Annotated in this window: 56 protein-coding genes and 1 pseudogene (1 of these 57 cut by a window edge); 24 read left to right on the plus strand and 33 right to left on the minus strand. The window is 49.8% G+C overall.

Going from position 1 to position 56,659, the window contains the following annotated elements:
- Positions 1-144: 144 nt before the first annotated feature.
- Positions 145-765: a BamJ family beta-barrel-assembly machinery protein gene (bamJ, locus tag T411_RS0112220; RefSeq protein WP_000005604.1), complete on the minus strand. Its 621-nt coding sequence runs from the start codon at positions 763-765 to the stop codon at positions 145-147.
- 225 nt (positions 766-990) lie between these two features.
- Here bamJ and T411_RS0112225 point away from each other — a divergent pair, with 225 nt between their 5' ends.
- A complete protein-coding gene (locus T411_RS0112225; protein WP_001081780.1) occupies positions 991-1,557 on the plus strand; it encodes an OapA family protein in 567 nt (188 codons plus the stop codon).
- On the opposite strand, the gene T411_RS0112230 is transcribed toward T411_RS0112225, so the two are convergent.
- Together T411_RS0112230 and T411_RS0112235 are read right to left on the minus strand one after the other, a co-directional pair.
- Entirely contained in the window at positions 1,507-2,400 is an 894-nt protein-coding gene (locus tag T411_RS0112230) for a DMT family transporter (RefSeq protein WP_001070209.1), read from the minus strand. The two genes, T411_RS0112225 and T411_RS0112230, sit on opposite strands and share 51 nt — an antisense overlap.
- A 2-nt stretch (positions 2,401-2,402) precedes the next feature.
- A complete protein-coding gene (locus T411_RS0112235) occupies positions 2,403-2,852 on the minus strand; it encodes a GNAT family N-acetyltransferase (RefSeq protein ID WP_000611535.1) in 450 nt (149 codons plus the stop codon).
- A 225-nt stretch (positions 2,853-3,077) separates the two neighbouring features.
- Here T411_RS0112235 and dbpA point away from each other — a divergent pair, with 225 nt between their 5' ends.
- The gene (gene dbpA / locus T411_RS0112240; RefSeq protein ID WP_000993360.1) at positions 3,078-4,460 is read left to right on the plus strand and encodes an ATP-dependent RNA helicase DbpA; all 1,383 of its coding nucleotides are present in this window, start codon (positions 3,078-3,080) and stop codon (positions 4,458-4,460) included.
- A 2-nt stretch (positions 4,461-4,462) separates the two neighbouring features.
- Here dbpA and T411_RS0112245 read toward each other — a convergent pair whose 3' ends face one another.
- Both T411_RS0112245 and cpdB read right to left on the minus strand, forming a co-directional pair.
- Positions 4,463-5,032 carry a Crp/Fnr family transcriptional regulator gene (locus T411_RS0112245; RefSeq protein ID WP_001148833.1) on the minus strand — a complete coding sequence of 190 codons (570 nt, stop codon included), beginning with the start codon at positions 5,030-5,032 and terminating at the stop codon, positions 4,463-4,465.
- Between the two features lie 118 nt (positions 5,033-5,150).
- Positions 5,151-7,112: a 2',3'-cyclic-nucleotide 2'-phosphodiesterase gene (gene cpdB / locus T411_RS0112250; RefSeq protein WP_000178338.1), complete on the minus strand. Its 1,962-nt coding sequence runs from the start codon at positions 7,110-7,112 to the stop codon at positions 5,151-5,153.
- 317 nt (positions 7,113-7,429) lie between these two features.
- On the opposite strand from cpdB, the gene cobA reads away from it, so the two are divergent.
- The 4 genes and pseudogenes from cobA (at position 7,430) to cysC (ending at position 11,413) form a co-directional block, all read left to right on the plus strand.
- Positions 7,430-8,296, plus strand: a complete 867-nt coding sequence (cobA, locus tag T411_RS0112255; RefSeq protein ID WP_000035991.1) for a uroporphyrinogen-III C-methyltransferase — start codon at positions 7,430-7,432, stop codon at positions 8,294-8,296.
- A 66-nt stretch (positions 8,297-8,362) separates the two neighbouring features.
- A pseudogene (gene cysD / locus T411_RS0112260) lies at positions 8,363-9,307 on the plus strand (sulfate adenylyltransferase subunit CysD); the annotation flags it as partial.
- Positions 9,308-9,324: 17 nt separating this feature from the next.
- Positions 9,325-10,755, plus strand: coding sequence for a sulfate adenylyltransferase subunit CysN (gene cysN, locus T411_RS0112265; protein WP_001057925.1), 1,431 nt, complete (start codon positions 9,325-9,327; stop codon positions 10,753-10,755).
- A 10-nt stretch (positions 10,756-10,765) separates the two neighbouring features.
- Positions 10,766-11,413, plus strand: coding sequence for an adenylyl-sulfate kinase (gene cysC / locus T411_RS0112270; protein ID WP_000043056.1), 648 nt, complete (start codon positions 10,766-10,768; stop codon positions 11,411-11,413).
- A 72-nt stretch (positions 11,414-11,485) separates the two neighbouring features.
- Here cysC and T411_RS0112275 read toward each other — a convergent pair whose 3' ends face one another.
- From T411_RS0112275 to msrA, 8 genes are all read right to left on the minus strand, one after another.
- Complete coding sequence (locus tag T411_RS0112275) at positions 11,486-12,385, minus strand: TIGR03899 family protein (protein ID WP_000774796.1); 900 nt, start codon at positions 12,383-12,385, stop codon at positions 11,486-11,488.
- Between the two features lie 310 nt (positions 12,386-12,695).
- On the minus strand, positions 12,696-13,217 hold the full coding sequence (locus T411_RS0112280) for a DUF3299 domain-containing protein (RefSeq protein WP_000819709.1): 522 nt from the start codon (positions 13,215-13,217) through the stop codon (positions 12,696-12,698).
- A 52-nt stretch (positions 13,218-13,269) separates the two neighbouring features.
- The gene (locus tag T411_RS0112285; RefSeq protein WP_000864652.1) at positions 13,270-14,529 is read right to left on the minus strand and encodes an ABC transporter permease; all 1,260 of its coding nucleotides are present in this window, start codon (positions 14,527-14,529) and stop codon (positions 13,270-13,272) included.
- Positions 14,526-15,242: an ABC transporter ATP-binding protein gene (locus T411_RS0112290; RefSeq protein ID WP_001110873.1), complete on the minus strand. Its 717-nt coding sequence runs from the start codon at positions 15,240-15,242 to the stop codon at positions 14,526-14,528. Before T411_RS0112290 ends, T411_RS0112285 begins: the two co-directional genes overlap by 4 nt.
- 81 nt (positions 15,243-15,323) lie before the next feature.
- Entirely contained in the window at positions 15,324-16,052 is a 729-nt protein-coding gene (gene zrgA, locus T411_RS0112295; protein WP_000559205.1) for a zinc uptake protein ZrgA, read from the minus strand.
- A 49-nt stretch (positions 16,053-16,101) separates the two neighbouring features.
- A complete protein-coding gene (locus T411_RS0112300; protein ID WP_001912068.1) occupies positions 16,102-16,392 on the minus strand; it encodes a DUF2607 domain-containing protein in 291 nt (96 codons plus the stop codon).
- A gap of 232 nt (positions 16,393-16,624) precedes the next feature.
- Positions 16,625-17,176, minus strand: a complete 552-nt coding sequence (locus T411_RS0112305) for a YtfJ family protein (protein ID WP_000792385.1) — start codon at positions 17,174-17,176, stop codon at positions 16,625-16,627.
- 81 nt (positions 17,177-17,257) lie between these two features.
- The gene (gene msrA, locus T411_RS0112310) at positions 17,258-17,896 is read right to left on the minus strand and encodes a peptide-methionine (S)-S-oxide reductase MsrA (RefSeq protein ID WP_000884809.1); all 639 of its coding nucleotides are present in this window, start codon (positions 17,894-17,896) and stop codon (positions 17,258-17,260) included.
- Between the two features lie 178 nt (positions 17,897-18,074).
- Here msrA and tamA point away from each other — a divergent pair, with 178 nt between their 5' ends.
- From tamA to T411_RS0112325, 3 genes are read left to right on the plus strand one after another with little or no spacing between them, the layout of a single operon-like run.
- Positions 18,075-19,790: an autotransporter assembly complex protein TamA gene (tamA, locus tag T411_RS0112315; RefSeq protein ID WP_001253226.1), complete on the plus strand. Its 1,716-nt coding sequence runs from the start codon at positions 18,075-18,077 to the stop codon at positions 19,788-19,790.
- Positions 19,787-23,551: an autotransporter assembly complex protein TamB gene (gene tamB / locus T411_RS0112320; protein ID WP_000595678.1), complete on the plus strand. Its 3,765-nt coding sequence runs from the start codon at positions 19,787-19,789 to the stop codon at positions 23,549-23,551. The genes tamA and tamB overlap by 4 nt, the downstream gene beginning before the upstream one ends.
- A gap of 10 nt (positions 23,552-23,561) precedes the next feature.
- Positions 23,562-23,909 (plus strand): gamma-glutamylcyclotransferase family protein, encoded by a 348-nt coding sequence (locus tag T411_RS0112325; protein ID WP_001164257.1) that lies wholly within the window; start codon positions 23,562-23,564, stop codon positions 23,907-23,909.
- A gap of 59 nt (positions 23,910-23,968) precedes the next feature.
- Here T411_RS0112325 and ppa read toward each other — a convergent pair whose 3' ends face one another.
- Entirely contained in the window at positions 23,969-24,499 is a 531-nt protein-coding gene (gene ppa / locus T411_RS0112330) for an inorganic diphosphatase (RefSeq protein WP_000056163.1), read from the minus strand.
- 172 nt (positions 24,500-24,671) lie between these two features.
- Positions 24,672-25,682, minus strand: a complete 1,011-nt coding sequence (fbp, locus tag T411_RS0112335) for a class 1 fructose-bisphosphatase (protein ID WP_001171116.1) — start codon at positions 25,680-25,682, stop codon at positions 24,672-24,674.
- Between the two features lie 305 nt (positions 25,683-25,987).
- Between fbp and mpl the strand changes: the two genes are divergently transcribed.
- The 5 genes from mpl (at position 25,988) to thiQ (ending at position 31,569) form a co-directional block, all read left to right on the plus strand.
- Positions 25,988-27,343, plus strand: coding sequence for a UDP-N-acetylmuramate:L-alanyl-gamma-D-glutamyl-meso-diaminopimelate ligase (gene mpl / locus T411_RS0112340; protein ID WP_000547403.1), 1,356 nt, complete (start codon positions 25,988-25,990; stop codon positions 27,341-27,343).
- A gap of 12 nt (positions 27,344-27,355) precedes the next feature.
- Positions 27,356-27,985, plus strand: coding sequence for a flavin prenyltransferase UbiX (locus T411_RS0112345; RefSeq protein ID WP_001063923.1), 630 nt, complete (start codon positions 27,356-27,358; stop codon positions 27,983-27,985).
- Between the two features lie 261 nt (positions 27,986-28,246).
- A complete protein-coding gene (gene thiB / locus T411_RS0112350; RefSeq protein WP_000671910.1) occupies positions 28,247-29,239 on the plus strand; it encodes a thiamine ABC transporter substrate binding subunit in 993 nt (330 codons plus the stop codon).
- A 9-nt stretch (positions 29,240-29,248) separates the two neighbouring features.
- Complete coding sequence (gene thiP, locus T411_RS0112355) at positions 29,249-30,841, plus strand: thiamine/thiamine pyrophosphate ABC transporter permease ThiP (RefSeq protein ID WP_001082343.1); 1,593 nt, start codon at positions 29,249-29,251, stop codon at positions 30,839-30,841.
- An 11-nt stretch (positions 30,842-30,852) separates the two neighbouring features.
- Positions 30,853-31,569 carry a thiamine ABC transporter ATP-binding protein gene (gene thiQ, locus T411_RS0112360; RefSeq protein ID WP_000880287.1) on the plus strand — a complete coding sequence of 239 codons (717 nt, stop codon included), beginning with the start codon at positions 30,853-30,855 and terminating at the stop codon, positions 31,567-31,569.
- A 103-nt stretch (positions 31,570-31,672) separates the two neighbouring features.
- Here the strand turns inward: thiQ and yjgA are convergent, their stop codons facing one another.
- Positions 31,673-32,242: a ribosome biogenesis factor YjgA gene (gene yjgA / locus T411_RS0112365; RefSeq protein WP_000101588.1), complete on the minus strand. Its 570-nt coding sequence runs from the start codon at positions 32,240-32,242 to the stop codon at positions 31,673-31,675.
- A gap of 110 nt (positions 32,243-32,352) precedes the next feature.
- On the opposite strand from yjgA, the gene pmbA reads away from it, so the two are divergent.
- Positions 32,353-33,696 carry a metalloprotease PmbA gene (pmbA, locus tag T411_RS0112370; RefSeq protein WP_000382640.1) on the plus strand — a complete coding sequence of 448 codons (1,344 nt, stop codon included), beginning with the start codon at positions 32,353-32,355 and terminating at the stop codon, positions 33,694-33,696.
- Positions 33,697-33,768: 72 nt separating this feature from the next.
- On the opposite strand, the gene mgtE is transcribed toward pmbA, so the two are convergent.
- The 12 genes from mgtE to T411_RS0112430 all read right to left on the minus strand — a co-directional run bounded on the left by mgtE (position 33,769) and on the right by T411_RS0112430 (position 43,043).
- Positions 33,769-35,130: a magnesium transporter gene (gene mgtE / locus T411_RS0112375; protein WP_000840452.1), complete on the minus strand. Its 1,362-nt coding sequence runs from the start codon at positions 35,128-35,130 to the stop codon at positions 33,769-33,771.
- A gap of 160 nt (positions 35,131-35,290) precedes the next feature.
- Entirely contained in the window at positions 35,291-35,569 is a 279-nt protein-coding gene (locus tag T411_RS0112380) for an HPr family phosphocarrier protein (RefSeq protein WP_001135899.1), read from the minus strand.
- An 8-nt stretch (positions 35,570-35,577) separates the two neighbouring features.
- Entirely contained in the window at positions 35,578-36,438 is an 861-nt protein-coding gene (rapZ, locus tag T411_RS0112385; protein ID WP_001237198.1) for an RNase adapter RapZ, read from the minus strand.
- A 12-nt stretch (positions 36,439-36,450) separates the two neighbouring features.
- Positions 36,451-36,897: a PTS IIA-like nitrogen regulatory protein PtsN gene (ptsN, locus tag T411_RS0112390; protein ID WP_001177163.1), complete on the minus strand. Its 447-nt coding sequence runs from the start codon at positions 36,895-36,897 to the stop codon at positions 36,451-36,453.
- Positions 36,898-36,899: 2 nt separating this feature from the next.
- Positions 36,900-37,187, minus strand: a complete 288-nt coding sequence (gene hpf, locus T411_RS0112395; protein ID WP_001166643.1) for a ribosome hibernation promoting factor — start codon at positions 37,185-37,187, stop codon at positions 36,900-36,902.
- Positions 37,188-37,211: 24 nt separating this feature from the next.
- The gene (locus tag T411_RS0112400) at positions 37,212-38,675 is read right to left on the minus strand and encodes an RNA polymerase factor sigma-54 (protein WP_000804830.1); all 1,464 of its coding nucleotides are present in this window, start codon (positions 38,673-38,675) and stop codon (positions 37,212-37,214) included.
- Positions 38,676-38,730: 55 nt separating this feature from the next.
- A complete protein-coding gene (gene lptB / locus T411_RS0112405; RefSeq protein WP_000996178.1) occupies positions 38,731-39,456 on the minus strand; it encodes an LPS export ABC transporter ATP-binding protein in 726 nt (241 codons plus the stop codon).
- A 2-nt stretch (positions 39,457-39,458) separates the two neighbouring features.
- On the minus strand, positions 39,459-39,953 hold the full coding sequence (gene lptA / locus T411_RS0112410) for a lipopolysaccharide transport periplasmic protein LptA (protein ID WP_000830444.1): 495 nt from the start codon (positions 39,951-39,953) through the stop codon (positions 39,459-39,461).
- The gene (lptC, locus tag T411_RS0112415; protein ID WP_000059348.1) at positions 39,934-40,497 is read right to left on the minus strand and encodes an LPS export ABC transporter periplasmic protein LptC; all 564 of its coding nucleotides are present in this window, start codon (positions 40,495-40,497) and stop codon (positions 39,934-39,936) included. The genes lptA and lptC overlap by 20 nt, the downstream gene beginning before the upstream one ends.
- A complete protein-coding gene (gene kdsC / locus T411_RS0112420) occupies positions 40,494-41,051 on the minus strand; it encodes a 3-deoxy-manno-octulosonate-8-phosphatase KdsC (protein WP_000099767.1) in 558 nt (185 codons plus the stop codon). The genes lptC and kdsC overlap by 4 nt, the downstream gene beginning before the upstream one ends.
- Positions 41,051-42,025: an arabinose-5-phosphate isomerase KdsD gene (gene kdsD, locus T411_RS0112425; RefSeq protein WP_001120616.1), complete on the minus strand. Its 975-nt coding sequence runs from the start codon at positions 42,023-42,025 to the stop codon at positions 41,051-41,053. The genes kdsC and kdsD overlap by 1 nt, the downstream gene beginning before the upstream one ends.
- Before the next feature lie 55 nt (positions 42,026-42,080).
- A complete protein-coding gene (locus tag T411_RS0112430; protein ID WP_000904329.1) occupies positions 42,081-43,043 on the minus strand; it encodes a calcium/sodium antiporter in 963 nt (320 codons plus the stop codon).
- A 592-nt stretch (positions 43,044-43,635) separates the two neighbouring features.
- Here T411_RS0112430 and mlaF point away from each other — a divergent pair.
- The 8 genes from mlaF (at position 43,636) to T411_RS0112470 (ending at position 49,003) form a co-directional block, all read left to right on the plus strand.
- Complete coding sequence (mlaF, locus tag T411_RS0112435) at positions 43,636-44,439, plus strand: phospholipid ABC transporter ATP-binding protein MlaF (protein WP_000083183.1); 804 nt, start codon at positions 43,636-43,638, stop codon at positions 44,437-44,439.
- Between the two features lie 4 nt (positions 44,440-44,443).
- Positions 44,444-45,220 (plus strand): lipid asymmetry maintenance ABC transporter permease subunit MlaE, encoded by a 777-nt coding sequence (mlaE, locus tag T411_RS0112440; RefSeq protein WP_001887761.1) that lies wholly within the window; start codon positions 44,444-44,446, stop codon positions 45,218-45,220.
- A 2-nt stretch (positions 45,221-45,222) separates the two neighbouring features.
- Positions 45,223-45,714 carry an outer membrane lipid asymmetry maintenance protein MlaD gene (gene mlaD, locus T411_RS0112445; protein ID WP_001187994.1) on the plus strand — a complete coding sequence of 164 codons (492 nt, stop codon included), beginning with the start codon at positions 45,223-45,225 and terminating at the stop codon, positions 45,712-45,714.
- 3 nt (positions 45,715-45,717) lie between these two features.
- Positions 45,718-46,356 carry a phospholipid-binding protein MlaC gene (gene mlaC / locus T411_RS0112450; RefSeq protein WP_000265517.1) on the plus strand — a complete coding sequence of 213 codons (639 nt, stop codon included), beginning with the start codon at positions 45,718-45,720 and terminating at the stop codon, positions 46,354-46,356.
- Positions 46,353-46,682 carry an STAS domain-containing protein gene (locus T411_RS0112455; RefSeq protein ID WP_000019311.1) on the plus strand — a complete coding sequence of 110 codons (330 nt, stop codon included), beginning with the start codon at positions 46,353-46,355 and terminating at the stop codon, positions 46,680-46,682. The genes mlaC and T411_RS0112455 overlap by 4 nt, the downstream gene beginning before the upstream one ends.
- Positions 46,675-46,929, plus strand: a complete 255-nt coding sequence (gene ibaG / locus T411_RS0112460) for a BolA family iron metabolism protein IbaG (RefSeq protein ID WP_000376481.1) — start codon at positions 46,675-46,677, stop codon at positions 46,927-46,929. The genes T411_RS0112455 and ibaG overlap by 8 nt, the downstream gene beginning before the upstream one ends.
- 7 nt (positions 46,930-46,936) lie before the next feature.
- On the plus strand, positions 46,937-48,196 hold the full coding sequence (gene murA / locus T411_RS0112465; RefSeq protein ID WP_000410586.1) for a UDP-N-acetylglucosamine 1-carboxyvinyltransferase: 1,260 nt from the start codon (positions 46,937-46,939) through the stop codon (positions 48,194-48,196).
- A gap of 78 nt (positions 48,197-48,274) precedes the next feature.
- Positions 48,275-49,003 (plus strand): 1-acylglycerol-3-phosphate O-acyltransferase, encoded by a 729-nt coding sequence (locus tag T411_RS0112470; RefSeq protein ID WP_000561039.1) that lies wholly within the window; start codon positions 48,275-48,277, stop codon positions 49,001-49,003.
- An 80-nt stretch (positions 49,004-49,083) separates the two neighbouring features.
- Here the strand turns inward: T411_RS0112470 and T411_RS0112475 are convergent, their stop codons facing one another.
- The 5 genes from T411_RS0112475 to T411_RS0112495 all read right to left on the minus strand — a co-directional run bounded on the left by T411_RS0112475 (position 49,084) and on the right by T411_RS0112495 (position 53,766).
- The gene (locus T411_RS0112475; protein WP_000170058.1) at positions 49,084-49,473 is read right to left on the minus strand and encodes a RidA family protein; all 390 of its coding nucleotides are present in this window, start codon (positions 49,471-49,473) and stop codon (positions 49,084-49,086) included.
- 104 nt (positions 49,474-49,577) lie between these two features.
- Positions 49,578-50,045 (minus strand): aspartate carbamoyltransferase regulatory subunit, encoded by a 468-nt coding sequence (pyrI, locus tag T411_RS0112480; protein ID WP_000032505.1) that lies wholly within the window; start codon positions 50,043-50,045, stop codon positions 49,578-49,580.
- A gap of 11 nt (positions 50,046-50,056) precedes the next feature.
- Positions 50,057-50,986: an aspartate carbamoyltransferase gene (gene pyrB / locus T411_RS0112485; protein WP_000013845.1), complete on the minus strand. Its 930-nt coding sequence runs from the start codon at positions 50,984-50,986 to the stop codon at positions 50,057-50,059.
- A gap of 249 nt (positions 50,987-51,235) precedes the next feature.
- Positions 51,236-52,240, minus strand: a complete 1,005-nt coding sequence (gene argF / locus T411_RS0112490; RefSeq protein WP_000885252.1) for an ornithine carbamoyltransferase — start codon at positions 52,238-52,240, stop codon at positions 51,236-51,238.
- Positions 52,241-52,389: 149 nt separating this feature from the next.
- Positions 52,390-53,766 carry a PhoH family protein gene (locus T411_RS0112495; RefSeq protein WP_000502884.1) on the minus strand — a complete coding sequence of 459 codons (1,377 nt, stop codon included), beginning with the start codon at positions 53,764-53,766 and terminating at the stop codon, positions 52,390-52,392.
- 421 nt (positions 53,767-54,187) lie between these two features.
- Between T411_RS0112495 and rapA the strand changes: the two genes are divergently transcribed.
- Positions 54,188-56,659 carry the 5' portion of an RNA polymerase-associated protein RapA gene (gene rapA, locus T411_RS0112505; protein ID WP_000006481.1) on the plus strand. 438 nt of this gene lie beyond the right edge of the window, so only the first 2,472 of its 2,910 coding nucleotides appear in the window; its start codon is at positions 54,188-54,190; the stop codon falls past the right edge of the window.

Here is a 56,659-nt window from a genome sequence, read left to right on the forward strand (position 1 = left end):
GAGTTTGTCTTCTAACATGGGCGCATTTTCGGGCAAAAGCCCCTAGGGACAATCACCACCGCTAAAAGCGGTGGTTTAGGGATGACAATGAAAAAAGAGCGACCCAGTGGGTCGCTCTTTGTCACATAATTGCGAAAGTGAAACTTACAGGATATCCAGCAGTTCGACTTCAAATACTAACGCTGCAAACGGAGGAATCGCTGCGCCTGCGCCACGCTCGCCATAAGCAAGGTTGTGTGGAATGTAGAGTTTCCACTTAGAACCAACAGGCATTAGTTGCAGAGCTTCAACCCAACCGCGGATGACGCCAGTCACCGGGAATTCAGCAGGTTGGCCGCGTGATACTGAGCTATCAAACACAGTGCCATCAACCAGTTGGCCGTGGTAGTGTACGCGAACTGACTTATCGGATGTTGGGATTGCGCCAGTACCTTCAACCAGTACTTCGTACTGCAGGCCTGACTCAAGAACCGTCACTTCTGGACGTAGAGCATTATCTTTCAGGAAAGCTTCACCTTCAGAAGCGGCCACTTTAGCGGCTTCTTGGCGGGCTTCTTCAGCACGCATATGAATCGCATGTAGAGCTTGGTTGATCTCATCAACAGAAATCGCTGGCTGCTCGCCAACAAGAGCGGTGGCGATACCCGCAGCAATTGCCGCTACGTTTAAGCCTTCAAGGCCACTACCTGCCAACTGTTGACCCATTTGTAGGCCAATGCCGTAGCTTGCTTTCTGTTCTACGGTTTCAAATTTTACTTCAGACATAAAAGTCGCTCTTGGTCGTTCAATAAAGGCGACAGAATAGCAGGTTAGATAGAGTGATGAAACGTTTAGCGCCCAATCGTTGCTATCCGTTCGGTGTGACTTGTCGCAGAAAGTTCAGCGAAAAACTTCAAGTTTGTGTCAAGCTTTGGCTTTCATGTCACTCGACTCTATACTCTAACCTCATGAATTTTTATACTGTGGGCAAGTAATTAAAGGACTTTGAACATGAACCGCCGCCACAAGAAGCCGCAGCAAACTGATTATCTGGCCAAAGTGCAGAATTATTGGCAGCAATTGGATTGGCCACGCTATCGCCAACAACTGCATGCGTTATGGTTGCGCTTGCCTCCTTTTCATCGTCGTGGCTTGATGGTGCTCACGCCTGCTGTGTTGGTATTGATGGTGATCCCTTTGCCGGACAAGCAAGACGTGGCGGCTGAAACTCCTGCCACGTCAAAGCGGATTGAGGTTGGGATCAATACGCAAAGCTTGAGTGAACAACGCACGCAAGCGCAAACCGCCCTTAAATCTTCGGCATGGCAAGAGTACGTGGTGCGTCAGGGGGATACTTTGTCGCAGGTGTTTCGTAACAACGAGCTACCACTCACTGATATTAATGCGCTGGTTAAGGTGGAAGGTTCTGATAAACCGCTGAGCCAAATCCAAGCCGGTCAACTGATCCGCTTTAAATTGGCGGAAAACGGCCAATTAGACATTTTGCAGCTTGAACGTAATAACCAATCAGTGATGTTCTTCCGTCTCTCTGATGGTGGCTTTGGGCGCAGTAAGTAATTCCCACCACTTTGCCAGCCATGCGCTAGGCAACAGAGGCAGAATAATCATTCCAATCCCAAGCCAAGTCAGTGCGTCCAGCATTTCAGCAAACCAGAATGCGCCAAAAGCCGCAACAAAGATCAATCCTGAATACTCAGCCAGTGCGATTTGGCTGGCTGGCGCTTTCTGATACGCGGCAACGGCCAAACCGTTGTAGAGCAAAATCAATCCTGAACTTGCAGTAATCCATAACCACTGAGATAAGCTGAGCGGCTGCCAATAGGCGGCCGCCAGTAAGCCAGAAATGGGGAGTGAAAAAAGTGTGGTCCACATGAGTGTGGTCACGACAGGTTGGCGCTCAGGGATGGTGCGAGCGAGTAGGTTAAAGAGTGCCAACGAACATGCCGTACCCAAGGCAAACAGGGCTGCCCAATGAAATTGCGATGGGCGCAATACAATCAGTACCCCAAGAAAGCCGGTGACGGTTGCGATAACCTTGCCGCGGCTTGGTCTCTCTTTCAGAAACAGAATTGAGAGAGGCAGCATCAATAGTGGCGCGGCGTAAAACACCGCATTGGCGGTGGCTAAGGGTAAATACGAAATCGCGACCACCATACAGCCAGCGCCCAGTAGCACTAAATGAGCGCGGATTAGGGTGACTTTAGGATCATGCAGTTGACGTAAGACTTTGGGCTGTTTTCGCCACACGGGCCAGATGAGGGCAAAAGCAAAGAGTTGGCGCAAGAACATATATTGAAAAGGTACGACTTCACCTTGCAACATTTTGACTGCCACATCAGAGAGAGAAGCCGCCAAATTGCCTAGAACCAGTAGCCAAACAGCTAACGCTACAGGGTTCATGGTTAGGCTCTTTTCATATCAATGTGAGGAATGCCATCTTCTAGATAGGTTTCTGAGGTTGCGACAAAGCCATAGCGAGCATAAAACTCGCGCAGATGCTCCTGTGCACCAATTTCAATCGATTGTTGTGGCCATAAGTTTTGACACTGCTCAAGTGCCGTTTGCAATAGTTGGTGTCCTAAGCCATTGCCACGTGCACTGGCCTTAGTCGCCACACGGCCAAGGCTAACACTAGGATAGCTCACCCCTGCAGGCAGTAGACGTGCGCAAGCGACGAGCTCTCCATCTTGATAACCCAGTAGGTGATGCACTTCGTTGAGCGTATCTTTGTTATCCAATTCCGGGTAGGGGCAGGTCTGCTCGACCACAAAAACATCGACACGCAGTTTGAGTAGTTCGTACAGCTGTTGGGTGGTTAATTGGCAAAAAGGGATACATTGCCAGTTGATCATCTTTATCTCCTTAAATATGAAATCTATCCACTTCCTATGAGAAGCTGCAACGGCAAGTCATTTGAGTATGGGCGGATAGGAATAGCAGTACTGTAGCAGGCAGCGCAAAAACCAGCGTTAACAAAGGTTAAGGGCAAGCAAGAAAATTTAAATCAAGATTCACTGGAGCTCGGGCGCAAAATAACGATAATAGCGCTTCTTTTTTCGTCACACTGAGGACACCCCTTGAACGCCAACTCTTTTGCTGCTTTGAATCTGAAGCCTGAACTTCTTGCTAACCTTGAAACCATGGGGTTTGCCACTATGACTCCGATTCAGGCGCAATCTCTTCCTGCGATCCTTAAAGGGCAGGATGTGATTGGCCAAGGCAAAACAGGCTCCGGTAAAACCGCTGCGTTTGGTCTTGGGGTACTCTCCAACCTCAATGTGAAGCGCTTTCGTGTGCAAGCCTTGGTGCTGTGTCCAACACGTGAGTTGGCCGATCAAGTCGCGACCGATATTCGTACGCTAGGGCGTGCTATCCACAATATCAAAGTGTTGACGCTGTGTGGCGGTATGCCAATGGGGCCGCAGATCGGATCCCTTGAGCATGGCGCGCATATCTTGGTCGGAACGCCGGGACGGATTTTGGATCATTTGAGTAAAGATCGTATCGATCTGAGTGAGCTCAATACCTTGGTATTGGATGAAGCTGACCGCATGCTCGAAATGGGTTTCCAAGAAGCGCTGGAGGCGATCATTGCTGCCGCGCCAGCCGAGCGTCAAACCTTGCTGTTTAGTGCAACTTACCCCACCAGCATTGAGCAGATTGCGCAAAGTGTGACTCGCAATGCGCTGATGATTAAAGTTGAGGCGACCCACGATACTTCAAGCATTCGTCAATATTTCTACAAAGTAGAAGGCAGTGCTGCGCGTGATGAGGCTCTGGAAACGTTGCTCTTGCACCATCAACCGACTTCTTCGGTGGTGTTCTGTAACACCAAACGTGAAGTACAAAATGTTGCCGATGCCCTGCATCAAAGCGGTTTTAGCGTGATTGAACTGCATGGTGATATGGAGCAGCGTGAGCGCGACCAAGCCTTAGTGCAATTTGCCAATAAGAGTATTTCTATTCTGGTCGCGACCGATGTTGCGGCTCGTGGTCTGGATGTCGATAACCTTGATGCAGTGTTTAACTACGATCTGTCTCGCGATCCTGAAGTGCATGTACATCGCATCGGGCGTACTGGTCGTGCGGGAAGTAAGGGCTTAGCGTTTAGCTTCTTTAGTGACAATGAGAGCTACCGTGTGGCGCAAATTGATGAGTACATGGATATCGCGATTGAACCTTCAACCTTGCCGCAACCAGCTGCAGGCGCTCGTCCTTACGCGGCGAATATGGTCACCATTCAGATTGACGGTGGTAAGAAAGATAAGGTGCGTCCCGGTGATATCCTTGGCGCACTGACCAGTGATGGCGAACTGACCGCGGAGCATATCGGCAAGATTAACCTGTTCCCGATGCGTGCTTATGTGGCCGTGCAGAAGAAAATCGCCCACAAAGCTCTGAATAAAATTGCCAACGGTAAGATGAAGGGACGCCAGTTCCGCGCTCGCTTACTCAAATAATATCACGCATCCTGTCTCAGCCGCGCTTTAATGCGGCTGAGGCTAATTGGCGTTATCCCCAAATACGCGGCGATGTGATGATCGCAAAGCCGCGCCATCAAATCTGGAAACTGAGCACACATCACTTGGTAACGCTGTTCTGGGCGATAGAGCAACATAAAGCGCTCTTTTTGCTCCTTGTACAGCAGTTGCGTCTCAAGTAAACGTTGATAGAGCGGGTGACCGCTAGAGCGCCATTCACGTAACACCTCAATCGGTACGCCCATCAGTTTTACTGGAGATAAGGTTTCCAACATGAAGGGTGAGGCTTGCTCACGCAGCAAACTTTCAAAACCAATCGCCCAGTCTTGCTCCCAATAAAACTCTTTACTGAAACTTTTGCCCTCTTCGGTGAGATAGCAAGCGTGGCATAGCCCAGCGAGCACCCAATAGGCAAAGGGAGTGGTTTCTCCTTGTGCGACCAGGACATGTCGTGTTGGCAGCTCGAGTGGCTGAGCGACACTTTGCAATTGCGTGCATTCGGCATCGGAAAAACCATGCTGTTTTAGATAAGCGTGAAACTGTGCTTGCATAAAAGCCTCATAGAAAAGAAAACAGCCACTCTAGGTGGCTGTCTACTTTACGTGATAACCCAAGTGACTTGAAGCGGCTGCTGTATTGGTTGCCGTTTCAATAGGGGGTTATTGGTGCTTATTTTTGTAAGTCGATGCGATACACCGCGAAGCCAACATCATCACTGGCGACTTGGGTCATCGGATATTGACCTTTTTGTTTAATAAACTGGGTGGCTTTATCGCTTGGTGAGGTTTCAAAGCGAATATCCAGCTTGGTTTTGCTGCTGATCGGAGCAAATGACCAGTTGTTGTCCGCACTTGGCGTCACTTCGCCTTTGTCCTTACTCACGCGAGCGATGTAATCGGCCACTACTGTGCGGTTTTCATCGGGTGAATCAAACGCGACAAACTCAGCGCCTGTGCCGGGGAATTTGTTGCTGTAGGCACGATAGTTGTTGGTGGCGATCAAGAAGGTTTGTTGGGTATCAATTGGCTTACCTTGATAAGTCAGTTGCACGATGCGCTGTGAATTTGGGTTGATCAGTTTGCAGTCACCATCGTAGCGCGCAGGCTGAGTCACATCGATCTGGTAATTGACGCCATCAATCACATCAAAGTTGTAAGTGCGGAAGCCATCCCAGTTGATGAGCGATTGCGGTGCGCTAGACGTCACATCAATCTGGTTAAACTGGCCTGCTGAGCACTCTAACCACTCTTTAAGCTGCTGACCGCTCACTTTCATGGTGACTAAGGTGTTCGGGTACAGGTAAAGGTCGGCGGCATTACGGAAAGTCAGCTCGCCCGCTTCCACTTCAGTGAAACCGTTAGGATCGTCTTTACGGCCACCGGCTTTGAAAGGCGCAGCGGCAGATAGCACTGGCAAACCATCAAGGTTTGGATCGCCTTGAATAAAGCGCTCGACATAATCTTTCTGCGCGAGGTTGACGATTTGTACCGTTGGGTCATCTTGCACCAGTGATAAGAAGCTGTACATCACGTCGTTCGCTTTGCCGATTGGCTGGTTAACAAAGTCGCGTGTACCTTGATGATCGTGTTGCAGCGCTTGCACCATAGTGGCATCGGCTTCGACAAGCGCTTTCTTATTGGCTTTGTCAAAGATTGGGCGAGCTTCGGATTGACCGGAAGTCACTGCCCAGCGACCTTGCTGCTTTTCTAAGGTCAGATCCATCACCCCAACATGGCTACCCCAACGCCCCGGCATCACAGCGGTCACGCCATTGATGGTACCTTTATCGATGTCTGCGCCCGGTACATTAGCAAAATCTTTACCCGGGAAGACGGCGTGAGAGTGACCAAAAGCAATCGCATCAATGCCTTTCACTTGGGTCAGATAGTAAACCGAGTTTTCTGCGCCAGCTTGGTATTCATCGGTGCTGATCCCAGAGTGGGGGATGGCGACAATCACATCCGCGCCTTTGGCTTTCATCTCAGGGATAAGTTTTTCTGCGGTCTGTTTGATATCGGCTGCGGTCACTTTACCTTCGAGATTTTTCTTATCCCACACCATGATTTGGGGCGGAACAAATCCGATATAACCGACCTTGATGGTATGTGCCTCTCCATCGGTATCTTTAAAGCTGTGCTCTTTAATCACATAAGGCGTGAATAAGTGCTGACCTGTTTTGGCATCAAACACGTTGGCGTTGATGTAGGGGAAGGCGGCATCGTTGATGGTCTCTTTTAAAAACTCAAGGCCGTAGTTAAATTCGTGGTTACCTATGTTACCCACATCATAACCTAGCGGATTCATGGCTTTATAAACGGGGTGCACTTCGCCAGCCTTGATGCCTTTCGCTGCCATGTAGTCACCCATCGGGCTACCTTGGATCAAATCACCGTTATCGACCAGCACACTGTTTTCGACTTCGGCGCGAGCTTGTTTGACAAGCGTGGCGGCGCGCGTCAGGCCAATTTGATCGGAGGCTTTATCTTTGTAGTAGTCATAATCCATCAAATTGGTATGAATATCCGTGGTTTCAACAATACGTAGTTTGATCGTATCGGCCATTACAGGGCCCGCCATAGCTAACAGGCCGCCAAGTACCGCTAAAGAAACAGGTTTGATCATCATGGTCATCACAGACTCCAGAATGAGTGACAGAAGGAGGAAATAAAAACAACTCGATAAATGTAACAAAAGTCGATGAAACAAAGGTTTCACTCATAACCAAATTGTGATGTGACGCGATACCTTTGTCTGAAATTGCCCAGTTGATCCCAGTTGGCATGCTGCTGTTGTCCTGACTGTGTCGAGTAATCTGCTGAGCTTAGGCTTTGATGCCCATTTCGCTCCGCTTATATCAGCTTTTGGAATAAAAAATGAAATTATAGAATTTCAGGTAATAACCGTAACTGCTCATAATGCCTACAACAGACCAATTAAGGATCAAGATTATGGCGCAGGATGCGGTAACTCCCCTTCGTAAACCCCCCCGCTTAGCCGTTGTAGAAGGCTCAGGTTATGTGCGTGCCGCGCGCAGCCAACTGCAAGCAGGAGAAGTGGCGCTGGTGGGCGCAGGTCCAGGCGATCCTGAGCTACTCACAGTCAAAGCACTCAGTTATCTCCAACAAGCGGATGTGGTGCTCTACGACTACTTAGTGTCCGATGAAATCATGGCGCTCATCCCAAGCGAGACGATTTTAGTCTGTGTCGGGAAACGCGCAGGCCATCACAGTGTGCCACAGGAGAAAACCAATCAACTCTTGGTCGATTTTGCCCGTCAAGGTTATCGCGTGGTGCGCATCAAAGGCGGCGACCCTTTTATGTTTGGCCGCGGTGGGGAAGAGCTGGAAGTGCTGTTTGACGCTGGCGTGAAATTTCAGGTTGTCCCCGGCATCACCGCAGCCGCTGGTGCAACGGCGTATGCCGGCATTCCGCTCACTCATCGTGATTACGCCCAATCGGCGCTGTTTGTCACCGGCCATTTAAAAGCGCAAGCCGAGGATCTGGATTGGTCAACGCTGGCGCGTGGTAAGCAAACCTTAGTGATTTACATGGGCTTGAGCAACGCTGCGGCAATCGCTGAACAGCTCCAGTTGCATGGCCGTCAAGCGAGCACGCCCGTGGCAATCATTGAACGTGGCACTCAAGCCAATCAACAGGTGCTGATTGGTACATTGCAAACTTTGCCCAATTTAGCCAGCCAAGCGCAATCTCCGGCGCTGATTGTGGTGGGTGAAGTGGTTGCGCTTGCCGCCAAGCTGAACTGGTTTGGCGAACAAGGCGCAACACAGCAGCTTGATGCGGCTCAGTCAGCGTAAGGTGCCGCACTTATCTTCTTGGTCACTACTTAAAATTTCACACTACGGCGCTGCTTAAGGGCAGCGCGCCGCCGTCAGGCAAGCGAAAAGGAAGCAGGTAAAATGGATCAACAGCGTTTAACCCATTTAAAACAGTTGGAAGCAGAAAGCATCCACATCATTCGTGAAGTGGCGGCCGAATTTGATAATCCGGTGATGATGTACTCGATTGGCAAGGATTCATCGGTGATGTTGCATTTAACGCGCAAAGCGTTTTATCCGGGCAAGATCCCTTTTCCTTTGTTGCACGTCGATACCGACTGGAAGTTTCGCGACATGATTACGTTTCGTGATGCGACGGCCAAAAAGTACGGCTTTGATCTTATCGTGCATAAAAATCCAGAAGGTTTGGCGGCGGGGATCAACCCATTTGATCACGGCTCCTCTAAGCATACCGACATCATGAAAACCCAAGGCTTGAAGCAGGCGTTGAACAAATATGGTTTTGATGCGGCCTTTGGTGGTGCGCGTCGCGATGAAGAGAAATCGCGTGCCAAAGAGCGTGTCTACTCTTTTCGCGATAAAAACCACACTTGGGATCCGAAAAACCAGCGCCCAGAGCTATGGCGCACCTATAACGGCCAGATCAACAAAGGTGAAAGCATTCGGGTGTTCCCGCTCTCGAATTGGACGGAGCTGGATATCTGGCAATACATCTATTTGGAAAACATTGAGATTGTTCCGCTCTATCTGGCGGATGTCCGCCCAGTCGTACAGCGTGATGGAATGCTGATCATGGTGGACGATGATCGGATGAAGCTGCGCGAAGGTGAACAGATTGAGCACAAGAGCGTGCGTTTTCGCACCTTAGGCTGTTACCCACTGACTGGAGCCATCGAATCACAAGCCAATACATTGACCGAGATTATTGAAGAGATGCTGGTGGCGACCTCCAGTGAGCGCCAAGGCCGCGCGATCGACCACGATCAGTCGGGATCAATGGAACTGAAAAAACGTCAAGGTTACTTCTAAGGATCGAAGGAAAGCGTATGAACAATGCAGTCAAAGAGCAGCTCGCTGAGCTCGGTATTGAAGGTTACCTCAATCAGCATCAACACAAATCGTTACTGAGATTCTTAACTTGTGGCTCGGTCGATGATGGTAAAAGCACTCTGATCGGTCGTTTGCTCCACGATTCAAAGCAGATTTATGAAGATCAACTGGCCGCCGTCCATAACGATAGCCAGCGAGTTGGCACCACGGGCAGTCGCCCAGACTTAGCGCTGCTGGTGGATGGCTTGCAAGCTGAGCGTGAGCAAGGCATCACGATTGATGTGGCGTATCGTTATTTCTCAACCCAGAAGCGCAAATTCATCATTGCCGATACACCGGGGCATGAGCAGTACACCCGTAATATGGCGACAGGCGCATCGACTTGTGATCTGGCGGTGATCTTGATTGACGCGCGTAAAGGCGTGCTGGATCAAACGCGTCGTCACTCATTTATCTCCAACTTACTTGGCTTGAAACACTTTATTGTGGCGGTCAACAAAATGGATCTGGTCGATTATTCGCAAGATCGTTTTGAACAGATCCGCGCAGAATATCTTGAGTTTTCAAAGCATTTACAGGGCGAGACCGAGATTCAGATCATCCCGCTTTCGGCATTGGAAGGCGATAACGTGGTCGAAAAAAGCCGTTTGATGGATTGGTACCAAGGCCCATCACTGCTTGAGCTACTGGAAAATGTCGATATTGATCGCGACAAGAGCAGTGGTGCGTTTCGCTTCCCAGTACAGTATGTGAATCGTCCTAACCTCGATTTTCGCGGCTTCGCGGGTACGATTGCTTCTGGAGTGGTGAAAGTCGGCGATAAAATCAAAGCGCTACCATCGGGGAAAACCTCAACCGTGACAAGGATTGTGACTTTTGATGGCGATTTGCCTCAAGCACAAGCCGGTTTGGCGGTCACTTTGACACTGGCTGATGAAATTGATATTAGCCGTGGTGACTTGATTGTGTTGGAAAGTGCGCAAGTCGACAGCACTAATCATTTGTTGGCGGATGTGGTGTGGATGACAGAACAGCCACTGCAAGTGGGGCGTGATTACGATATTAAAATCGCGGGCAAGAAAACCGTCGGTCAAGTAAAAGCGGTGCGCCATCAGTACGACATCAATAACTTGTCGACCTACCATGCCGAGAGTTTACCGCTTAATGGGATTGGGTTGTGCGAGTGGACGTTTACCCAAACTGTCGCGCTTGATAAATATCTGGATTGTGCCGATACCGGTGGTTTCATCATTATCGACCGCCTGACAAACGTGACCGTTGGCGCGGGTTTAGTGCGTGACAGTTTGCAAAATATCACTGGCCAAACCGAGTCGTTTTCAGCCTTTGAACTTGAGCTCAATGCCTTGGTGCGTAAGCACTTCCCACATTGGCAAGCGATTGATTTAAGCCGCTTAGGTAAAGCGTGAGTGAGGATGGATGAGTAAGCAAGCAGATAGCCTGCGCTTTGAACAAGATGCCAAGCTAGAGAATGTGGTGTGGCATCGTCATGCGGTGGATAAAGCGCAACGTGCGGCACTGAAACAGCAGCGCCCTGCGGTACTCTGGTTTACCGGTTTATCGGGTGCGGGCAAATCGACCGTGGCAGGGGCGCTTGAGAACCGTTTAGCGGCGCTTGGGTATCACACTTATCTGCTGGATGGTGATAACGTGCGCCACGGTTTGTGTAGCGATCTCGGCTTTTCTGAGCAGGATAGACGGGAAAACATTCGCCGCATTGGTGAGCTTGCCAAACTGATGGCGGATGCGGGTTTGATTGTGCTGACCGCGTTTATTTCACCCCATCGCGCTGAGCGCCAAATGGTGCGTGACTTGTTGCCAAATGGCGAGTTTCTAGAGGTGTACGTCAACACATCACTCGATGTGTGCGAAGCGCGTGACCCGAAAGGCTTGTACAAAAAGGCGCGCGCCGGAGAAATTCGCCAATTTACTGGGATTGATTCCGCCTATGAAGCGCCGCTCAATCCGGATATCGATTTACCGGTGGGTGAAAAAAGCGTGGATGAGTTGGTGGCGCAGTGCCTTCAGGCGTTAGCAGAGCGTCATATCATTCAACGTTGGGTATAACTCTTTAGATTCAAAATAAACCAAAAGCGACCGTCCGGTCGCTTTTTTGATCTCTTTATTGAGGGCATGTCATCAGACGGTGTGGTGAATCGAGCTGCTGCTCACTTCAGTCTGTACGGTGAATTTCTGAGTCAGAAGTGCGACCAGCTGATCGTAATAAGTCATATTGGGTTTGTTACCGAGCAGTCGACACAGTTCATTGCCGGTTGGGCTAAAACGATAATAGATCAGGCGCACGCCTTTGCTGGTTGGCTGCAGATGCAGATTTTTACCCTGATAGCTAAGGAGTAGGGCGGGTTCGGCTTCAATCTCGCCCGATTCCAATTCCGTTGCGTGCAAAAGACCCAGCTCAATCAATACCAACAAGCTGGAATAAGGCAGTTGATGATTGCCTATATTGATGGCTTGGGTGGTAATGCGCTTGCCGAGACTAAACAAGCTATTTTGCGCTTTGTAGCCAATCAGCAATTTCAAGCTAGTGTCTGAGCCAAAACTGCACGCCAGCGCGGCGGCGCGTTGTAAAATCTGCGCTTCTTTGGGCGTCATATCCTGCAGCACCTTCAGTGCTTTCATGGAGGTAAAGCCGGGATTAGTCACTTCACGTTTCAGCACTTGCGCCCACAGGCGCTGCATGGAGCTATTGTGAATGTCCTGCGCCATATCAAAAAAGCGATATAGCCAATCTTGGTCTGGGTCGCCAGCGCTTTCATTACGGCAAGAGCTGTGCGCAAGCTTAATGATCTGCTCTAAGTTTTTCTGGCGCTGCTCTTTACGTTGTCGCTCGCGATGTACTGCTCGTTCTAATGCGCTGTTTTCCGGCGATTCTGTTAATAGCTGGGCATCTAAGCCGTGATGACGGGCGATAACCAAAATGCGGCTACCACTGTCTTTGACGTAATGGGAGTGGGTTCGTTTCTCTTGGCTCTGTTGAGAGTCATGCTCGATCACAACAGGCGTCATATTGTCCGCCATGCGCTTCCTGAAAGCCTCTGCTGCGTTTTTGGTCTGCTGTAAAATTTACTCTGTTCGCCGCTGAGCAGCCAGTGAAACTCTCTGACGTAGTGCACAATTTTGTGCTATCACAAATGATAATAAATTGTTAAAGTTGTTATTAATCTTTGTGGGGTGGCTATGAAGTATTGGAAAGAGCGCAAATTGGCCAAGTACCTATCGCTATTAATCTTATTTATCGGCTATTTCTCGGTACTGGCGTATCTATCGAAATATTTGGTGTAACCTCCCCGCGCAAGCGCAGGGAGGGCACAGCGTTTTCTCTCTGCGGTTACATATCGTCGTATTCGGCGATCTCAGTACCGATAATGGTGTAAGCCGTTTCCGCTAGATCATGACTGAGTGATTCGGTTTTCAATTCCCCAATCACATAAATCACATCCCACAGCTCTTGGATCGGAGCACCTTTAGGAAACTTGACGTAAATAATCTGGTTAGGTGGCGGTGGTGGCACGTGAATACACGCACCAAAGTAAGGCACCAATAAAAACTCGGTGACCTTTTTATCATCGCCTTCAAGCGGGATCACAAAGCCGGGGATTTTGACCCGACTGCCGTTCAGCTCCTTACGGACCGTGCCAATCTGTTGCTGCTTGGCTGGTTCATTACCGTTATGATCCGGCATCGGCATACCTTGTTGATCAAACAAGTTGCGCTCATTCTCTGGAATGAGATCGAGCCAGTCGAGTTGTAATACATCCTGCTCACTAGCAGTGGTGTCTTGATTAGCCAATAGTGGCGTTGAGAACAGCGTCGCCATGATGAGGCTCGCTATCAACATAAAACGTTTCATCGAATGCTTCCTTGTGATCCTTCTCGTTGTGAGTCAGTCACCTATTTTATTCCTATAAGCGAATGGTCATGCCATCACTGAGCGATTGTCGATAAGCGCGCAGTGCGGGAATAAACCCAATCACTATACCTGCCAGTTGTACGCAGCCGAGCAACTGCCATTCATAAGCGGTTAATCCAGCCAGCGCAATTTGAATGCCGTACTGGCTTGCAATCAGTGGCGCGGCGAGCGCCAGTAGCAGATAAAGCACACTCACGCCAAGCAGGATGCCCACGAGTGTCAGTACACTTGCTTCGCTGACCAGCAAAGCAAACACATGCTGTGGCCTTGCGCCCATTGCACGTAAGATCGACATCTCTCTGCGCCGCTCTTGTAAGCTGGTCAGCAAGCTACTGAGCATGCCGAGCAACCCTGCTACCACCACAAAAACGGAGACAGCCATCAGTGCTTGTTCAGCGACGGACATCATACCCCACAGTTCATGCAGTGCTACGCCGGGCATGATAGCGCTGAGCGGCTCTTGCGGATAGTCATTGATCTGTCGCTGCAGGGCAAAAGTTTGGATTTTTGATTTGAGTCCAACCAGCATGGCGGTGATTTGCTTAGGCGTGAAATCACGCTGTGCCAGTTGTTCGGCGCTGGGTTGATGGCCAAGATTGGCACCGGACTCCCAACCGACATGGATCGCCTCTATCGCTTCTAAGGAAACATGCACAGTTTTATCAACTGGGGTGCCCGTGGGAGCCAAAATACCGACCACAGTAAAGGGCAGGTTATCGTGGCGGCTAAAGCCGACATCACTGATGCCATGGGCGATGATAATTTGGCTGCCGACTTGGTAGCCAAGCGCTTGGGCGACATCGGCGCCAATCACGGTTTCAAATAACCCATTGAACTCTCGCCCTTGGGACAAAGTCAGTTGTTGCTTACTTCCGTAACGATAATGTTCAAAATAGCTGTGATTCGTGCCAAGTACGCGAAATCCTTTATGTGAATCACCTAAAGAGATCGGAATTGCCCATTTCACGGCAGGGTGCTGGCTAAATTCTTGGTAACTTTTCCAATCAATATTGTTGGTGGCATTGCCAATCCGAAACACGGAATAGAGCAGTAAATTAACTTGCCCTGAGCGTCCGCCGACGATCAAATCGGTACCAGAAATGGTATTGGCAAAACTCTCTTTCGCTTGAGTGCGGATGCGCTCTACCCCAAGCAGTAACACCACGGCGATAGCAACAGTTAACACGGTGAGCAGAGCCGTTGCTTTGCGGTTGAGTAGGCTTTTCCACGCTAAATTCAGGATAACTTTCATTGCCAACCTCCTGCACGATTGAGAGTAGGTAAGTGAACACTTCGCTCAAAAAGCTTTTCCAGTGTTGGGTCATGGCTAACAAAAACTAAAGTGGAACCGACTCGCTCCGCTTCTTCACGCAGCAGAGCAATAAAAGCTTCACGGTTATCGTAATCGAGGGCAGACGTGGGTTCGTCGGCGATGATGAGTTGCGGTTCACCCATCAGTGCTCGCGCCGCGGCGACGCGTTGCTGCTGGCCGATACTGAGTTCGGTCACGGGTTTATTCAGTAAAGCGCTTGGCAGATGCAATCTTTCCAACAGCGATTGCGCTTTGTGCGATAAGGGATCATCCACTTGCTGTTTACGCAAAGCGGAAAAGTGGCATGGTAAGGTCACGTTATCTAACACCGACAGATAAGGCAGCAGATTAAATTGTTGGAAAATATAGCCTATATGGTCGGCGCGGAAGCGATCGCGCTGACTGGCACTCAAGCGGCTTAAGTCACTGCCAAGTAAAGAGACGACACCTTGTGTTGCGGTATTAATGCCAGTTAAAAGGCTAAGTAACGTGGACTTGCCGCAGCCACTGGGGCCTTTGACAAACAGGTGTTCACCCCGAGCAATCTGTAAATGGGCAATATCCAAGGTGGGTGAGCTGGCTCCCGGCCAACAGAACACCACATCATTCAACTCAATCACGGATGAAGTAGGATCAGAACGGTGAGCAGGCATCATGGCTCCTCATGTGTGCAGGGAAAATCAAAGCATCTCCAATGAGGGATAGGTGAGAGTCACCTATCCCGAGCGGTGGCATTACAGTTTGATAAGCGTTTGCTTAGCGTTCAGTTGTAGCGCACTTTGCTGCTTTTCCGTTAACACATTGGCTTGGATTTTCTCTGTGCTTGGGAAATATTGGAACCATTGGGTATCGATCTGTTTGAGCTGATCGACGGCTTCACAGTGGAACTGATATTGAGCGGTGAATGAGCCGTGTTGATGCTCATCATGGTCATGCCCTTCGTGCTCATGTCCTTTATGGTCGTGTTCTTTGTGATCATGGTCCGCATGTTCATCAGCGGCATGATCATGACCTTTATGATCGTGGTCTTTATGATCGTGCGCCTTATGGTCATGCTCGCCTTCACCGTGCTGATGCTCGTGTTCTTCACCTTCACCATAAGCGTGGCTGTGTTGGTACTCTTCGCCACCTAAAGTGTGTTTAATCAACACTTCACGTTTTTCGCACTGTGCTTTATCACTGAGTGCAAATAGCTTCTCTGGGTGATGCAAGGTCTCTAAGGCTTTTTCGAGCGCTTGTTTTTGCGCGTCATCTTGAGGAGCGTGTTCAAAACCGACCACATCGGCTCCCGGTGCGGTGATTTCCAGCAACAGGTCATGGCCATCTTGAGCAATGTTAAGTTCAACTTGGCCATGCACATGAGCCTCGTGCTGACGATGTTGATGGTCAGAGTGATGATCGGCCAATACGTTGCCAGAAAGTGTCGCGCCAACCATCAGCGCAATCATTGTTGGGTAATGCATGAAAAACTCCTAATAAAACAAAAAAAAGAAACAATCGGTTTGATTTGTTTTATGCCGCTGGTGGTGAACGAGCGAAATAGGAGTGCAGCACTTGAGTGCGTTGGATCGGTTGTTCAACCCTTGCTTGTGGTGGATTTTGACGCCAACTGGGCAATATCCACTGACTGGTTTTGAGGCCATGTGCCGCGCTGGCAAACAACTGACAATCATGCTGTAAATGATGTTCAGGATGCAGATCAAGTTGGTGATCAATCACGGCCACGTTAAACCAAAGCGCCAGCACCACAGAGAGCATAGCCACTATGGATAAGCGAGTTGGACGTAGCTGAGGTAACGACATAGCGTGTGCGACCAAGAGTGATTGAAAACCGACAGTGATTGAGGCTTGTTATAATATAACAAGTCACAAATCAGGCAAGCGATGATTCTGATGAGTTTGTATGCAGATGTCTCTCAGTCAACGGGTGAGCAAGTTAGTCCTTACTCACCCGATGTGATTGATGGATGAAGGCATCCTCTTCCTGCTAGAAGCTGCAGCGGTGTGAGCTGTAACGTCAAGTCGTTTGGGGCGATTACAGATTTTGCTGAATCAAACCCAGTACGGTTTGAATGTCCGCTTCGTTGAGCGCCCCTTCTTTTACAAACAGCACGTTACCTTGTTTGTCTTGCACTATGATCGCAGAGGATTCCGCTTGTAGCTGCCAGGCTTGGGCAACGAGACCAAACTCATCAAGCACCATAGATGACCAAGGAAACTCTTTTTTGCTGTCTTGCGCGGACGATTTCACAAAAGAGCTGGTGCCCCAAATGGCATCGTCTTGATTGATGATGGTGGTGGTTTGGTAACTCTCTGCTGGGAATTTCGCGGCGGTGATCGCGGCCATCAGTGGCGCATTCATCTCTTTTGAACTGCTACGGCCCGCAATCGCTTGAATGACGCGTACCTTGCCAAGTAGATCCGCAGAGCGCCATTTTTGGTAGTTGATGTTATTGTCTTGTAGGACGATTTCACCGTGCTTTTCGACACCAACCGCAGGTACCGGTGAGCCGATAGTCAGGTTGTGTGCGAAAGCGAGAGTGGGAGAGCATGCCAAGAGTAAGGCGATAAGTGTTTTATTTTTCATGGTTTTGTTTCCTCAAGTTGAGCAAACAAAGGTATAGCACACAAATGAGGGGAAAGAGAAATTCCCCTCATTGAGATGTCTTTAGAGTGTGGAGTGTGGCGGGAAACAGACTCCTGTACCGCCTAGCCCACAATAACCATTCGGATTTTTGGCCAGATATTGCTGATGGTACGTCTCCGCGAAGTAATACGCTCCTGCGGGCAGAATCTCAGTGGTAATCGAGGGACGATGTTGCGCCGTCAGCAGGGCTTGATAAGCCGCTTTTGAGGCTTCTGCGATTTCGCGCTGATCTTCACTGAAAGTGTAAATGGCTGAGCGGTATTGCGTTCCGCGATCGTTGCCTTGACGCATGCCTTGCGTGGGATCGTGACGCTCCCAAAATGCGCGGAGCAGTTCAGTCAGTGGCAGGCGTTCTGGATCAAAAATGACGCGCACGACCTCGGTATGGCCAGTTTTTCCACTGCACACTTCTTCATAGGTTGGATTGGGCGTAAAACCGCCTGAGTAGCCAACGGAGGTGGAGATCACTCCATCCAGTTGCCAAAACAGGCGTTCAGCGCCCCAAAAGCAGCCCATACCAATCAAGATTTGTTGTTGACCGGATTGGGGCGCAGCAGTGAGTGAGCTGCCATTGACGAAATGCGTATCGTCAATCGACATCGCAGTAGTACGACCGGGTAAGGCGTTGTGTGCCGTAACCATGGTTTGTTTGTCGAGCATGATGTTTCCTTACTGAAGTGGTGGCGCTGTCTCTTTGAATATCGCAAGCAGCAACGCCCTGATTATCTTCGATACAGACCGGAGATTTAACGGTTTTCGTACAGACGCAGGGTTGCATTGACGTTATGATGCGTCTGTAGCAAAAATGTCACCGTTGTATAACGAGTCTAAATCAAGCATGAGACGAAAATCACTTCCCGCTTTAATCTCGCTATGGCTGTTTTCAGCCGTATCTTACGCCGATGTGAAGCTCGAGATCACTGGAATAAGTGGCGCAGAGAAAGATAACGTGGAGGCGTATCTCTCATCGATCGCAGCACAAGACTATTCCACCAGTCTGCGTTTTCAATCTCAACTGGAAAGAAGTATGACCGAAGCGTTGAATGCACTCGGCTACTACCACCCCAGTATCGATTTTACTGTCTCTGAAGATAACCAGCGTTTACGCGCCGCAGTGACCTTGGGCGAAGTGACCCGTTTGAGCGAGGTTGATATTGTGATCCGCGGTGAAGCCGAAGGCGATCGCGATTTTCAACGTTTGATCCGCCGCAGTGGTTTGAGAGTGGATGCGCCGCTCAATCACAGTCTGTATGACAACCTCAAATCGGGCATTCGTAACTTGGCGTTGCAAAAAGGCTACTTTAATGGTGATTTTCAGGCCAGCCGGCTGGAAGTGATTCCAGAGCTGAATCAAGCTCGGGTGATTTTGCACTTTGATAGCGGGATCCGTTACCTGTTTGGAGCGACCACGGTCGAAGGCAGTCAAATCGATGAAAATCGCGTGATGTCGCTGCGCCCTTTCAAACAAGGCGAGCCCTATTTGGTGTCGCAAGTCGGCGAGTTTAACCAAAATCTTTCCAATACAGATTGGTTCTCTTCGGTGTTTGTTGAGCCGGACTTATCGCAGTTGGATGAGGGGCGTGAGTTGCCGATCAAGGTGACCTTAGCACCGCAAGCACGCAATCAACTGGAAACCGGTTTAGGCTATTCCACGGACGTTGGAGTACGTGGTTCATTAAAATGGAAGAAACCTTGGGTGAACAGCCAAGGGCACAGTTTTGACAGCAGTTTCTCTCTTTCTATACCAGAGCAGACCATTACGGCGGGTTACAAGATCCCACTGGAAGATGCGTTAAATGAGTACTATCGCATTCAGTACGGGATGAAGCATTTGGACAAGCGTGATACCGAGAGCTTGGAATCTAATCTATCACTTGAACGCCATTGGCAGTTGGATGGCGGCTGGCATCGCACGGTCTTTATTCGTTATCTCTTAGAGAATTATCGTCAGGGTTTACAAGATGATAACAGCCAATTTTTATTGCCGGGGATGACTTATACCCGTACGCGGACTCGCTCCAACAGTGGCTTACTGACTTGGGGCGATAAACAGACGATTACCTTGGAATATGGCGATCCAGCATTGCTTTCAGAAACACGGGTATTGCGTTTACAAACCGGATCTTCTTGGTTACGAACTTATGCACGCAATCACCGCGCCTTAGTTCGCGTTGATGGTGGAGCCAACTTGGTGGATGAATTTGACCAACTCTCGCCCTCGCTGCGTTTCTTTGCCGGTGGTGATAACAATTTGCGCGGATACGGTTACAAGTCGATTTCACCGCAAGATGCCAGTGGCGCCTTGACGGGGGCGAAATACATCGCCACCAGCTCAATCGAATATCAATACCGTTTAACCGGCAACTGGTGGGCGGCGATGTTCATGGATGTCGGTGATGCGTTTAACGATAATCCTGAATGGAAGAAAGGGGTCGGTACTGGGATCCGCTGGATTTCGCCCGTTGGTCCTATTCGGCTCGATTTCGCATGGGGGCTGGATGCCGCGCCGGGCGATGAGTTCAAAATCCACTTCACTTTAGGGCCTGAATTATGATCAAACGGGCGTTAAAGTGGACCAAATGGCTCTCTATGTCGCTGTTGGTGTTAGTGATCTTGCTGGTGCTGGCTTTGGCGGGGGCGCTGTTTACCAACCCCGGTTTGCATGCGGTTTTGTGGGGCGCGCAGCAAGCATTGCCGCAGTTGAAAGTGGAGCAAGCGCAGGGTGCACTGTTTCCGCGTTTTACTTTGCAAGGGGTCGATTATGCGGATAGTGAGCTTAATCTGAGCTTTTCTGTGCAAAAGCTAAGCTTGGCGATTAACCCCAACTGCTTATTGGAACCCAGTATCTGTATCAATGAGCTGGCGCTATCTGGAGTCAAGTTAGATCTCCCCTCATTAGCAGAGAGTGAACCGACACCTGATGAGCCCGATTCTGAGCCGCTGGGAGACATTTCCACGCCCATCCCGATTCGCTTAGGTCAGTTAGCGCTACAAGATATTGAATTAAATATTCTGGGTAACCGAGTGGCGTGGCAGCAATTGACCACGCGAGCGTCTTGGCAAGGCAATCGCCTGCGTATCGGGCAAACCGAGTGGCAGGGGATCCGTCTTGCGTTAGCGGAGAGTGAAGCCTCAACCGAACCCGAGGCGGTTCAAGCGGCAACCTCTGATAGCGCAGAACCTTTGCAACTGCCAGATGTGATGATCCCGCTGCACATTGAGTTAGCGCGTTTCGATATTCGTGATTTTCGTTTAGAACAAGAGACGCCGATCATCGTCAATCATCTAGCTTTGCAAGCGACTGCCGCGCAGCACGACGTCTCTATCTCTAGTCTTGAGCTGAGCATGCCGGAGCTGGATGCGCAATTGAACGCACAAGCGACGCTCAGTCAAGATTATCCCATTCAGTTAGAACTGCGCAGTCAAGTGCATCTTGCTGATTTTAAAGGCCAAACATTATCACTGGTCGCGCAGGGTAGTCTTGCGGATCTCACTGTACAAGCCAATCTAGACTCGTTAGCTCAAGCGCAGTTGAACAGCCACTTTAATCTGCTGGATGCCGATATACCGTTTGATCTACAACTGAGTCAGGTGAAAGCGCAGTGGCCCATGTTGGGGGAAGGGGATTATCACGTTGAGGTTCCGGAGTTAAGCATTCAGGGCTCCTTGGCCAAGTATCAGTTCGCCTTGCAGGGTGCGTTACAGGGCAAAGATTTACCGAATGTGAGTTTAGCCCTGCAAGGGCATGGCAATCTGGATGAAGTCGCGTTGCAATCACTTAAAGTCGATACGCTTGGCGGCTTAGTGACGGGCAATGCTGTGGCAAATTGGAAAAATCCGCTCAATTGGGCCGCTCGGTTAAACCTGAAAAATATTCAGCCCGGTCTGCAATGGCCTGAAGCAGAAGGCAAGATCAGTGGTGAGCTTGATACCTCTGGCGCTTTGACTGAGCAAGGTGGCTGGCAAGTGGAGGTTTCACGCTTAGCCATTAAAGGGGTATTACGTGATTATCCGCTTAAAATGTTAGGCGAACTCAGCGCCTCCGATGTCCAAGGGCAAGGGGATATCGCGTTACAAACTAAGGGAGTTTCCTTAGTGCATGGGCCGAACTCCCTCACCGCTAAAGGTCAGTTGAGTAAGCAGTGGCGGATGTCGGTGGAGTTGGATGTACCGGATTTGAGTAAATCCCTGCCCGATGCGAAAGGCAAAGTGATTGGCGATGTGCTGCTGCGAGGTGATCTCAAACAGCCACGGGTCAAATTGGTGCTGGATGCTGATAGCTTGCAATGGCAAGAGTTAGGCTCGATTGGGCATGTCACTTTGCAAGGAAATCTCGTGCCACTGCCTGAGCCTCAAGGCGAGCTCACCTTACAAGTGCGCGATATTCAGTACCAAGATCAACGAATTGATACTGTTGATTTAAAAGCACAAGGCTCTCAGAGAAAACATGAGGTGACACTCGATGTCACCTCTGATCTCGCTTCGACCAGCTTGGCGATGAATGGCCGATTGCGTACTGAACCCACACTGCGCTGGCAAGGTGAGCTGGAGCGCATGTGGTTAAATTCACCGCAAGGGCAATGGTTATTACAACAGGCGACCGCTCTCTCGTTTGATCAGAGAATGGAGCGCGTGACCGTCGCCGCTCACTGTTGGGTGCAAGGGGAGGCTTCGCTCTGTTTAGAAGAAGAGGCCGAGTTAGGGGCGCGGGGTGAGGCGCGCTTAGCGATTAAGCAGTTTGATTTTAAGCAGCTCGCCGGTGTCCTGCCTAAGGAAACCAAACTCAGTGGCGGTTTGAATGGCCAAGTGTGTGCTAAGTGGGCTCCGAAAGCGGCGCCGCAGTTGCAAGCCAATCTTGAGTTAACCCAAGGTCAGGTGACGCAAAAGCTGAATAAAAGCGTGACGTTTGGTTGGGATAAAGCGCAATTTTCTGCCCAATTGGCGAAAAATCAGCTGCAAGCCAGTTGGTTATTAGATGCAACCGATAATGGTGATCTCTCGGGCAATATCCAAATTGCCGATGTGCGTGCTGAACAGAAAACCATGCTCGGTTCACTTAACTTAACCACGTTTAATCTGGATTTCTTGCAACCGTTGATTGGTGAACTTAGTGAAGCGAAATCCAATATTAATGCCGATGTACAATTTCATGGCCCGATGCTGCATCCGCAATTGAACGGTGAAATTGCGATCAATGATATTCGCGTAAAAGGTGAGATCTCGCCGGTTGATGTGCAATCCGGTCAAGTGTCACTTAAATTTAATGGTTATCAGGCAGTGTTAAATGCTGATATCCAGACCACCGATGGTTTGCTGGAAGTCGATGGTGATGCCGATTGGCAACAGATAGAGGATTGGCGACTCAAAGCGCGAGTGCATACTCCCTCAATGATGGTTGAGCTGCCACCTATGGTGCGAGTCAAGGTGATCCCTGATTTAACCTTGACCATGCAACCTCAACTGGCACGAGTGACGGGTAATATAGCGCTGCCGTGGGGGCGGATTGTGGTCGAAGAGTTACCGCCGAGCGCGATTGGGGTATCGAAAGATCAAATTTTGCTGAATGCGGATTTTGAGCCACTGACTGACAAAGAGCGGATCCCGTTCAGTGTGGAGAGTGACGTCAATGTGCAAATTGGCGACGATTTCCAACTCAGTGCTTTTGGTCTACAAGGTAACTTAGTCGGACGTCTCAATGTAGCGCAAAAGGATAAAGGGCCGTTTATTTTGGGTGAGGTGAACATTCGCAATGGTCAATACCGCTCATTTGGACAAGATCTGCAGATCAAAGAAGGGAAGATCTTGATGAATGGCCCGGTGGATCAGCCGTATTTGGCGATCACGGCGATCCGTAATCCCAACAACACGCAAGATGGCGTGGTTGCTGGGGTGCGAGTCAGTGGACCCTCGGATGAGCCGTCACTCACCATCTTCTCTGAACCTGCAATGCCACAAGCCAATGCGCTGTCGTATTTGTTGCGTGGACAAAATATTGATGGGGAAGCCGGGGGCAACGCCATGACCACCACCTTGATTGGTCTGAGTTTAGCGCAGAGCGGTAAACTGGTCGGCGAGATAGGCCAAGCGTTTGGTGTGCAGGATCTGCAACTGGATACGGCAGGTTCTGGGGACGATTCGCAGGTCACGGTCAGTGGTTATATTCTGCCCGGCTTGCAAGTGAAATATGGTGTAGGTATTTTTAACTCAGTCGGCGAATTTACTGTGCGTTATCGCTTGATGCAGGATCTGTATTTGGAGGCCGTCTCCGGTGTCGACAGCGCCGTAGATCTGCTCTATCAGTTCGAATTTAACTAAGGAGAGAGATGTGCAGCACCTCGTTTTTGTGTATGGCACTTTGCGTCATGGAGAGAGCAACCACACGTATTTACAACACAGTCAGTTGCTTGGTCAGTTTGAAACTAAACCTGAATACGCCTTGTATGATCTAGGCGCGTATCCCGGATTGGTGGAAGGGCATCAATCGGTGCATGGTGAAGTCTATCTCGTGGATGAACACACTTTAGCGCAGCTAGATATTTTGGAAGATGTGCCAGTGGAATATCGGCGTGACACGATTGAGACACCGTTTGGTACCGCGTGGATCTATATTTATCAAGAGACCCATCGCTTACATTCGCTGATTGATTCCGGAGATTGGTGTCAGCGTGCCTAGTTCTGACCTACAAAGAAAAAAGCCAGCTTACGCTGGCTTTTTTGTGCTCAAACGTGGGCTTATTTGTTTTGCGCACGCTCGTAAGAGCTCAGGATTTCAGCGCGAGCAGAAGCGGCATCTTCCCAGCCATCCACTTTTACCCATTTACCTGATTCTAGCTCTTTGTAACGCTCGAAGAAGTGAGTGATCTGCGCTTTCAGCAGCGCTGGCAGATCGTTCACGTCTTGGATGTGATCGTATTCTTTAGAGATCTTAGTGTGCGGTACTGCAACCACTTTCGCGTCTTCACCGGATTCGTCAGTCATCTTCAGCACGCCAACTGGACGGCAGCGGATCACAGAACCTGGGATGAGTGGATATGGCGTTGGAACCAAAACGTCTACTGGGTCACCATCGAGTGACAGAGTGTGGTTCACGTAGCCGTAGTTGCATGGGTAGAACATCGGCGCTGACATAAAGCGGTCTACGAATACTGCGCCAGACTCTTTGTCGACTTCGTATTTGATTGGGTCAGCATTGGCAGGGATTTCGATCACTACATAGATATCATCAGGCAGTGACTTGCCCGCTGGCACATTGTTTAAGCTCATTAACGGTTTCCTTTTTTCTGTTGGCCGGACTTCAAATTCGGGATTTATTATTATGCATGTTTGCCGATGGCGCAAAATGCACCCGTCAGCAAAGGGGTGAGTTTACTCTCAAAATAAAGGATCCCCAAGCCGACAGAGAGAAAAAGCGCCGCATGGAGCGGCGCTAATAAGCTTAATCGGGGTAAGTCTCTAAAAATTCTTCGACTTTATGCACCATATTCTTCGAGCCGACAAAAAACGGTACACGTTGGTGCAGCTCAGTGGGTTTGATATCCATGATGCGATGCACACCATCAGAAGCGAGACCGCCCGCTTGCTCAATCAAAAACGCCATTGGGTTGCACTCATAGAGCAGACGCAGTTTACCGTTCGGGTGGCTTTGCGTGCTCGGGTACAAATAGATGCCGCCTTTAAGCAGGTTGCGATGGAAATCCGCCACCAGTGAACCAATATAGCGCGAAGTGTAGGGGCGACCATCTTCGGGCACATTTTCTTGGCAGAACTTGATGTACTTTTTCACCCCAGTCGGGAAACGGATGTAGTTACCCTCGTTGATGGAGTAAATCTTACCGTTTTCAGGAATGCGCATATTCTCGTGGGAGAGATAGAAAGTGCCGAGCGAAGGGTCGTAAGTAAAACCGTTCACGCCATTGCCCGTGGTGTACACCAGCATGGTGGACGATCCGTAAATCACATAACCGGCAGCGACTTGTTTATTGCCCGGTTGCAGAAAATCTTCCTGCGTCGGCGGTGTGCCAACTGGCGAAACGCGGCGGTAAATCGAGAAAATTGTCCCCACCGATACGTTGACATCGATATTGGAAGAGCCGTCTAACGGATCCATCAACACCACGTATTTGGCATTTTTGTTGAGCTCTTTATTGAATGCGACCGCTTCATCTTCTTCTTCGCTCGCCACACCACACACTTGATCGCGGGCTTCCAGTGCGGCTTTGAATTTTTCATTGGCATACAGGTCGAGTTTTTGTTGCTCTTCCCCTTGAATGTTGTCATTGCCTGACGCGCCAATGATATCTGCCAGTCCCGCTTTATTGATTTCGCGGTTGACGATTTTGGCGGCCAAACGAATTGAGGCTAAAAGAGAGGAAAGTTCACCGCTGGCGTGGGGGAAATCATGTTGTTTTTCAACAATAAATTCACCGAGGGTGCGCATTTTCTGCATGTTGGTTCCTTAACACTATTGGGTCGGGGGTACGCCCATTTGTTGACCTAAGGTTAGTGAAGTGCAACAAACGGGTTGAGCAAGATGATGGGATCCTCTGATGGAATCGATTGCGCTATGCACCTTGTCTGTAGTGAATTGTAAAACTTAGATCTTTTTACGGGTATTGAACTAACCGACGGAGATCTCACTTTGATTGTCGACCATTTCGAATTTACACCACGCTGAGCTGCTGCACTCGCTTTTGCGTAGCGGATCGGGATAATGGAGCCATTCCAATCGCACAGTAAAAAGGCTGGGTTTTTATGCACATTCATATCTTGGGAATTTGTGGCACGTTCATGGGCGGCGTTGCGATGTTAGCGCGTCAATTGGGTCATAAAGTCACCGGCAGCGATGCCAATGTTTACCCGCCAATGAGTACCATGTTAGAGGCGCAAGGCATCGAGATCATTGAAGGTTTTGACCCTGCTCAACTTGAGCCCAAGCCTGATCTGGTGGTGATTGGCAACGCGATGAGTCGTGGTAACTCTTGCGTGGAATACGTGCTCAACCACAACCTGCGCTACACCTCTGGCCCACAGTGGCTACAAGATTTTCTGCTGCATGATCGTTGGGTGATCGCGGTATCGGGAACGCATGGCAAAACCACCACTTCAAGCATGATTGCTTGGGTACTGGAGCATTGCGGCTATCAACCGGGTTTCTTAGTCGGTGGTGTGTTGGGGAATTTCGGTATTTCTGCACGTTTAGGCGAAAGCATGTTTTTTGTGGTTGAAGCTGACGAATACGACAGTGCTTTTTTCGATAAGCGTTCTAAGTTCGTGCATTACCATCCGCGCACTTTAGTGATGAACAACCTAGAGTTCGATCATGCAGACATTTTCGATAACTTAGAGGCGATCAAGCGCCAATTTCATCATTTGGTACGTACTGTGCCGGGTAATGGCCGGATTCTCGCGCCTAAGCAAGATGAAGCTTTAGCCGATGTTTTACAGCGCGGCTGTTGGAGCGAAACCGAGTTCAGTGGTGAGCAAGGCGAGTGGCAAGCAGAAAAAATTACCGCTGATGGTTCACAGTTCCACGTTTTATTCAAAGGTGAACGTGTAGGCCAAGTGAATTGGAGTTTGGTGGGCGATCACAACGTCAGTAATGCACTGATGGCGATTGCTGCAGCGCGTCACGTCGGGGTTTCTCCAGAGCTGGCTTGTGAAGCGCTGGGGCTGTTTGTCAACACCAAGCGCCGCTTAGAGCTGAAAGGTGAAATCAATGGGGTAACGGTGTACGACGATTTTGCCCATCACCCGACGGCGATTGAACTTACGCTCGGCGGTTTACGTAACAAGGTGGGCGATAAGAAAATCATCGCCGTACTTGAGCCGCGCTCTGCCACTATGAAGCTGGGCGTGCACAAAGAAACCTTGGCCGCTTCGTTGCACAGCGCCGATTCGGTTTATCTTTACCAGCCGTCTAACATTCCTTGGTCGGTGGAAGAGGTCGCGAAACAGTGTCAACAGCCTGCGCAAGTCAGCGCCAATATGGATGAATTTGTGGCTATGATTGCCAAAGAAGCCCAAGCGGGTGACCAGATTTTGGTGATGAGCAACGGTGGCTTTGAAGGCATTCATGGCAAGTTGCTCGCGGCACTGCAACAGAAATAATTTAAGGTGAGCATGAACAACAATCGAACCATTACACTGGCTTGGACTGGCGCTTCCGGAGCGCCTTACGGGCTGCGCTTATTGCAATGCTTGTTAGCGGCAGACTATCAGGTGTACCTACTGATCTCTTCGGCGGCGCGAGTGGTACTGGCGACTGAGCACGGCTTGAAACTGCCCGCCAACCCTGAAGCGGCGCAAGCGGCTTTGGTGAAGCATCTGGGCTGCGCCAGTGATAAGTTGGTGGTGTGTGGAAAAGAAGATTGGTTTTCGCCAGTGGCTTCCGGTTCGGCTGCCCCCAAGCAGATGGTGGTGTGTCCATGCTCGGCAGGCAGTGTAGCCGCGATTGCTCATGGCATGTCTGATAATCTGATTGAACGCGCCGCTGATGTGGTGCTGAAAGAGCGTGGACAACTGCTGTTGGTGGTGCGTGAAACGCCATTCTCCACTTTGCACTTAGAAAATATGCTTAAGCTCTCGCACATGGGGGTGACTATCATGCCTGCTGCGCCGGGTTTTTATCATCAGCCACAATCGATTGACGATCTGGTCGATTTTATGGTGGCGCGCATTCTTGATCATCTTGGCATCGAACAAGCGCTCGTACCGCGTTGGGGCTATGATCAACGCGTGCGCGGCGAGTAATGACATGGCCAGTCGCGATTTTCCGCTACTGGCTAATTACAAGATTTCCCATTACAATCCAACCCACTCACGGGGGGCCACCCATTCATCCGAATGGCGCTGAGATCAAGCACTGCTTGGGACCCGCAATGACTGCGATGTTCGCGGTTGAACCTGAACCAGATAATGCTGGCGTAGGAATTGAGCTAGGTTTGCAGAATGGAATAATGGACGATTCTCTGCCTCCCTCAAGCCTGTGCCGCTCATTAAGGAGAGCGAGCCTTGAAATTTCAACTGACTGCGGTTGCGTTAGCAACCCTATGTGTTGCCTCAGCAGCGTCTGCTGCACCAACCCTCACCGTTTACACTTACGACTCTTTTGCCGCCGAATGGGGACCTGCACCTGCGATTGAAAAAGCGTTTGAAGCACAATGTGGCTGCGATCTGCAATTTGTCGCTTTGGATGATGGCGTGTCGATTCTTAACCGTCTGCGTTTGGAAGGCAGCAACAGCAAAGCCGATGTGGTGCTGGGGCTCGATAACAACCTTATCGAAGAAGCCAAGCAAACCGGATTATTGGCGACCCACAGTGTGGATACCAGCAAGGTGACTCTGCCCAATGGCTGGAGTGACAACACATTTGTGCCTTACGACTATGGCTATTTCGCTTTCGTCTATAACAAAGAGAAGCTGGCTAACCCGCCAACCAGCTTGAAAGAGCTGGTGGAAAAACGTGATGATCTGAAAGTGATCTACCAAGACCCGCGCACTTCAACGCCGGGACAAGGTTTACTGCTGTGGATGAAATCTGTCTATGGCGACCAAGCGCCACAAGCGTGGAAGCAGTTGGCGAGCAAAACGGTCACTGTGACCAAAGGTTGGTCAGAAGCTTACTCTATGTTTCTCGGTGGAGAGGCGGATCTGGTGCTCTCTTACACCACATCGCCGGCCTATCATTTGATTGCAGAAAATGATGCACGTTTTGCCACAGCGAATTTCAGCGAGGGGCATTACCTGCAAGTGGAAGTGGCCGCCAAAGTCAAAAGCACTAAAAATGGCGAGCTGGCGGACAAGTTCCTGCAATTTATCCTGAGTAATGAGTTCCAAAGCGTGATCCCAACGGGTAACTGGATGTATCCAGTGACGGCGGTTGAACTGCCAAAAGGGTTTGATACTTTGGCGGTACCGACACAATCTCTTTCTTTCAGCGCACAGGAAGTCGCGCAAATGCGTAAGCCATGGATTCGTGAGTGGCAGCAAGCGCTGAGCTTTTAAGGTTAAGCGTTGAATCGAACTCCTCAATTAGGCTTTTGGGTCGCGGCTGGTGTCGCGACCTTTGTCCTCGCGGCATTAGCGGCGCTGCTCTGGCAAGCGCCACCGCTCAATCTGAATCTGATCTGGCAAGATGCCTATTATCGGCATGTTACCCAGTTCAGCTTTTATCAAGCCTTCTGGTCCACCGTGCTCAGTGTGGGGTTGGCAATTCCGGTTGCTCATGCCCTCAGTCAGCGCCGTTTCCCCGGTCGTGATTTACTACTGAAACTGTTCGCGATGACGCTGGTTTTGCCCGTACTGGTGGCGATTTTTGGTTTAATCGCGATTTACGGTAATAGTGGTTTTTTGGCCAAAACGCTGCACAGTGTCGGGCTCTCGCTGCCGTTTTCGATTTATGGTTTAAACGGTATTTTACTTGCCCATGTACTGTTTAATTTGCCTTATGCCAGCCGTTTGCTGCTGCAAAGTTTAGAAGCGATCCCCAGTGAGCAGCACAAGCTGTGCGCCCATCTCGGCATGAGCCGTTGGCAAAAGTTTAAGTGGGTCGAGTGGCCACGCTTGCGTCAGCAACTGCCGCACGTTGCAGGCTTGGTGTTTATGCTTTGCTTTACTAGCTTTGCAACCGTGATGGCGCTCGGCGGCGGGCCTAAAGCAACCACCATTGAGCTCGCGATCTACCAAGCGATCAAATTCGATTTCGATCTGCAAATTGGCGCGTTATTGGCGATTTGGCAGATGTTGCTATGTACCTTACTGACTTTTACCCTGCAGCGTTTTTCGCATTCACGCCCCATGAACAGTTCCGGGAGTAAGGTGACTGAGCGTTGGGTACGTGATTCATGGCGCGCCAAAGTTTGGGATACGAGCTGGATTGTCGCCGCATGTGTCTTGGTATTGCCACCATTAGTGATGGTGGTGCTGGCAGGGCTCAATTCAAAGCTTGGCAAGGTACTGACGAGCGGCGATTTTTGGTCGGCAGTCAGCCACTCTTTGCAAGTGGCGAGCTTAGCCAGTAGCTTGGCTCTGGCCAGTGGAATCGCGATGTTACTCACCAGCCGAGCCTTGCGGTTGAAAGCGGCTCATCGCCGCGCCAATGGCGTGGAGTGGATCGCGACGTTAATTCTGGTCACGCCGGGATTAGTGGTGAGTACCGGACTCTTTTTGTTGCTGCGTAATATCACCGATGTGTTTAGTTTAGCTTACTGGATTGTGGTCGCAGTCAACGCGCTAATGGCGCTGCCTTACGTCGTAAAAACCTTGAGCCAACCTATGTGGCACTTGGCTCAGCAATATGAATTGCTGTGCGCCAGTTTAGGCATGTCTGGTTGGCGTCGATTTCGTTTAGTGGAGTGGCGCGCGCTGCGTAAGCCTCTCTCCCATGCGTTTGCGATCGGTTTTCTGCTCTCGATGGGGGATTTAAGCGCAATTGCCCTGTTTGGTAGCCAAGATTTTCGCACACTGCCGCTCTATCTTTATCAACTGCTCGGCAGCTATCAGATGGATACCGCGGCGGTCGTTGCGTTGGCCATGCTGATCATGAGTGTGGGTTGGTTTTATGTGATTGAGCGGCTGTTTGCCCAGCGTCCGCTTACCAAACGCTAATAAGGAAAAGCATGTTAGCTCTAGATAAAGTGCGTTACGAATATGAGCACGAATGGTTCGAGTTTGATCTGAACGTGGCTGATGGCGACATTGTGGCGCTGATGGGACCCAGTGGCGCGGGTAAATCTACCTTGCTCAGTCTGGTGGCGGGTTTTATTGAACCGGTGAGCGGCAGCATCAAGGTCAATGATCAGTCGGTACTCGGTTTAGCGCCTTATCAACGCCCTTTTTCGATGCTCTTTCAGGAGCACAACCTGTTTGCCCATCTTACCGTGCGTGAAAACATCGGCTTAGGTTTACATCCAGGCCTCAAATTGAACGCTGAGCAGAAACAGCAAGTGGTTGATGCCGCTCAGCAAGTAGGAATTGCCGACTACCTAGATCGTTTACCTGAGCAACTTTCCGGCGGGCAACGCCAGAGGGTGGCACTCGCGCGCTGTTTTGTGCAGCCGAATCCGATTTGGTTGCTTGATGAGCCATTTTCGGCGCTCGATCCTTTGCTGCGTGAAGAGATGCTTGCTTTGGTAAAACAGTTAGCCAGTGAGCGGCAGCGCACTGTTGTGATGGTGACCCACCATCTTAGTGATGCGCGTGCCATCGCCAGCCAAATCGCATTTTTGAGCCAAGGTAAAGTGAAGGTGGTGAGTGATTGTCAGGCAGTGACAGCGCAGCATCCTCATCCTGAACTGGCTCAGTTTGTGGCGGCGGCACTGAGTGAGCCGAAATAACGCTGAGTGAACGGATATACATCGACCGTAAAGAAAAAGGTTAGCTTGCGCTAACCTTTTTTGATGCTGTTGGTTAAAACGAGATGGCTTGCGGCCTCGCGTTTTATTCCGCTGAATCCAGATCGTCTTCACTCTCTTCTTCGATCTCTTGTTTTGCCAACATCGCTTCTTTCAGCAGTTGGAAGATCTCGCGAGACGATTTTGGCGGCTTGTTGCCCGCTTTTTCTTTGCTGGCTTGACGCGCTAACAGACGCAGACGTTGACGATCCGCTTCTGGGTATTGCTCCATCGCCACTTCAATCGCGCTATCCCCTTCGGCAACGATGCGATCACGCAGTTGCTCCAGTTTGTGCAGTAATGCAGTGGTTTGCGAGTGCTTGTTACGCAGCTTATCCAGTGCCGCTTGCAGTGGCTCTGGGTCAATATGGCGCATCAGTTTGCCAATGTATTGCAGTTGGCGGCGACGAGCTTCGTTTTTAAAACGCTGCGCATCTTTGATCGCTTCAGCCAGATCTTCTGGCAGTGGGAATTTGGCTAACGCGGAAGGTTTTAATTCAACCAGCTCTTCGCCGAGCTTTTGCAAGGCTAGCATGTCATTTTTCATTTCGGTTCTACTGACCCAAATGATCTCTTCTTCCTCTTCCCAAGGGGCTTTTTGGTTTTTACGTGCCATATTCTTCATCATGATGAGTTACTTATGTCGGCTATTTTAGCAAGAATCGTGGGGAGAAAGCGAAATTCTTGTTATCCTAATAACATCAATAACCAATGGTTGAATGAAATATGGATGTAAAAGAGCGAGTTGCGCTGCAGCGTCAAGAGCTGGAAGCTGCGGTTGCTAAGGCATTAGAGCTTGCAGCGGCGAGTTCGGATGCGGCTGAAGTGGCGATCACCAAGAGCACGGGATTAAGTGTTTCGACCCGCATGTGTGAAGTTGAAAATGTTGAATTCAACAGTGATGGTGCACTTGGAATTACTGTTTACCGCGGTCAACGTAAAGGCAGCGCTTCAACATCGGACTTGAGTGAAAAAGCGATTCGACAAACCGTATTAGCCGCGCTGGATATTGCTCAGTATACTTCGGCCGATCCTTATGCTGGCCCTGCGCCGAAAGAATTGATGGTGCAGGATATTCCTGATCTTGACCTCTTCCATCCTGATGAGCCGAATCCCGATGTGGCGGCGCAAATTGCCATTGCGGCAGAACGTGCGGCCTTAGGCTACAGCAAGAAAATTAAGCAAAGCGATGGCGGTAGTTATGATAGCCATTTCGGCATTCGTGTTTACGGCAACAGCCACGGTGTATTGGCTAGCTATGCCTCTAGTCGCCACAGCATTAGCTGTAGTGTGATTGGTGAAGGCCGCAACGGTGAAATGGAGCGTGATTACAGCTACACCGTGGCGCGTCACCGTGACGATTTATGGACGCCAGAAAGCGTGGGTTTGCAAGCGGCGGAAAATACGGTGAGCCGTCTGGATCCGCAAAAGCTGAAAACGGGTCAGTTTCCAGTGATGTTTGCGGCAGATGTAGCGACAGGTTTAATCGGTCATCTGGTGATGGCGATCAGCGGTGGTAACTTATATCGCAAATCGAGTTTCTTACTCGATCATCTTGGCAAAACCATTCTGCCGACGTGGTTCAATATCAGTGAGCGCCCGCATGTGATGCGTGGTTTGGCTTCCAGCCCATTTGATAGTGAAGGGGTTCGTACCCAAGATCTGGAAATCATCACTGATGGTGTGTTGGCAACTTACTTACTGACCAGTTACGCCGCGCGCAAAATGAATATGACGCCAACCGGTCATGCGGGTGGCATTCATAACTGGTATGTGAAATCGACTGGTCAAAACTACCAACAGATGCTCAAAGAGCTGGGTACCGGCTTATTGGTGACCGAAGTGATGGGACAAGGTGTGAATGTGGTGACGGGAGATTACTCACGTGGCGCTGCTGGTTTCTGGGTAGAAAACGGTGAAATTAAATACCCTGTTTCTGAAATCACCATTGCGGGTAACCTCAAGCAGATGTTGCAGCAGATTGTCGCGGTGGGCAGTGATATCGAAACGCGCTCCCAGATCCAAACCGGTTCTATTTTGATTGAATCAATGAAGGTCGCAGGCGAGTAAGCTCTGAGCCATTGAATGAAAAAGCCGACAGAAAGTCGGCTTTTTTGTCGAATCAATTTGGGAAATCGGACATTAACTGGCCAGCAGCAAAGTGGCTAGACCGAGAAAAACGGATAAACCAATCACATCGGTGACGGTGGTGAGCGCCATCCCGCCAGCGAGAGCGGGATCGATGTTCATCTTTTTCAGCAAAATAGGAATGCTGACTCCAGCAATGCCGGCCACGATAAGGTTGGTCATCATCGCCGCGGAAATGATCCCGCCAAGCATCCATTCTCCTTTCCACACTACGACGATGGCTCCGATGATCAATGCCCAGGTAATGCCATTCAGTAGGCCGATTGCCGCTTCTTTCATTAGAAGTTCACGCTTGTTACTGTCACCGATGTGACCGAGTGCCAGCCCCCGAATCACCAGAGCCACGGTTTGGTTACCGGCCACGCCGCCCATGGATGGTACTATGGTCATCAGCACAGCAACCGCCGCCATTTGTTCGAGAGTCGCTTCAAACATGTTCGAAACCGAAGCCGCAGCAAGAGCGGCTAGCACGTTGGCCCCAAGCCAAATACTGCGTTTGCGCGCTGATTTGACGACAGGGGCGAAGGTATCTTCGTCATCATCCATACCCGCCATACTCATCATCGAGTGTTCGGCGTCTTCACGGATAATATCGACCACGTCATCGATGGTAATACGGCCAACCAGATGTTGGTTTTCATCCACCACAGGGGCAGAAACCCAGTTACGCCGTTCGAACAGATTGGCGATGTCGGAGTCTTTCATATCGACTTTGATCGCTTCGTCCGCATCGTCCATCACTTCACTGACCGGCACATCCGGTTGGGTGGTGAGCAGAGTGACAAGAGAAAGATGGCCAATCAGTTTGCTTTCATCATCAATCACATACAGCGCATCGGTTGCTTCCGGCAGTTCGCCTTTCATACGTAAATAACGCAGTACAACGTCGACGTCCACATCGGCACGGATGGTGATCACGTCGGTGTTCATCAGACCGCCGGCGGTATCTTCCGGATAGGACAGAGCGGTTTCGACCCGCATGCGATCTGCGGCATCCATTTGGGACAGAACTTCGCGTGATACATCATCCGGCAAGCTACGCAATACGTAGGCGACATCATCGATGTCCATACCTTCGGTCGCTTCGGCGAGCTTCTCCGGTGCCATTTTTGACACCAGCGCGTCCTTAACGTCTTCATTCAGCTCGTCAAGGATTTCACCGTAATCTTCCGGGTCAGTCAGTTGCCACAACACCTCACGCGCTTTACGTGGTGAGGCTTCCAGCAGATGAGCAATATCTTCTGGCTCCATGTCCTGCAGTTGGCGGCGGACATGAACAAAGCGGCCATTATCTAAGGCTTCAGTGATTTCTTGGAGGGTGAGGTGAGCTTGGTCAAATTCGATCTGCTCGGCCATGGCTTCCCCCTAGGTTGGAATTGGAATAATGGTCAGCATGGTAACTTAATTTACCCGCTTATTTAATAAGATCTTAGTAAGGAATAAGGATTTCTTTACTCTTCTTTGCCTTGATAGGGCAGGCCGGTGGGGCGGCGCGATAGGTGGCTAGTGAGGAGCCTTACTCATCTTCATCAAATTTTTGTTCGATAAGCTGACAAACCGCTTGTAGAGCTTGTTCGGCTTGCGAGCCTTCGGCGGAGATCACCACGTTTTGCCCTTGTGCCGATTCCAGCATCAGTAACCCCATCACACTGTCGGCGGTTGCTTCACGGCCATCTTGGCTCTGTACAGTCAATACTGCATCAAAGGATTGAGCCAGTTGCACCAGTTTAACCGCTGCGCGCGCATGCAGGCCAAGGCGGTTTTGGATCAGCACGGTTTGGCTTAGTTGCGGCATAGGGGCTCCTAGGATTGCTGTTTTTCCAATGAAGTATGGCGGATCTGTACTTGATGACCAAGTTGGGCGAAATATTCACCCAACTGCTGCGTCAGGTAGACCGAACGGTGCTTGCCTCCGGTACAACCAATGGCGATGGTCAGGTAGCTACGATTGTTTTTCTCAAGCATGGGCAGCCAGTATTCGAAGAATTTTTGGATCTGTTGTTTCAGCTCCATCACTTCGCTATGACCTTCCAAGAAAGATTTGATCGGAGCATCCAGTCCTGTCAGCGGGCGTAGGTCAGGCTCCCAATGGGGATTGGGGAGAAAGCGCACATCAAACACGTAGTCGGCATCGGTTGGTAAACCGTACTTAAAGCCAAACGACTGAAACACCATCACAAGGTCTTTGCGCTCACGGCCTTCAATCCGCATTCGCACCGTTTCGCTCAGTTCATGCAGCGACTGGTTACTGCTGTCGAGCAACAAGTCTGCCTGCTCTTTGAGTGGGCCAAGCAGCTGTTTTTCTAACTCAATGGCTTGGGCAAGTGAAGGCTTGCTTTGACTGAGAGAGAGGGGATGAATGCGCCGTGTTTCACTGTAGCGTTTGAGCAAGGTCTCTTTACTGGCGTCGAGAAACAGCATGCTGACATCGTTGTTCTGCTTGAGCTGGTCGAGTACATCTTGTACCAAGCTTGGCTCTTTGGGCAGATTGCGGATATCAATGCTAACCGCCACGTTTTGTTGACTGCCTTGAACCGACTGGATAAAGGCTGTCAGCAGGCTGACGGGCAGGTTATCGACACAGTAGTAACCAAGGTCTTCGAGTACTCGAAGAGCGACGCTCTTACCGGCTCCCGATTGTCCGCTGACCACGATCAAACGCATACTGTTTGCCTGCTATTGGTTAACCATGATGTTGTACAGCTCTTGATCGCTGGCTGCGTTACGAAGCTGTTTGAGGATCTGTTTATCGTTGAGGCGTTCTGCCATGCAAGCGAGGGTTTTTAAATGCTCTTTGCACTGATCTTCTGGAACCAGCAGGGCAAACAAGAGATCCACCGGACGATTATCAATCGAATCAAATTCAATCGGCTCTTCACACTGCAATAGCACGGCGACGGCGTTTTCGCTGTCGGACATGCGTGCGTGTGGGATGGCTATCCCGTTACCAATACCGGTACTGCCCATTTTTTCGCGGCTTAACATGCACTCGAACAATTCGGTGGCATTCTGGCCAGTATGAAGGGCAGCGATTTCGCTGATGATTTCTAGTGCTCGTTTCTTACTAGAACATTGGACTGCACTTTTGGTGCAGTCCAATGAAAGTACTTCGCTCAATTGCATGATTAATGACTACTTAGCTTTTCTTTATGCTTATTCAATTGTCGAACCAATTTATCCACCAAACTATCGATGGCGGCATACATGTTTTCATCGTCCGCGTGGGCGTGAATTTCTGCTTGGTTTACGTGGAGCGTAGCTTCGGCGATCTGGCGCAGTTTTTCAACACGTAAAATGACTTGAACGTGATTAATGTGGTCGAAAAAACGCTCAAGTTTGTCAAATTTGGAGTGAACATAGTCTTGCATTGAATCGGTAAGATCAATGTGGTGGCCTTGAATGTTGATTTGCATAGACTTTCCTTCTCTAGTTTAGGCCTATAGCAGGCGTTTGCGCTGACTTGATGGGGCGATGCCAAGTGATTCACGATATTTGGCGATGGTTCGCCGCGCGACTTGGATGCCTTGGTCAGCGAGTAGGGTTGCGATCTTGCTGTCACTGAGTGGTTTGGCAGGATTCTCTGCCGCCACCAGTTTTTTGATCAGCGCCCTGATCGCAGTGGACGAGCACTCTCCGCCATTGTCAGTACTGACGTGGCTGGAGAAAAAGTACTTCAACTCAAAAATGCCGCGCGGGGTATGCATGTATTTCTGCGTGGTGACACGCGAAATTGTCGATTCATGCATTTCCACCGCCATCGCCACATCGTTGAGCACCATCGGCTTCATCGCCTCTTCTCCATACTCGAAGAAATCGTGTTGGTGTTCAACTATGCACTTGGCAACTTTGAGCAGTGTCTCGTTTCTACTTTCTAAACTTTTGATCAGCCATTTTGCCTCTTGCAAATTGGTACGGATGTAGTTGCTCTCCGCATTATTACCGCGCATCAGGTCGGCATACTGCTGATTGATCTTCAGTTTAGGCACACTATCTGGGTTGATGGTGACCAGCCATCGACCTTGTTCTTTATAGACTGACACGTCAGGTATAACGTATTCAGCGTGATCTTGGGCAATTCGACTGCCGGGGCGAGGATCGAGCTGTTGGATGAGTTGCAGGATCTCGCGCAAGTCCTCTTCTTTGAGCTTAGTCTCTTTCAGAATGGTTTTGTAATCGCGATTCCCTAAATCATCGATGTACTGTGAGAGCAGTAAACGCGCTTCTTCCAGCCAAGGAGTATCACAGGGATAGGTGGTGAGTTGCAGCAACAAGCAGTCTTGCAGATTAAGCGATGCCACACCAAAGGGGTCAAACTGCTGAATGCGTTTACGTACCGCTTCAATCTCATCCAACTCAATGTCATCACTGCGCAGGCTCTCTTGGATCTCCTCTAGTGAGACGGTTAAATAACCGTAATCGTCGATAGCATCGATAAGTGCAACGGCAATGGTGCGATCCACATCGCTAAAGGGAGTTAAGTCGAGTTGCCAGTGAAGATAATCTTGCAGGGTTTGGGTGGTTTCGCCTTGGTAGATAGGGGCATCATCATCGAGTGCCAGTCCTGTACTGCCAGTATTGGCGCTGTAGACTTCATCCCAAGTGGTATCCATCTCTAATTCAGCGCTGATTTCCGATTTTTCAATCAGATCCGAGCTATCCTGCGGTTCAGGTTCGTAGAGTTCTTCTGGCTCGCGCGGGCTTTCTTCCGTCATACGTACGCTATCAAGCGATGGCGCTTCGTCTTGGTTCTCTTCCACCTCTAACAAGGGGTTAGATTCCAATGCTTCCTGAATTTCTTGCTGCAGATCCAGCGTCGAAAGCTGCAACAGACGAATCGCCTGCTGGAGCTGCGGAGTCATGGCTAACTGTTGACCTAGCTTGAGCTGTAATGACGGTTTCATGCAGTAATGGATGCCTTGTTATTGTTAGTATTCATTGAACTCTACTCTGTTTTAATCATAGACGGAATTGTTCGCCGAGATAAACCTGCTTCACCTGTTCATTATTGAGAACATCTTGTGGCGTTCCTTCCGCAATCAGTCGGCCTTGGCTGACAATATACGCTTTTTCACACACATCCAGCGTTTCACGTACGTTGTGGTCGGTGATGAGGACCCCTAGACCGCGATCGCGCAGATGTTCGATGATTTTTTTGATATCGATGACCGAGATGGGGTCAACGCCAGCAAAAGGCTCATCCAGCAAGATAAATTGTGGGTTAGCCGCCAGAGCGCGGGCGATTTCCACCCGGCGTCGTTCACCGCCAGAGAGCGCCATCCCAGCACTTTTACGAATGTGCTGAATGTGGAATTCTTCGAGCAAATCTTCCAGCTTGTCCTGACGCTCTTCATGGGTCAGCTCTTCGCGGGTCTGCAGGACGGCCATGATGTTGTCTTCGACCGAGAGTTTGCGAAAGATAGACGCTTCTTGCGGCAGATAACCAATGCCCATCCGTGAGCGGCTGTGCATCGGTAGAATGCTGATGTCGTTGTCATCGATGGTAATGGTGCCTTCATCACGCGCGACAAGGCCGACAATCATGTAAAACGAGGTGGTTTTACCCGCACCATTAGGGCCAAGCAGGCCCACAATCTGTCCTGACTCAACTTGAAGACTGACGTCAGAAACCACTTTGCGCTTTTTGTAGCTCTTGGCTAAATGCTGTGCTTTTAAGATGGCCATAGTTACTCTTGGATTGCTTGTGGTTGAAGAACGGTAGAGACGCGCCCTTTGCCATCACTATCGGCAATCAGTTTCTGCAAGCTGATTTTGTAGCGGATTTTGCTGCCGCGAATTTCGCTGTCATCTTGTGACAACATGGCTTTATTGATCATCACTAACTCATCGTCGCGAACTTTGTAGTACAGCTCTTTGGCTTCACCATACAGGGTTTTGCCTTCATCAGTCAGTTGCGAGAAGGTTGCGACGTTGCCATAGCCTTCGATTTCTTCAATTTTGCCGTTTTCAGCATTACGGATCACGATCAACTTGTCGGCATTGATATTGATGCTGCCTTGCTTGAGTTTGACATCGCCTAAGAAGGTGACACGATTGCTCTTCATATCCAGTTGTTGACTGTCTGAGTCGATATAAACTGGTTGTTCTCTGTCGGTAGAGAGTGCATAAGCCTGAGTCGAGGCGAGCAAACAAGCAATAAGACTAAGGTGTGAGCGTTTCATATCTACCTTGTACTTGGTTATAAAGTTCAGCCGAATGATCGGCAAAGTTGCCTTTCATCGCTTGACCGTGTGTTTCAAATTGTGGGCCGCGCAGTTCGACGGGCTTATCGGCCCAGAAGTCACGACTTTTGAGTTGGATACTCATCTCGCTGGTGGTGAGAGTATCAAAGCCGGAGTCTGGAAGTAGATTTTTAGCCAAAACGTCGTCATATAAGGTCAGCACCTGATCTTTGCTCAGAATGCCTCTGCGTGCGGTGATTTCCCACTCTTGTAATGTTCCTTCCCGATACACTTTGAGTATCGGAGCTTTAAACAGGGTATTGCCGCTTTTAGCATAGTGATCCAGATGAATCGAAGTGATCACGTAGTTGCGGATACCTTGTTCGTCATACGAAATATTTTCTAAGTTCTCGCCACTGAACATAGGCAACTCCAAATTCGGAGCCACCTGAATCTTACTGTCTTGCTCTTGTCCCAATAAGTAATAGAGTGACCAAGAAGCAATAAACAACAGCAGAACGTAAACAATGCGCGACAAACTCATAGGCTCAGGCCTTTATGAACATCCAGTTCGTTACGCGCTTGCAAAATCAAATCGCACACTTCGCGCACGGCGCCGTGACCGCCTTTGATATGCGTAACGTAATTGGCACGTTGCGCCAGCAGTGGATGACCGTCGGCCACACACACACGCAGTGCCACCTTTTCCATAACAGGCCAATCGATGAGGTCATCACCAATGTAGCCGGTCTGCTCAGGAGCGATCGCCAGTTTCTGACAAATATCATAATAAGCCTGCACTTTATCATCCTGACCTTGATAGATCAGTGAAATGCCTAGCGCTTTCATGCGATTTTCAACAATTTGTGAGTGGCGGCCAGTAATGATCGCGATTTCAATCCCCGCATTCATTAACGCTTTCACGCCATAACCATCACGAGTGTGGAAGGTTTTTAACTCTTCGCCTTGGTTACCCATATAAATTAAGCCGTCAGAAAACACACCGTCGACATCGCAAATCAGCAGTTTGATCTGTTTGGCAATCTCCAGCAGTGAAGGTTCCACTTCTCCATACAAGGTTGAGACGGTTGAACTCATTACATCACTCCGGCTTTGAGTAGATCGTGCATGTTCAGTGCACCGACCAATTTATTATTTTCAACGAGCATCAGGCCATTAATGCGTTTGGCCTGCATTAAATTCAATCCTTCCACGGCCAGCAAATTGGGCTGAGCAACGGTTGGTTGGCGCGTCATCACATCGGCAATCACAGTGCTGTGAATATCGATGCGTTTATCAAGAATGCGCCGTAAATCACCGTCAGTAAAAATACCGAGTAGGGTGTCTTGTTCATCGACAATGGCTGTCATGCCAAGCCCTTTTTGACTGATTTCGAGCAAAGCATCTCGGATCAAGGCTTGTGGTGCCACTTTAGGCAGTGCATCACCACTGTGCATGATGTCATTGAGTTTGAGCAAGAGTTTACGCCCAAGTGCGCCACCTGGGTGAGACAAAGCAAAATCTTCTGCGGTGAAACCGCGTGCTTGCATCAGAGCCACCGCCAACGCATCGCCCATTACAAGAGTGGCGGTGGTGCTTGAGGTTGGCGCAAGCTCTAACGGGCAAGCTTCGCGCGGTACGGTGATTTGCAGATGGATATCGGCTAATTTCGCCATATTAGAGTTGGGGTTGCCTGTCATGCTGATCACGCGAATACTCAAGCGCTTGAGCACGGGAAGCAGGGCGAGGATTTCTGATGATTCTCCGGAATTAGAGATGGCGAGTACGATATCGCCACGCTCAATCATCCCGAGATCCCCATGTGAAGCTTCACCCGGATGTACAAAAAAGGCAGACGTTCCTGTACTGGCTAAGGTGGCGGCAATTTTCTTACCAATGTGGCCTGATTTGCCCATCCCCATCACCACGACTTTGCCCGTTTGATTGGCCAAAATCATCGCACAAGCACGCGCAAAATCCTCATTGATGTACTGCTCTAGCTGTTGCAATGCATGGATTTCGGTTGCTAGCACTTGTTTAGCGACCGTTTGGTAATCAAATGAATGGGGCATCCTCATCTTCCTCTTTAGTACACGGCGATATTCATGAACGGAGATATTTTCTCACTTAGATGTTCATTAATAGGTAAGTAATGTAACCGATGAAAGAGCACAGTAGGAGTGCGCCTTCTAAGCGAGTGATTTGACGTTTTTTGCCCAAAGCGACCCCAACCAGCAGCAAAGAGACACCGAGCATCACCCAAAAGTCACGACTCATGGCTTCAGGGCTAAGCAGAGAAGGGTTAAGTAAACCCGGTAAGCCCATCACCGCTAAAATGTTGAAAACGTTTGAGCCGATAATGTTACCGACCGCCATATCATCTTCGCCTTTAAGCGCGCCCGCCAATGAGGCAGCCAGCTCAGGTAAGCTGGTGCCCACCGCAATAATGGTTAAGCCGATCACCAGATCGCTCATTCCGAAATGCTTGGCAATCACCACCGCGTTATCGACCAGCATGCCTGCGCCAATCGGTAGCAGAATGAGGCCGACCACGACCCAAAATGCTGCTTTGGGGTTACTGACTCCAACCGGAATCTCCGATTCTTGTTCATCCAGCAAGGCATCGCCGTTTTGTTTCTCTTTGCGGCTCACTTGCAGCATGACCAAAATAAAGGCGGCAAACAGGGCGATCAGTAAGATGCCTTCATAGAAACCAAGGTGATTGTCCCACAAAATTGCACCGGCAATTAGGGTCACACCAATCATCATCGGCAGTTCTCGACGTAATACCGCAGAGCCCACTGAGAGCGGTTTAACGATCGCGGTGATACCTAAAATCAACGCGATGTTGGCAATGTTTGAACCGAGGACGTTACCCACAGCTGTATCGGTTTTCCCCTCTAGGGCTGCGGTGGCGGAAACCATCATCTCGGGTGCTGAGGAGCCCATCGCGAGGATAGTCATACCGATCACTAAAGGAGAGATGCCAATATTGCGAGCTAATGCCGCAGATCCGAACACCAATTTGTCCGCGCCCCAAACTAGGATTGCGAGACCGATAAACAGAAAGACCACCGCTTCAATAAGCATGTTGATTCCCACGTAATTAATGAAAATAAAGGCCAAAGGCTTGGATGCACCATGACTATCCCCTTCCTACTTGAAGCTGCAGCGGTGTTGGCTACGTTCGTTCACTCCAATCACAGAGTCTATCTATGCTCATGGGGACTCATTCACTTGCCGCCTACCTGCAACTCCAAGTTGTTTGGGTATAAGAGTCTCGACTCTTAGAGCAAGGCAAACACCTCCATCAATGGACGAATTCACGCAAGGTCAGGCATCTTCAGCCATTTAGGCAGAGAATTGGCCGCCAATTTTGACGTGTTGGGTATTAAAAGGGAAGTCGAAGTTCCAATTAATTATCCTTATCCCCTTGCGATTTTGCCTGTTTGTCACAGTAAACGTCAGCCTTTAAAGCTTGTTCCTAGGTTGTCGTCGGCATGCTATCGACTATGCTGGATGAAGACTTTTATCGAGTTTTTAGGCGCAAAATGAGTTGAACGACTTTGACAATTCTTGGTCAAGAACCCAAGCATGGATTGATGCGTGCTTTTAATTGCACCATATTGTGCATTATCATGCGCATTCTTTCAGGATGTCGACCTAACAGTGAAGTGCCCATATGTCTCAATCTGACTTAGTCACCATCAAAAATTTGCGTTTTTCGCGCTCGCAGCGCGTCATTTTTGATGACATAGATCTGCATGTCCCCAAAGGTAAAGTGACAGCAATTATGGGGCCTTCGGGAATCGGTAAAACCACACTGCTGCGTTTGATCGGCGGTCAACTCCTGCCAGAACAGGGAGAGATCTGGTTCGATGGTGAAAATATTCCCACCCTCAGTCGCCGCAAACTGTATCGTGCTCGTAAGAAGATGAGCATGCTGTTCCAATCAGGCGCGCTGTTTACCGATCTTAATGTGTTTGACAATGTGGCTTACCCATTGCGCGAGCATACCGAACTTGATGAAGCCATGATTAAAACCTTGGTGCTGCTGAAATTAGAGGCGGTTGGACTGCGTGGTGCTGCGTATTTAATGCCAAGTGAGCTTTCAGGCGGTATGGCGCGCCGCGCCGCACTGGCAAGGGCTATTGCACTCGATCCTGAGCTCATCATGTATGATGAGCCGTTTGTCGGACAAGATCCGATCACCATGGGTGTACTGGTTGAGCTGATCCGTAACCTTAATCGAGCCTTGGGTGTCACCTCTGTGGTGGTATCGCACGATGTGCCGGAAGTGATGAGCATTGCGGATTGGGTTTATCTGTTGGCTGATGGTAAGGTGATTGCGCAAGGTTCACCTCAAGCATTGCGCGACAATCCAGATCCGCGCGTACAACAATTTTTATGCGGCGATGCAGATGGCCCTGTGCCATTTCGTTTTCCTGCGCAGCCGATAGAACAGGAGCTGTTTAGTGCTAAATGATGTGATGCGATGGGTCAGCTCTGTTGGGCAACGCACGCTGGCGGTCAGTGAAACCTTTGGCCGCGCAAGCTTAATGCTGTTTGGTGCACTGGTAGGGCGTCCGCAGCCGATTCGCCATTTTCCGCTCCTCGTTCGCCAGTTATACAGCATTGGTGTGCAGTCACTGGCGATCATTATCGTCTCTGGGCTCTTTATTGGCATGGTGCTCAGCTTACAAGGCTATGTGATTTTGGTCGATTACGGCGCAGAAACCAGCCTAGGCCAGATGGTGGCGTTATCATTGCTGCGTGAATTAGGCCCAGTGGTTACGGCACTGCTGTTTGCCGGACGAGCGGGCTCTGCCTTAACCGCCGAAATTGGCTTGATGAAAGCCACCGAGCAGCTGTCTAGCCTTGAAATGATGGCGGTCGATCCACTGAAACGCGTTATTGCGCCACGCTTTTGGGCGGGAGTCATCTCCATGCCGCTGCTGGCGATGATTTTCATGGCGGTCGGCATTTGGGGCGGCCAATTGGTTGGAGTGGATTGGAAAGGCATTGATCACGGCAGTTTCTGGTCAGCCATGCAAGCTTCGGTTGAATTGGGCCAAGATATCGGTAACAGCACCATCAAATGTGTGGTGTTTGCGTTTACCGTGACTTGGATTGCTCTGTTTAACGGTTATGACGCGATCCCGACTTCAGAAGGGATCAGCCGAGCGACCACTCGCACCGTAGTGCACTCATCACTGGCCGTACTTGGGCTGGATTTTGTTCTAACCGCATTGATGTTTGGGAACTGATCATGCAACAAACACGAAAAATTGAATTTTGGGTTGGCAGCTTTGTCATCGCGGGAATTTGCGCGATTTTAGTGATGATTTTTCAGGTCGCTGACGTCAAAGGCCTTGGCTCCAGCAATACTTATCGCCTGACCGCAGAGTTTGACAATATTGGTAGCTTGAAAGTGCGCTCTCCAGTCAAAGTGGGAGGTGTGGTGGTTGGACGCGTTGAGTCGATCGCGCTGAACCCGAAAAATCTATTACCGACAGTTACCTTGGCGATCGACAGCCAGTTTAACCAGTTTCCTGAGAACTCAAGTTTGCAGATCCTGACGTCAGGCTTGATTGGGGAGCAATATTTGAGTTTAGTGCCCGGATTTGTGTTTGAAGATGAAGCCATGCTGAAAGAGGGCGATCGCATTGAAGACACCAAATCCGCATTAGTATTGGAAGATTTGATTGGCCAAGTGCTGTATAGCGTGGGTGGCGGATCAGACAAAGAGAAAAAGGAATAAGTGATGTGGAAAAAAGCGCTACTCCTCGCGAGTACCCTGTTAACGCCTTGGCTTGCGACAGCGGCCACCATTGATACCAGCAACCCTTATCAAATGATGAAAGCGGTGGCTGAGAAGTCGTTTGATCGTCTGAAAAACGAACAACCCAAAGTGCATCAAGATCCGCAGTATCTCAAAGTGATTGTGGAAGAAGAGTTGATGCCTTACGTGAACGAACAATACGCGGCGCTTAAACTGCTGGGGCCCAATCTTAAAGGGGCCAAACGTGAAGATGTGGCGGAGTTCGTTAAAGCGTTTCGCGCTTATTTGGTGACGAATTACGCGCAAGTGCTGACCCAATACACCAATCAAACCATTGAGTTTGGGCCTGAAATGCCATTGGAAGAGGATCGCCGCATCACTACAGTGAAAGTGGAAATCCTTGATGCGCCGCGTCCGAATATCAAACTGGAATTTAAACTGCGCCAAGAGAAATCGGGTGAGTGGAAAGCGTTTGATATGATTGCTGAAGGCATCAGCTTACTGTCCAGCAAACAGTCGGAATGGAGCGGGAAAATTCGTCAAGAAGGTATTCTGGCGGTCGCGAAAGAGCTGGAACAGTTAGCGAATCAACCGATCCGTTTTGAGAGTCAAAAGCAATGAGTCATCCACAATGGTCTGCCGAGAATGAACACCAGTTCAGTTTAATTGGCGAACTGGATCGAGAAACGGTACCCAAATTGTGGATCTTTCTCAAAAATTGGCAGCCGCAAGTGAAGCAAATCGAGCTTTCTTTGCAACAAGTTGTCAGAATTGACTCTGCGGGAATGGTGCTGTTAATTCACTTAATAGAGCATGCAAAAGTGAGAAACTGTCATATAATGCTCAGCTTCGTGCCAGAACAACTGCGCACACTGTTTCAGTTGAGCAATATTGAACATCTGATGTCTCAACACATAGCCAAACCAGCAGAGGTGAATTGTGGATAGCGCACAAGTCCAACAAATTTTACAACAAGCTCTTAATCTCGAAGAAATTCATGTCAAAGGAGAGGGCAGCCACTACGAAGTGATCGCTGTCGATGCTTGTTTTGCCGATATGAGCCGCGTGAAGAAACAGCAGATGATTTATGCCCCTTTAATGGGTTACATCCAACGTAATGATATTCATGCGGTCACAATGAAGACGTTTACCCCACAAGAGTGGGCACGCAATAAGAAGTTGATGTCCCTTTAAGGTTTTTATGGAAAAGTTTCGAGTTATTGGGTCCACGCAGCCACTCCAAGGCGAAGTGACCATTTCAGGCGCAAAGAATGCCGCCCTACCGATTTTATTTGCTTCAATTTTGGCGGAAGAGCCAGTTGAAGTGGCCAATGTGCCTCACCTACGTGACATCGATACCACTATGGAACTGCTTGAGCGTTTAGGCGCGAAAGTTGAGCGTAATGGCTCTGTGCATGTGGACGCAGGTCCAATCAACCAATATTGCGCACCTTATGATTTGGTAAAAACCATGCGTGCCTCGATTTGGGCCTTAGGTCCATTGGTGGCGCGTTTTGGTCAAGGTCAAGTTTCTCTGCCGGGGGGCTGTGCAATTGGTGCCCGCCCTGTGGATCTGCATATCCATGGTTTGGAGCAGCTTGGCGCAACCATTACCTTGGAAGATGGCTATGTAAAAGCCCACGTTGATGGTCGTTTGCAAGGCGCGCATATTGTGATGGATAAAGTGAGCGTGGGTGCCACGATCACCATCATGTGTGCCGCAACACTCGCAGAAGGCACTACCGTACTGGATAACGCGGCGCGTGAACCTGAGATTGTGGATACAGCTATGTTCCTCAATAAACTGGGTGCCAAAATCTCTGGTGCCGGCACGGACAGCATTACCATTGAGGGCGTAGAACGTCTTGGCGGTGGTAAGCATGCTGTGGTTCCCGATCGTATCGAAACCGGCACCTTCTTGGTCGCCGCTGCCGTATCGCGTGGCAAAATTGTTTGCCGTAACACTCATGCACATCTATTGGAAGCGGTCTTAGCTAAGCTTGAAGAAGCGGGTGCTGAGATTGAGTGTGGCGAAGATTGGATCAGTTTGGATATGACAGGGCGTGAGCTCAAAGCGGTTACGGTACGTACTGCGCCGCACCCAGGTTTTCCAACCGACATGCAAGCGCAGTTCACACTGCTGAACATGATGGCGAAAGGCGGTGGCGTGATCACCGAAACCATTTTCGAAAACCGCTTTATGCATGTACCTGAGTTAAAACGCATGGGTGCCAAAGCGGAAATCGAAGGCAATACCGTGATTTGCGGTGATGTCGATCGTTTAAGTGGCGCGCAAGTGATGGCGACCGATCTGCGTGCTTCTGCAAGTCTGGTCATTGCAGGTTGTATCGCCAAAGGCGAAACCATTGTCGATCGTATCTATCACATTGATCGTGGTTACGAGCGAATTGAGGACAAACTCTCAGCGCTTGGTGCCAATATTGAGCGTTTCCGCGACTAGCGTTAAACTCCTCATTCATGAATGGGCCGAAATCCAAGGGTTTCGGCCTTTTTCTTCCAGTGCCTTCGGAGAAGTTGCATGATTGCGTTATTGCGAATCTTGGCAGTGGCAGTGTTCGCTGTCTATATGTTTGTGTTTGGCTGCGGTTACTGTTTGTTCAGTCCACGTAACCCTAAGCATGTTTATACCTTTGGTAAGCAGTTTGCGGCGATGTCGAAAGTGTTCGGTATTAAGCTTGAATACCGCGCTCCGGCCGATGTCGATCAGCGTGGTCAGCACATTTATATTGCTAACCACCAGAATAACTGGGATCTGTTTACCGTTTCTAAAGCGGTAACGCCAAAAGTGGTCACCGTCGGTAAGAAAAGTCTCGCGTGGATGCCACTGTTTGGTCAGCTTTATTGGTTGACGGGCAATATCCTGATTGATCGCGCCAACAAAGCCAAAGCCAAAGGCACCATTGATCAAGTGGTTGATTCGATGAAACAGAGCGATGTTTCGGTGTGGATGTTTCCGGAAGGTACGCGCTCGCGTGGTCGCGGTTTATTGCCGTTTAAAGCGGGCGCTTTCCATGCGGCGATTGGTGCGGGTGTGCCGATTATTCCTATCGTGTGTAGCTCGACCGATAAGCTTAAATTCAACCGTTGGAACAACGGGCATGTGATTGTCGAAGTGTTGCCTCCCATCAGCACTGAAGGCTACAGCAAAGAGAATATCCGCGAGCTGTCACAGCACTGTTATGATCTGATGAAAGCCAAACTGGCACAGTTGGATGCCGAAGTGGCTGAGCTGAACCGTAAAGCCTAGCCGCAGTTTTGATCAAAACGAATAAAAAGAAAGGGTTGCCACTGGCAACCCTTTTGGTATTTGAGATCCAATAAAATGGATTACTTGCGTACTGCGATCGCTTCGATTTCGATGCCCACATCTTTTGGCAGACGTGCCACTTCAACACAAGAACGCGCTGGGTAGTGCGCCACTTTATGCTCATCAAAGAATGCGCCGTACACTTGGTTTACTGTGCCGAAGTCGTTGAGATCTTTGACGAATACGGTCATTTTTACAATGTCACCGACGGTTAGGCCAGAGGCTTCAACCACGGCTTTCACGTTATCCAGTGATTGGCGAGCTTGCGCAGCGATATCCGCAGGAATTTCACCCGTGGCTGGATTCACTGGGATTTGACCAGACGTCAGTACCATGTTGCCAAGATCAACACCTTGAATGTATGGGCCAATGGCTGCCGGAGCCGCGTCAGTATGCAGAACTTTTGTCATCTTTCTTATCCGTTAGTGGTTCGAAAATCGCTGTTCAGTTTGCCTGTAAAGCTTTGGTAGGTAAAGCGCCGAGCTCTCATTTATCCCTATCTTGCTGACAGCGGTTAAGCTTCGATTTCCGTGACCACATCGCGAGCAAACACTTTTTCGCAGTATTTGCATTTTAGGCGGATGTCGTTGTTCTTCTCAGAAAGCTTAAAGCTGCTTTCCACAGGCTCATTGTGTGAAATGCAGTTGCTGTTTGGGCAAGCAAACACATTGTTGATCCGCTCTGGCAGTTGCAGCGCCAACTTCTTCACCACTTCGTAGTTTTCAATTTGGTTTACAGTCGCGTGTGGCGCGTACAGCGCGAGTTTGCTGGCTTGCGCTTCACTGATGAACACATTTTCAATCTTGAGCAGATCTTTGCTGCCGAGGGCAGAAGAAGGCAGATTGAGGCCGATGGTGACACGCTGCGTGGAGTTGTGCATATCAAACAGCTTCAGCACTTTAATCCCCACTTTGGCGGGAATGTGGTCAATGACCGTGCCGTTTTTGATCGCTTCAACTTGTAATTTCGTCTCTTTGCTCATGATTGCTCTCCTTACAGCGATTCGTTCAAAACTAGAGCCAGCAAGGCTTCACGGGCATAAACGCCGTTTTCAACTTGCTCGAAATAGTAAGCGTGTGGGGTTTTATCTACATCAGTGGTGATCTCATCCACCCGTGGTAGTGGGTGCAGCACTTTCAGGTTGCTACGCGCATCACTCAGGTGAGCTGCCGTTAAAATATAGGCCGACTTGATGTGGGCGTATTCTGACTCATCGAAACGCTCTTTCTGTACTCGCGTCATGTACAGAATATCCAGCTCTGGGATCACGCTTTCCATATCGCTGAACACTTGGTATTTCACACCAGCTTCATCCAGCTCTTCACAGATATAATCTGGCATCGCTAGGGCTTCCGGTGCCACAAAGTAGAAGCGGTTGTTATCAAATTTAGCCAGCGCTTGTGCCAGCGAATGCACGGTGCGGCCATATTTTAAATCACCAACGAACGCAACATCGAGGTTGTCGAGACGGCCTTGAGTTTCAAAAATCGAATAAAGATCGAGCAGGGTTTGCGATGGGTGTTGGTTTGAACCGTCCCCAGCATTAATCACAGGGATGCCGTTAGAGAATTCAGACGCTAAACGCGCGGCACCTTCTTGCGGATGACGCATCACAAAAGCATCAACATAAGAGGAGATGACGCGTACTGAATCGGCTAGGGTTTCGCCTTTCTTCGCCAGTGACGTGTTGCCGCCGTTATCAAAGCCAATCACGCTGCCACCGATACGTTGGATTGCTGTCTCGAATGAGAGGCGAGTACGGGTGGAAGGTTCAAAGAAACAGCTGGCCACGACCTTGTGCTTGATCAGCTCTGGATTCGGTTGTGCCTTCAGTTGGCCTGCGGTTTTCACAATCAACTCCAACTCAGCGCGTGAGAGTTCAGCAATGGAGATGATGTGCTTTTGGTAAAGCGAATTCGCCATGATCGTCTTCCCTATATTTTCTAACAGCCATAAAAAAGCCCCCCATAAGGGAGGCTTTAACAAATCGATGAGGGGAAAAACAGTGAAGCCAGTAAGCTAATTTGCTTACTACGATGGACACTGCTTTGAGCTGCACTCTGTGCAAATTTCATTGGCTACCCCTCAGACAAACGCTCGGCATTATACGCCGAAAGGCTGTGAGCGCAAGCGATTACATCACAGAGTCAGGGATATTAAATCAGTGGCACGCTATTGGCCTAAAGTGGCGACCATCACCGCCTTGATGGTGTGCAGTCGGTTTTCCGCTTCATCAAACACAATCGAGTATTCTGACTCAAACACCTCTTCGGTGACTTCCAATCCTTGCATGCCGTATTTGGCCGCAATCTCTTGGCCCACTTTGGTTTGGTCATCATGGAATGCCGGTAAGCAGTGCATGAATTTGACCTGTGGATTGCCTGTTGCTTTGATGACATCCATGTTGACTTGATATGGCTTCATTAACGCCACCCGCTCATCCCACGCATCCGCCGCTTCGCCCATCGAAACCCATACATCGGTGTAAAGGAAATCACAGCCTTTTACGCCTTCTTGAACCTCTTCGGTCAAAGTGATTTTGGCTCCAGTTTGCTTGGCAATCTCTTGGCAGGTTGCCACTAAGGCATCGTTTGGCCAGTACGCTTTCGGCGCGACTAAGCGAATATCCATGCCCATTTTGGCTGCGCCCACCATCAGGGAATTGCCCATGTTGTTGCGTGCATCGCCAAGGTAAGCAAACTTCATTTCATGCAATTGTTTACCGCGTCCGTGCTCTTGCATAGTGAGAAGGTCGGCCAAGATCTGCGTGGGGTGAAACTCATCCGTTAAGCCATTCCACACTGGCACCCCCGCGTATTGTCCGAGCACCTCAACAATCTCTTGGCCGAAGCCACGGTATTGAATGCCATCGTACATGCGGCCTAGAACACGTGCGGTATCTTTCATCGACTCTTTATGGCCAATTTGCGAGCCAGAAGGGCCGATGTAAGAAACTTGTGCACCTTGATCAAACGCCGCCACTTCAAAGGCACAGCGAGTACGGGTCGATGACTTTTCAAAGATCAACGCAATGTTTTTGCCTTGCAGGGTTTTCTGCTCGGTGCCTGCGTATTTGGCGCGTTTTAGCTCGGCAGACAGATCCAGCAGGAAGTGGATCTCTTTTGGGGTGAAGTCGAGCAGTTTTAAAAAGTTGCGGTTACGTAAATTGAAAGCCATTTCCCTATCCTCGTTTGGCGATTCCAGTTGCGGCTAGTAAAGCATGAAAATGCTATAAAAGTGAATAAATATTTTAAATTAAATAAAGAAAAGGCAAGGGAGGATAGATTTTGTGAGGCGAGATGCACATAACATCTCGCCAAAAGTGATTATAAATTCTCTTCGGCGAATTCAGCCAAACGGCTGCGTACTACGCCATTGAGGTGGATGTTGGCGCTGCCTTCAAAGTTTTTGAAGCGCTCAACCATGTAGGTAAGGCCTGAGGTGACAGGGGTTAAATAGTGAGAGTCAATCTGCGCTAAGTTACCTGAGCAGACAATCTTGGTGCCTTCACCACAGCGGGTGATGATGGTTTTGATCTGCGAGGCGGTGAGGTTTTGACACTCATCGAGCAGCACGAAGGCGTTTTGGATTGAACGACCACGCATAAAGTTGATCGATTTAAACTGAATGTTGGCTTTATCGCAGATGTATTTGAGCGAGCCATCGGTACAGTGATCATTTTTATGCAGCGCTTCTAAGGTATCGGTGACGGAAGCGAGCCACGGCATCATCTTTTCCTCTTCCGTGCCGGGCAGGAAACCAATTGATTCGCCGATATCAGGGGTGTTGCGAGTAACGATGATTTTATCGAACATTTTGCGCTCGACGGTTTGCTCCAGTGCTGCCGCCATCGCCAGTAAGGTTTTACCACTGCCCGCCGCACCGGTCAGGATCACCAGATCGATATCCGGATCGAGCAGTGCGTCCAGCGCCATCCCTTGGTAGATATTTTTTGGGGTGATGCCCCACGCTTTGCGATGCATCATGCGTTCACGGCTCAGATCGCGCAGCGTCAATTTATCGCCATCGATGGTTTCGACCCGCGCGGCAAAGTCGCTGTCTTCATCAATGACATATTGGTTGAGGAAGGTTGGATCGAATGGTGCACGATCCAGCTTATGGAAGGTTTTGCCACCGAGCGTGTAGCTCGCGACATCTTCCACGCTGTCCCAAAAACTACCGGGACGAGTTTGAAAGCCCTTGGTCAGATATTGAATATCATCAATCAGTTGGTCGGTGCGGTAGTCTTCCACATACAACACGCCTGCACCTTTGGCGCGCAAACGCATGTTGATGTCTTTAGTCACCAGCACCACGGCGCGTGGTGTACGCTGAGCTTGCAGGTAAAGCACGGCATTGAGGATCCGGTTATCGCCCTCTTTGTCGGTAAAGGCTTTGACGGTTTCATCCAGTTCATAATCGGCGAGGATCGAGATGGTTCCTGTTGCGCCCTCTTGCTTAGAAAGCGGGATCCCTTCGGTGATTTCTTCGGGAGTGGCATCGTGGAATAAGTGTTCCAAAGCCCGAATCGCTACGCGTGCATCGCGCGCCACATCGCGTTTGCTGTCTTTGATTCGGTCAAGTTCTTCAAGAACGGTCATTGGGATGACCACGTCGTGCTCTTTAAAAGAGTAAATCGCGAGAGGTTCGTGGAGTAGGATATTGGTATCCAGTACAAACAGTTTCCGATCGGTATCGCCCATAAGCGGCTCCTTGCTACATGTAGCATGCTTTATCGTGGATGTTCACAAGCGGCCTGTAGGATCGTACGTTCAGGTGAGCGTTACGATCATTGTCGACTTGCTGCAAACCCGTGTTGATACTCTCTGTTTGAACTTGCAGGCTTTGTGCCAATCTTTTTTTGACACAAACACCGCGCCTTCAACCTGAGTATAGCAATCATCTTGTTAACAAATGCCACTCATTTTTGACAATTTGATGTCACCCAAAAGCTGTAGAAAAAAAAGCGCGTAACGGCGGGGAATGGGCGTGACCTGTATCACGCCATCAAGTAAGATTAGCGGCCTTTTTCTGCACTCAAAGCGGTCAGCATCCATAATAAAAAGCTGGCTGAAGTGAAGTGTAAAAATTCTCTGCAACGCTATTTGATGAGGTAGTCCATTCATGTCATTTGCTTTAGGGCAACGCTGGATAAGCGATACGGAAAGTGATCTCGGGTTAGGTACTGTGGTGGCGCTTGATGCGCGTACAGTGACCTTGATGTTTGCAGCATCGGAAGAAAATCGTGTGTATGCACGTTCAGATGCGCCGGTCACCCGTGTGATCTTTAATGTCGGCGATGTGGTGGATAGTCAGCAAGGCTGGTCGTTACAAGTTGAACAAGTGGTGGAAGACCAAGGCGTCTACACCTATCTAGGCACCCGAGTGGATACCGAAGAAAGCGGTGTCGCGCTGCGTGAAATTTTCCTCAGTAACCAAATTCGTTTTAATAAACCGCAGGACAAGTTGTTTGCCGGTCAAATCGATCGCATGGACAACTTCGTGCTGCGTTATCGCGCTCTAGCCAATCAATATCAACAGCACAAAAGCCCAATGCGTGGCTTGTGTGGTATGCGCGCTGGGCTGATCCCGCATCAGTTGTACATTGCCCATGAAGTCGGTCGCCGCCATGCGCCACGCGTATTGTTAGCCGATGAAGTCGGTTTGGGTAAAACCATCGAAGCGGGCATGATCATCCATCAGCAAGTGCTGACCGGGCGTGCCGAGCGCATCCTGATTGTGGTGCCTGAAACGCTGCAACACCAATGGTTGGTGGAGATGATGCGCCGTTTCAACCTGCACTTTTCGATTTTTGATGAAGAGCGCTGTGTGGAAGCCTTTAGCGAGGCCGATAACCCATTTGAAACTCAGCAGTATGTGCTGTGTTCACTCGATTTCTTGCGTAAAAGCCGCCAGCGTTTTGAACAAGCCTTGGAAGCGGAATGGGATTTATTGGTCGTCGATGAAGCTCACCATCTTGAGTGGCACCCAGAAAAGCCAAGCCGCGAATATCAAGTGATTGAAGCTCTGGCCGAACAGACTCCGGGCGTACTGCTATTGACGGCAACGCCTGAGCAGTTAGGTCGTGAAAGCCACTTTGCTCGTCTGCGCCTGCTGGATGCAGATCGTTTCTACGATTACGAAGCCTTTGTTAAAGAAGAAGAGCAATACGCACCCGTTGCCGATGCCGTTACTGCGCTGTTCAGCGGTGAGAAGCTGAGTGATGAAGCGAAAAACAAAATCACTGAGCTATTGTCTGAGCAAGATGTGGAGCCGCTGTTTAAAGCGTTGGAAAGCCACGCCAGCGAGGACGAAATTGCTTTGGCGCGCCAAGAGCTGATCGACAATCTGATGGATCGCCACGGTACTGGGCGTGTGTTGTTCCGTAACACGCGTGCGGCAATCAAAGGCTTCCCAGTGCGTAATGTGCATTTGCTGCCATTGGAGATCCCTTCTCAATACACCACGTCAATGCGTGTTGCGGGCATGCTCGGCGGTAAACTGACGCCAGAAGCGCGCGCGATGAAAATGCTCTACCCGGAAGAGATTTTCCAAGAGTTTGAAGGTGACGAATCAAGCTGGTGGCAATTTGACTCACGCGTTAACTGGTTGCTCGAAAAAGTCAAAGCCAAACGCAGCGAGAAGATCCTCGTCATCGCTTCACGTGCCAGCACCGCGTTGCAGCTAGAGCAGGCCTTGCGTGAACGTGAAGGCATTCGCGCAACGGTATTTCATGAAGGCATGTCGATTATTGAGCGTGACAAAGCCGCTGCTTACTTTGCCCAAGAAGAGGGCGGTGCGCAGGTGTTGATCTGTAGTGAAATCGGCTCCGAAGGTCGTAACTTCCAGTTTGCGAACCAATTGGTGATGTTTGATCTGCCGTTCAACCCAGACTTGCTGGAGCAGCGTATCGGGCGTTTGGACCGTATCGGCCAAAAGCGTGATATCGATGTGTACGTGCCGTATTTGACCGAAACGTCACAAGCGATTTTGGCGCGTTGGTTTCAAGAAGGTTTGAATGCCTTTGCGGAAACCTGTCCAACGGGTCGTGCGGTGTACGATGCCTTCGCTGAGCGTTTAATCCCAATTCTGGCCGCTGGTGGCGGTGAAGAGCTGGAAGTGATCATCGAAGAGTCAGCCAAGCTCAACAAAACACTGAAATCGCAGCTGGAAGTCGGGCGTGATCGCTTGTTGGAAATGCATTCTAACGGTGGCGAAAAAGCGCAGCAGATTGCCGAGCAGATCGCGAAAACCGATGGCGATACCAATCTGGTGACGTTTGCCTTGAGCCTGTTTGATGCGATTGGTCTGCATCAGGAAGATCGTGGCGAGAATGCTCTAGTGGTCACTCCTGCCGAACACATGATGGTGCCAAGCTATCCGGGCCTCCCTTATGAAGGCGCCACCATTACCTTTGATCGTGACACCGCACTGTCGCGTGAAGATATGCACTTCATCAGTTGGGAACACCCCATGGTGCAAGGTGGCATTGATTTACTGATGAGTGAAGGGGTGGGCACTTGCGCGGTGTCGCTGTTGAAAAACAAAGCACTGCCAGTGGGTACTATCTTGCTGGAGCTGGTGTATGTGGTGGAT

It is taken from the genome of Vibrio cholerae ATCC 14035 (genome assembly GCF_000621645.1).
GTDB classification, from domain to species: Bacteria; Pseudomonadota; Gammaproteobacteria; order Enterobacterales; family Vibrionaceae; genus Vibrio; species Vibrio cholerae.

Excerpts from the sequence above, each read along its gene's own strand:
- bamJ (WP_000005604.1), bottom strand. The coding sequence starts at position 765 with ATGTCTGAAGTAAAATTTGAAACCGTAGAACAGAAAGCAAGCTACGGC.
- T411_RS0112225 (WP_001081780.1), top strand. The coding sequence starts at position 991 with ATGAACCGCCGCCACAAGAAGCCGCAGCAAACTGATTATCTGGCCAAA.
- T411_RS0112230 (WP_001070209.1), bottom strand. The coding sequence starts at position 2,400 with ATGAACCCTGTAGCGTTAGCTGTTTGGCTACTGGTTCTAGGCAATTTG.
- T411_RS0112235 (WP_000611535.1), bottom strand. The coding sequence starts at position 2,852 with ATGATCAACTGGCAATGTATCCCTTTTTGCCAATTAACCACCCAACAG.
- T411_RS0112245 (WP_001148833.1), bottom strand. The coding sequence starts at position 5,032 with ATGCAAGCACAGTTTCACGCTTATCTAAAACAGCATGGTTTTTCCGAT.
- cpdB (WP_000178338.1), bottom strand. The coding sequence starts at position 7,112 with ATGACCATGATGATCAAACCTGTTTCTTTAGCGGTACTTGGCGGCCTG.
- cobA (WP_000035991.1), top strand. The coding sequence starts at position 7,430 with ATGGCGCAGGATGCGGTAACTCCCCTTCGTAAACCCCCCCGCTTAGCC.
- cysN (WP_001057925.1), top strand. The coding sequence starts at position 9,325 with ATGAACAATGCAGTCAAAGAGCAGCTCGCTGAGCTCGGTATTGAAGGT.
- cysC (WP_000043056.1), top strand. The coding sequence starts at position 10,766 with ATGAGTAAGCAAGCAGATAGCCTGCGCTTTGAACAAGATGCCAAGCTA.
- T411_RS0112275 (WP_000774796.1), bottom strand. The coding sequence starts at position 12,385 with ATGGCGGACAATATGACGCCTGTTGTGATCGAGCATGACTCTCAACAG.
- T411_RS0112280 (WP_000819709.1), bottom strand. The coding sequence starts at position 13,217 with ATGAAACGTTTTATGTTGATAGCGAGCCTCATCATGGCGACGCTGTTC.
- T411_RS0112285 (WP_000864652.1), bottom strand. The coding sequence starts at position 14,529 with ATGAAAGTTATCCTGAATTTAGCGTGGAAAAGCCTACTCAACCGCAAA.
- T411_RS0112290 (WP_001110873.1), bottom strand. The coding sequence starts at position 15,242 with ATGCCTGCTCACCGTTCTGATCCTACTTCATCCGTGATTGAGTTGAAT.
- zrgA (WP_000559205.1), bottom strand. The coding sequence starts at position 16,052 with ATGCATTACCCAACAATGATTGCGCTGATGGTTGGCGCGACACTTTCT.
- T411_RS0112300 (WP_001912068.1), bottom strand. The coding sequence starts at position 16,392 with ATGTCGTTACCTCAGCTACGTCCAACTCGCTTATCCATAGTGGCTATG.
- T411_RS0112305 (WP_000792385.1), bottom strand. The coding sequence starts at position 17,176 with ATGAAAAATAAAACACTTATCGCCTTACTCTTGGCATGCTCTCCCACT.
- msrA (WP_000884809.1), bottom strand. The coding sequence starts at position 17,896 with ATGCTCGACAAACAAACCATGGTTACGGCACACAACGCCTTACCCGGT.
- tamA (WP_001253226.1), top strand. The coding sequence starts at position 18,075 with ATGAGACGAAAATCACTTCCCGCTTTAATCTCGCTATGGCTGTTTTCA.
- tamB (WP_000595678.1), top strand. The coding sequence starts at position 19,787 with ATGATCAAACGGGCGTTAAAGTGGACCAAATGGCTCTCTATGTCGCTG.
- ppa (WP_000056163.1), bottom strand. The coding sequence starts at position 24,499 with ATGAGCTTAAACAATGTGCCAGCGGGCAAGTCACTGCCTGATGATATC.
- fbp (WP_001171116.1), bottom strand. The coding sequence starts at position 25,682 with ATGCAGAAAATGCGCACCCTCGGTGAATTTATTGTTGAAAAACAACAT.
- mpl (WP_000547403.1), top strand. The coding sequence starts at position 25,988 with ATGCACATTCATATCTTGGGAATTTGTGGCACGTTCATGGGCGGCGTT.
- T411_RS0112345 (WP_001063923.1), top strand. The coding sequence starts at position 27,356 with ATGAACAACAATCGAACCATTACACTGGCTTGGACTGGCGCTTCCGGA.
- thiQ (WP_000880287.1), top strand. The coding sequence starts at position 30,853 with ATGTTAGCTCTAGATAAAGTGCGTTACGAATATGAGCACGAATGGTTC.
- yjgA (WP_000101588.1), bottom strand. The coding sequence starts at position 32,242 with ATGGCACGTAAAAACCAAAAAGCCCCTTGGGAAGAGGAAGAAGAGATC.
- pmbA (WP_000382640.1), top strand. The coding sequence starts at position 32,353 with ATGGATGTAAAAGAGCGAGTTGCGCTGCAGCGTCAAGAGCTGGAAGCT.
- mgtE (WP_000840452.1), bottom strand. The coding sequence starts at position 35,130 with ATGGCCGAGCAGATCGAATTTGACCAAGCTCACCTCACCCTCCAAGAA.
- T411_RS0112380 (WP_001135899.1), bottom strand. The coding sequence starts at position 35,569 with ATGCCGCAACTAAGCCAAACCGTGCTGATCCAAAACCGCCTTGGCCTG.
- rapZ (WP_001237198.1), bottom strand. The coding sequence starts at position 36,438 with ATGCGTTTGATCGTGGTCAGCGGACAATCGGGAGCCGGTAAGAGCGTC.
- ptsN (WP_001177163.1), bottom strand. The coding sequence starts at position 36,897 with ATGCAATTGAGCGAAGTACTTTCATTGGACTGCACCAAAAGTGCAGTC.
- hpf (WP_001166643.1), bottom strand. The coding sequence starts at position 37,187 with ATGCAAATCAACATTCAAGGCCACCACATTGATCTTACCGATTCAATG.
- T411_RS0112400 (WP_000804830.1), bottom strand. The coding sequence starts at position 38,675 with ATGAAACCGTCATTACAGCTCAAGCTAGGTCAACAGTTAGCCATGACT.
- lptB (WP_000996178.1), bottom strand. The coding sequence starts at position 39,456 with ATGGCCATCTTAAAAGCACAGCATTTAGCCAAGAGCTACAAAAAGCGC.
- lptA (WP_000830444.1), bottom strand. The coding sequence starts at position 39,953 with ATGAAACGCTCACACCTTAGTCTTATTGCTTGTTTGCTCGCCTCGACT.
- lptC (WP_000059348.1), bottom strand. The coding sequence starts at position 40,497 with ATGAGTTTGTCGCGCATTGTTTACGTTCTGCTGTTGTTTATTGCTTCT.
- kdsC (WP_000099767.1), bottom strand. The coding sequence starts at position 41,051 with ATGAGTTCAACCGTCTCAACCTTGTATGGAGAAGTGGAACCTTCACTG.
- kdsD (WP_001120616.1), bottom strand. The coding sequence starts at position 42,025 with ATGCCCCATTCATTTGATTACCAAACGGTCGCTAAACAAGTGCTAGCA.
- T411_RS0112430 (WP_000904329.1), bottom strand. The coding sequence starts at position 43,043 with ATGCTTATTGAAGCGGTGGTCTTTCTGTTTATCGGTCTCGCAATCCTA.
- mlaF (WP_000083183.1), top strand. The coding sequence starts at position 43,636 with ATGTCTCAATCTGACTTAGTCACCATCAAAAATTTGCGTTTTTCGCGC.
- mlaE (WP_001887761.1), top strand. The coding sequence starts at position 44,444 with ATGCGATGGGTCAGCTCTGTTGGGCAACGCACGCTGGCGGTCAGTGAA.
- mlaD (WP_001187994.1), top strand. The coding sequence starts at position 45,223 with ATGCAACAAACACGAAAAATTGAATTTTGGGTTGGCAGCTTTGTCATC.
- mlaC (WP_000265517.1), top strand. The coding sequence starts at position 45,718 with ATGTGGAAAAAAGCGCTACTCCTCGCGAGTACCCTGTTAACGCCTTGG.
- T411_RS0112455 (WP_000019311.1), top strand. The coding sequence starts at position 46,353 with ATGAGTCATCCACAATGGTCTGCCGAGAATGAACACCAGTTCAGTTTA.
- murA (WP_000410586.1), top strand. The coding sequence starts at position 46,937 with ATGGAAAAGTTTCGAGTTATTGGGTCCACGCAGCCACTCCAAGGCGAA.
- T411_RS0112470 (WP_000561039.1), top strand. The coding sequence starts at position 48,275 with ATGATTGCGTTATTGCGAATCTTGGCAGTGGCAGTGTTCGCTGTCTAT.
- T411_RS0112475 (WP_000170058.1), bottom strand. The coding sequence starts at position 49,473 with ATGACAAAAGTTCTGCATACTGACGCGGCTCCGGCAGCCATTGGCCCA.
- pyrI (WP_000032505.1), bottom strand. The coding sequence starts at position 50,045 with ATGAGCAAAGAGACGAAATTACAAGTTGAAGCGATCAAAAACGGCACG.
- pyrB (WP_000013845.1), bottom strand. The coding sequence starts at position 50,986 with ATGGCGAATTCGCTTTACCAAAAGCACATCATCTCCATTGCTGAACTC.
- argF (WP_000885252.1), bottom strand. The coding sequence starts at position 52,240 with ATGGCTTTCAATTTACGTAACCGCAACTTTTTAAAACTGCTCGACTTC.
- T411_RS0112495 (WP_000502884.1), bottom strand. The coding sequence starts at position 53,766 with ATGGGCGATACCGATCGGAAACTGTTTGTACTGGATACCAATATCCTA.